Source organism: Muricoccus harenae, assembly GCF_009848505.1.
GTDB classification, from domain to species: Bacteria; Pseudomonadota; Alphaproteobacteria; order Acetobacterales; family Acetobacteraceae; genus Roseomonas; species Roseomonas harenae.
Window position 1 is genome coordinate 1 of the sequence record NZ_WWDL01000033.1, and the last position, 54933, is coordinate 54933.

Sequence of the window (54933 nt, forward strand, 5' to 3'; positions counted from 1 at the left end):
CTCTCGACGGCGACGATAATCGCCGTCGGCGTGAACACGGATGGCCGGCGCGAGGTACTCGGCGTGGCGACGGGCGCCTCCGAGGCGGAGGTGTTCTGGAAGGGGTTCCTGCGCTCCCTTGCTGATCACGGCCTGCGCGGCGTCAAGCTGGTCATCGCGGATGACCACAAGGGCCTGCGTGCCGCGGCCAGCAAGGTGTTCCACGCCAGCCTCCAGCGCTGCCGCGTTCACTGGATGAGGAATGCCCTGGCGCATGGGCCGGCCAAGCAGCGCCCGGCCGTGGTCGCCATGCTCAAGACCATCTTTGCCCAGGAGACCGCAGCCGAGGCGCGGGCGCAGTGGAACAGCGTGGCCGACGCGCTGCGCGAGCGGGTACCGAAGCTGGCCGAGTTGATGGACGTGGCGCGTGAGGACGTCCTGGCCTACTCGGCGTTCCCACGCGAGCACTGGCCGCAGATCGCCAGCACCAATCCGCTCGAGCGGCTCAACGGTGAAATTAAGCGCCGCTCGGACGTGGTGGGCATCTTTCCAAATCCCGCGGCCGTCATCCGTTTGGTCGGCGCCCTCATGCTCGAACAGAATGACGAATGGGCCGTCAGCCGCCGCTACATGAGCCTTGAAAGCCTGGCCGTCCTCAGCGACGCTCCCCGCGCCAGTCTGCCAGGCGTGGCAGCCTGACACCCTCGGACCAGCCGGGGATCGACGCTGCTACACCATGTCCTGGGGCACGATCTTAGCGGAGCGGCAAGTCAACGCCCGGTATGCAAGAGAGAGAATTGGCTTCGTTAGTAGGCGGACTCAGAGCCGGTGCCACTCTCGGTTCGCTCAGTCACTCGGAGAACCGGAAGCGTCGATCCGCTCCTCGGACAAGACGCGCTCGAACTGAGAATGCTCCAGGCTTCAGCCTGGCGGCCAGGGAATCGGGCGCATCGTCTCGCCCGCCGTGGCGCGGCGGAAATTCGTCCAGCTGCGGCAATCCACCATCGCCCAGTCCGGCGCAGGACGCTCCGAGAAGGGCACGGGGATGCAGCGATGCGTCTGCGCGAACCAGGTCGCGCGCTCCGCCACGCGGGGGTTGCGCGCGGGATCCTCCCATCGCTCCCACCGCACCATGCCGAGGCCGCGGGCATACCAGAAACGCTCGAGATGGCCGGCCTTCGGCACGGTGGCGCCGCCGAAATGCTCCGACAGGATCACCTCCATCGGCACCTCGCGCATCCTCGCATCGTCATGGAAGCGGATAGGAACCGGCATCGTCTCCCGCCGCCAGCGGGTGAGGGCGGTATAGAAGTTGCTCGGGCAGGCATCGGGTGCCGGCGCAATGCGCAGGTGAGCGACGGATTCCGCCCAGCGGCCATTCGGAATTTCGGCGCCGAAGATCAGCCAGCCCGCGGCGAGCGGCGCGCCGAAGCGGCAGCCGGGCGAAAGGAACCACTGCAACTGGCCGGGCCGCGCACCATCCTGCGTCACCGCCAGATCCGCGCCGTTCCGGTCCAGCACGGCCACCTGGCCACCATCGGCGCTCGGGTCGAGGCGGCCAAATGCGTATTCGCCACCACCATAGTCGAAGGTCTGGATCGCCGCCTCCTGGCCCATCACCTGCCCGCGCGTCGCGTCCGAGGCCATGTAGCCTTGCGGCTGCTGGGCGGCGTGGATCGAGGCAGGCCAGTCGGTCTTGCGCCAGGGAAGGGCTTCGCCCTGCCGAACCGGGCGCCGCCTCTCGCAGCCCGGCTCGAAGGGCAGGCGACCGGGTAGGGGCTGCCCGGTCTCATCGAGGCAGGCAGATTGCACCAGAAAGTCGAGTGCCATCCGCCGGTCCAGCCCCTCGCTCTGCGCCGCGGTGCCAACGAGCAGTGCGGCCGGGAGCAGAAGGCTGCGGATCAGCCCGCCAGAGCCCGGGAGACCTCCCGCCGCAAGGCGGGAATCACCTGCGTGTCGAACCATGGATTTCTCTTCGCCCAGACCAGGGTACGCCAGGAGGGATGCGGCAAGGGGAAATGCGTTGGCAGGGAATCGCCATAACGCGCCACCCGTTCGGCCAGTGGCAGCCCGGGTCCCAACACGAAGCGGATGGCGTGCGCCCCGACCAAAAGCCGAAGCCGCACATTCCCCAGGCGCGGCAGGATGCGTGGATGCCAGAGCGGTGCGCATTCCGGCCGGGGCGGCGCATCGCCGCCGCGCGGAAGGCGGCCGGGATAGCACATGCTCATGGGCAGGATGGCGACCTGGCGGGGGTCGAAGAATCGGTCCCTGTCCAGGCCGAGCCAGTCCCGCAGCCGCTCGCCCGAGGCATCCTCGAAGGGGATGCCCGAGAGATGCGCCTTGGTGCCGGGCGCCTGGCTGGTGATGAGCAGCCGCGCCTCCGGATGGAGCTGGTGGATCGGGCGCGGACCCAGCGGAAGATGCGGCGCGCAGAGCGTGCAGGCATGCGCGGCCTTCGCCGCCTCCATCAGCGTCGCATCGGCGGGAAGCCCGGGATCTCCCGGCGGCGGTCCCCCACGCTGGGTCACGCCCACTTCGCCAGCAGGTCCTTCACGAAGGCAGGGACGAGCTGGGTCGCTGGGCCGTGGCGCGTCTCGTCGAAGAGATGGCTGCCCTCGCTCGGTTCCAGGTTCAGCTCCAGCGTGTCCGCATGGTGCCGCACTTCCTGCACGAAGCCGGCGGCGGGATAGACGGCGCCGCTGGTGCCGATGGAGACGAAGAGGTCGCAGGCCTCCAGCGCCTCGCCGATGCGCTCCATCTCCAGCGGCATCTCGCCGAACCACACAACATGCGGGCGCATGCCGCCCGTGGTGCCGCAGGCGGGGCAGGGCGTCTCGGGTGAGAGATCGCCCTCCGCCGCGCTCACCACGCCGCAGCGCAGGCAGCGCGCCTTCGCCATCTCGCCATGCATGTGGATCAGGCGCCGCGAGCCGGCGCGGTCATGCAGGTTGTCCACGTTCTGCGTGATGAGAAGCAGGTCACCCGGCCAGCGCGCATCCAGCTCCGCCAGCGCCTCGTGCGCCGCATTCGGGTGCAGGGATGGATCGCGGAGCTGCGCGCGGCGGGCGTTGTAGAAGCCCTGCACCAGCGCAGGATTCCGCGCGAAGGCCTCGGGCGTGGCCACATCCTCGATGCGGTGGCGGGCCCAGATGCCGTCCGGGTCGCGGAAGGTGTGCAGGCCGGATTCGCGGGAGATCCCCGCGCCGGTCAGGATGACGATCCGCGGCGGCGTCATGCCGTTCCGCCGCCCGGCCGCTCAGGCAAGCTCATACTCCACCTCCGGCACATAAACCGGGTTCTCCTTCCCCAGGCGCGAGGAGAAGAGGGTGAAATGCTCCATCGTCACCGGCGGCGCGCGGAAGAGGTTGTGCGACTGGACGAAGGAGATGAGCTTCTCCGGCGGCGCCCGGTCGGTGCGGGCGAGGGTGACATGCGGCGCGAAGCGGCGGCGTTCGGGCTCCATCCCCATGCGCTGCAGCGCCGTCTCGATCTTGGATTGCAGATGCGTCAGCCCGTCGTTCTTCTCGACGCCGACCCAGAGCGTCTGGATCTTCCCCGCCTTTTCGAAGATGCCGACGCCACGCAAGCACAGGTCGAAGGGGCGGCAGCGGATGGCGGAGAGTGCCTCGTCCACCTCATCCGCGCGCCAGCCCTCCACCTCGCCGATGAAGCGGAGGGTGAGGTGGTAGTTCTCGGGAGGCACCCAGCGGGCGCCCTGGATTCCGCCCGCCAGCATCGAGAGCTGCATCCGCAGCGTCTCGGGCAGGGCCAATGCGACGAAGAGCCGGACCATGTCGTTCTAGGCGGGCCTCACCTTGTCCAGCAGCGCTTCGACAGCGGGCGTCATGCGACGCACGATCTCCTCAACGCCCTGCGGGTTTGGATGGATGCGGTCAGGCTGGTTCAGCGCCGCCTCGCCGGCGACGCCATCCAGCAGGAAGGGATAGAAGACGACATCCGGATTCTCCCGCGCCAGCTCCTGGAACACCGCCGCGAACTCCCGGCCGTAATCGGCGCCCAGATTCGGGGGGGCGAGCATCCCGGCCAGCATGGTGGGCAGGTTCCGGGCCTTCAACGCCTCCAGGATGGCCTTGAGATTCCCCCGGCTGCTCCGCGGATCGACCCCGCGCAGCCCGTCATTGCCGCCCAGCGCCACGATCACGGCATCCGGCCGGTCCGCCAGCGCCCAGTCGAGCCGGGAGCGGCCGCCGGCCGTGGTATCGCCCGAAACCCCCGCATCGATCACAGTGACCTGCCGGCCCTTGGCGCGGAGCGCGGCCTCCAGCCTGGCGGGAAGCCCCTGGTCGCGGGCCAGGCCATAGGCGGCCGTGATGCTGTCCCCCAGCATCAGCAGGCGCAGCGGGCGCGTTGGCTGGGCGAGAGCCGTTCCGTTCAGACACACAACGAAACCCGCCGTGCCCCTACCCAGGAGGCCTCGGCGCCCCAATCTCGCCCTCATGCCGGATTCCCTGACCCAGACCCCGGCCGCCACGGATGTGACGGCCGCTGCACCCCTGATTGACGCTCGCTCACTCGCCTTCAGGGTGGTGGGGGCAGGAGGTGAGGTCAACATCCTCAGGGGCGTGGATTTGTCGGTGGCACCGGGCGAGGCAGTCGGCATCGTCGGCCCCTCCGGCTCGGGCAAGACATCCCTGTTGATGTTGCTGGCCGGGCTGGAACGCCCCTCGGGCGGCACGCTGCGTGTGGCGGGGGAGGAACTGGCCGGGCTGGACGAGGATGCGCTGGCCCGCTTCCGGCGCGACAGCCTCGGCATCGTCTTCCAGGCCTTCCACCTGATTCCGACCATGTCCGCGCTGGAGAACGTGGCGATCCCGCTGGAATTCGCCGGCCATCCCGATGCCTTCGATCGCGCCGCCGAGGCGCTGCGCGCCGTCGGGCTGGGCCACCGCCTGTCCCATTATCCCGGCCAGCTTTCGGGCGGCGAGCAGCAGCGCGTGGCCCTGGCGCGCGCCTTCGTGGCCGAGCCTGCCCTGCTGCTGGCCGACGAGCCCACCGGCAATCTCGACCGCGCGACCGGCGAGATGGTGATGGACCTTCTCTTCGGCCTGCGGGAGCGCTTTTCCACCACCCTTGTCCTCATCACCCATGATCCGTCGCTCGCGGCGCGCTGCGAGCGGCAGGTGCGGGTGGAGGACGGCCGGATCGTCTCCGACACGCGGCACCGCTCGGCGGCCGCGGCATGAGCAACTGGCGCATGGGCTGGCGCCTCGCGCGGCGGGAGCTGCGCGGGGGGGTGAAGGGGCTGCGCATCGTGCTCGCCTGCCTGGCGCTCGGCGTCGCCGCCATCGCGGCGGTGGGCACGCTGCGCGCCGCCGTGGAGGCGGGGCTGGAGGCTGATGGCGCCCGGCTGCTGGGCGGCGACGTGGTGGCCGCCAATTCCCGGCCTTTCCCGCCCGAGGCCCGCGCCTGGATCGAGGCGCGCGGCGGGCGCGTCGCGGATGTGACGACGATGCGGGCCATGGCCGTCGCGCCTTCGGGCGACCGCACGCTGGTGGAGCTGAAGGCGGTGGATAACGCCTATCCGCTCTATGGCGCCGTGGTGCTCGACCCGCCGGGGCCTTTGGCGCAGGGGGCGAACGGCCTGCCGCCTGTGGCCATGGACCCGCTGGTGGCGCAGCGCCTGAATCTTTCGCCCGGGGACGAGGTGCGGATCGGCGATGGCCGCTTCGCCTATCGCGGCGCCCTGGTGGAGGAACCGGACAAGGTGGCCGGCCCCGCCGTGCTCGGCCCGCGCGCCGTGATCCCGCTCTCCGCCCTGGACGCGGCGGGGCTGATCCAACCCGGCAGCCTCGTCACCTATGAATTGCGCGCCGCCTTCCCGCCGGGCACCGACAGCCGCGCGGCGGCAGCGGCCCTGCGCGGCCAGCCCTTCGCGGATGGCGGCTGGCGCCTGCGCGAAGCCTCCCAGGGGCAGCCGGGGGTGAACCGCTTCCTTGACCAGGCGGCCTCCTTCCTCGTCCTGGCCGGGCTCACGGCGCTGCTGGTGGGCGGCATCGGCGTCGCCACAGGGGTGCGTTCCTGGCTGGAGCAGCGGGGGCGGACCATCGCCACGCTGCGCTGCCTCGGCGCGCCCGCGGGTGCGATCTTCGCCACCTATCTCATCCAGGTCCTGGCCCTGGCGGTGCTCGGCATCGCGATCGGGCTGCTCGGCGGATATGCGCTGACCTGGGCGGGGGCCGAGGCCCTGGCCGGGGCGCTTCCCGTGCCGCCGCGGCTGGGCATCTATCCACTGCCGCTCGCCCTCGCCGCCGCCTATGGGCTGCTGACGGCACTGGCCTTCGCGCTCTGGCCGCTCGGCCGCGCGCGGGATATCCCCGGCGCCGCCCTGTTCCGGGACAATGTGCAGCCCCAGCCGGGCGCCCGGCCGCGCTTCGGGCTGCTCCTGGCGAATGCGGCGGCGGTGATTCTGCTGGTGGCGTTGGTGGTGAGCACGGCGGAGCGGCCTTTCTTCGCCCTGGCCTTCTGCGGCGCCGCGCTGGGCACGCTGGCGCTGTTCCGCCTCGCCGCCGCCGGGCTGCAGGCCGTGGCGCGGCGTATTCCGGCGCAGCGGCGGCCCTCCCTGCGACTGGGGCTGGCCAACCTGCACAGGCCAGGGGCGCCGACCGCGCTGATGCTGGTTTCCCTTGGCATCGGGCTGACGACGCTGGCTGCCATCGCGCTCATCCAGGGCAATTTGCGCCAACAGATCACCGAAAGCCTGCCGGACGCCGCCCCTTCCTTCTATTTCATCGACATCCAATCCGATCAGGCCGCCGAGTTCGACCGCATTGCCCATGCCGTGCCGGGGGTGACGGAGGTGAAACGCGTGCCCTCCCTCCGAGCGCGCATCGTGGCGGTGAACGGTGTGCCGGCGGACCAGGTGCAGGCCACAGAGGAGACGCGCTGGGCCCTCCGCGGAGACCGCGGCCTGACCTATGCCGCCACGCCGCCCGAGGGCACGCGCATCGTGCAGGGAAGCTGGTGGATCCCGGATTACGCCGGAGAGCCGCTGGTCTCGCTGGATGATCGGCTGGCGCGCGGCTGGAACGCCGGGCTGGGCTCCACCATTACGGTCAATGTGCTGGGGCGCGACGTTGATCTCCGCGTCACCTCCACCCGGGACATCGAATGGCGTGGGCTGGGCCTGAACTTCACGATGATCGCCTCGCCTGGCATGCTGCAGGCGGCGCCGCACACGCATATCGCTACAGTGCGCGGCGATCCGGCGCAGGATGCGGCGCTGCTGCGTGTGGTGACCGACACCTTCCCCAATGTCACCGGCATCCGCGTGCGGGATGCGCTGGACGCGCTGGCCGCGCTGCTGCAGCGGGTCGGCACGGCCCTGTCCTCAACCGGCGCGCTCACCCTGGTCTCGGGCCTGCTGGTGCTGGCCGGGGCAGTGGCGGCCGGGCAGCGGCGGCGCATCCGGGACGCGGTGGTGCTGAAGACGCTGGGCGCCTCCCGCTCGCAGATCCGGCGCGCCTGGCTGGTGGAGTTCGGACTGCTCGGCCTGGTGGCCGGGCTGGTCGCGGCGGCGGCGGGCACGGCAGCCTCCTGGGGCGTCACCCGCTTCGTCATGCGGACGGACTGGACCTTCCTGCCCGGCACGCTGGCGGCGACCATTCTCCTCTGCGTCGTGCTGACGCTCGCCATGGGCTATGCGGGCACGGCCCTGGCGCTGCGGGCGAAGGCGGCGCCGCTTCTGCGGAACGAGTAGCGGCTTGTTCACCCTGCGGCGATGGTGTCCCGCAGGACCTGCAGAGCGTCCGGAACCGAGCGGCCCGCGGTGTCGATGCGGAGGCACGGCGTGTTCCATGGCTCGTAGTCGTGGCGCACCACCTCTTCCCAGCGGGGCAGGACATGGTTGGGCAGGTCGGCCTCGCGGTTTTCGACCCGGCGGCGGTGCTCGGTGGCGTCGGCGCATACCAGCTCGATTTCCAGGCATGGCACGCCGGCGCGCGCCGCCACCGCACGCCAGGCGGCGCGGGTGATGCCGAGCGGGTTCACCGAATCGGCCACCACCGCCTGGCCGAGGCGCAGATTCGCCTCGGCCAGCGCATAGCCGACCATGTAGCCGGCCGGCCCTACGCCGCCAGCCAGCGCGCCGGAGGCGCGGAGCGCCTGCTCGATCGCATCGATGCGCAGCCAGGTCGCCCCGCGCTCCGCCGCGATCGCGCGGGCCAGGGTGGTCTTGCCGGTGCCGGGAAGGCCGCTGAACACGATGAGCATGCGCGCTCCAGCAATGGGGCGGGGCGGAGGTTATCTGGAAGCATGCCCCCGGGCGATGGCAGGAGTGCCGGGAGTCGGTTGCTGGGCGGCGCATGGCCGTGCTCGCCTTCCACCATGACAACGCCCGCCACTGCCCTGTCCGACCTCTGGCGCTCCGCCAGCCTTGCGCCGGACGCGCTGGACCATGCGCGGCTGAGCGGTGCGGACCCGGTCCTGCCCTCCTCCTTTCATCTGGGCACGGCTGCCACCGCCGCGATCGGCGCGGTGGGGCTGGCCGCGGCGGAGATCCATCGCCGCCGTACCGGCCGGGCGCAGGCCGTTTCCGTGGAGATGTGCCACGCGCTCACCGAGTTCAGGAGCGAGCAACTCCTTCGTGTGGACGATGCCCCGATGGGAGAGGGCTGGGATGCCATCGCCGGCGCCTATCGCTGCGGGGATGGCCGCTGGGTACGCATCCACACCAATTTTCCGCATCACCGGGATGGATTCCTGGCGCTGCTCGGCGCCGGTTACGACCGCGCCTCCGTGGCCCGCGCGCTGGAGGGATGGGAGGCGCGCCGGCTGGACGAGGCCGCCGCCTCCGCCGGCCTGCCCGCCGCGATAATGCGCGACTTCGGAGAATGGGACGCGCATCCGCAAGGACAGGCTGTGGCGGCGCTGCCCCTGATCGAGATCACCCGAATCGGCGATGCCCCGCCGGAGCCCCTTCCGCCCGGGGCGGACCGGCCCCTTGCCGGGCTGCGCGCCCTGGAAATGACCCGAATCATCGCCGGGCCGGTCTCCGGGCGTGCGCTGGCGGCACATGGGGCGGAGGTGATGCTGGTCACCGGGCCGCATCTTCCGTCCATCCCGACGCTGGTCGTCGATACCGGGCGCGGGAAGCGCTCCGCCGCGCTGGACCTGCGGAAGGAGGAGGGGCGGGAGGTGTTGCGCGACCTGATCCGGAGCGCCGACCTCTTCACCCAGGGCTACCGCCCCGGCGCCCTGGCGGCGCGCGGCTTCGGGCCAGAGGAGGTGGCCGCGCTGCGGCCGGGCATCGTCTGCGTCTCCCTCTCCGCCTATGGGCGGCTCGGTCCCTGGTCCGCGCGGCGGGGCTTCGACTCCCTGGTGCAGACCGCCAGCGGCTTCAACGCAGCGGAGGCCGAGGCGGCGGGTCTGCCCGGCCAGCCGAAGCCGCTGCCCTGTCAGGCGCTGGACCATGCCGCGGGCTATTTCATGGCGCTCGGCGCCCTCGCCGCCTTGATGCGCCGGGCGGAGGAGGGGGGAAGCTGGCATGTCCAGATCTCGCTGGCCCGCACCGGCTTGTGGCTGCGGGGACTGGGACGCGTGGCGGATGGCTTCGCTGCGCCGGCCCCAGGCCCCGAGCCCAGGTTGATGGAGGAGACGGCGACCCCCTTCGGCCGCATCTCCGCCGTTCGCCATGCCGCCATCCTGGCGGAAACCCCTGCCGGCTGGTCCCGGCCGGCCGTGCCACTCGGCACGGATACGGCGCGTTGGAGCTAGGCGGCTACCACCTGGCCGTGTTCCTTTCTGAAACTTGCGTGAAGGGCACCAGTGCGATCTTCTGCCGGATGGGGCGGTTGCCAAGCTGCCGCGGTGCGGAAGCCGCTCCGGACGGGCGCTCTCCGCCGTGGCGGAGGCTGGATAAAGGAAGTGGCCTCACCTTACGGTAGGCTTACGGCCGGGTTGCCGCTTGATTCGGATTACAAGAAGTCCATATATCTGCACTGAGGGAAGTTGGCATCCGCCCTTCCCAGGAGGAGTTCTCAAACCCATGGCTTTCGGTCCCGACAACCGATTCCAGCGCGGCTCGTCCGCCTGGACGCAGCCGATGGGCCGCGCCGCCACCGATGCCGCGACGCTCGATGCCGGTCTGCGCGCCTATATGCTGCGCGTGTACAACTGGATGGCGTCCGGCCTCGCCCTGACGGCCATCACCGCCTATGTGATCGCGAACACCGGCTTGGCCGAGCTGTTCTTCCAGGTGGTGCGTACCCCGCGCGGCCTGGCAACCCAGCCGACCATCCTCGGCTTCGCCGCGATCTTCGCGCCCCTGGCCTTCGTGCTGGTGCTGTCCTTCGGACTGAACCGCTTGTCCAAGGGCACGACGCAGGCGCTGTTCTGGGCCTTCTGCGTCGCGATGGGCGCCAGCATGGCGAACATCTTCGTCGTCTATGTGGGCGCCTCGGTCGCCAGCACCTTCTTCGTCACGGCCGGCATGTTCGCGGCTGTCAGCCTCTACGGCTACACCACGAATGCCGACCTGACGCGGATGGGCGGCTTCCTGATGATGGGCCTGATCGGCATCCTCATCGCCGGCCTGGTCAACGCCTTCATCGGCAGCTCGGCGCTGCAGTTCGCGATCAGCGTGATCGGCGTCGTCGTGTTCACGGGCCTCACCGCCTATGACACGCAGCGGATCAAGAATGACTACATCGAGCACTCCTACGCAGAGGGTACCGATGAGGCGGGCAAGCGTTCCGTCATGGACGCGCTGGGCCTGTACCTGAACTTCGTGAACCTGTTCCAGCTGCTGCTGCAGTTCATGGGCGTCCGCAACCAGTCCGAGTAATCGGGCGGACAGTTGGACGAAACGGACCCCGGGGAGCGATCCCCGGGGTTTTTCTTTGGGCGCCTCACCGCAGTCGGGCCTGTTCAGGCAGTGGGCGCGGAACGGAGGTTCTCCGTCAGGAAGCGCCGGATGCGGTCCAGCACCGCCTCCCAAGCGGGTGGCGGCAGGCGCAGGTCATGGATCGCGTCGATGAATTCCAGCTCGATCGCCGGGGAGAGCAGATGCTCGTCGGCGACGCGGCTCCCGCCATAGGGATCGCGATTACCCTGGAAGAGCAGCGTCGGCAGCCCGACGCGGAAGAGGTGCAGGAAGCGCTGCCGCTTCAGCGGACGGTTCGGATGGCGGAAGGGGTAGCCCAGGCACACCAGGGCGCCCGCCCGGTGCCAGAGCACGCCATCGGCTGCGAGCAGCGTCGCCGCTCTTGCGCCAGAAGACCGCCCGAGCAGCACCACCCGCTCCGGAGCCTTGCCGAGATCATCGAGCGCTCGCTCCAGCATCGCCAAGCGGTGTGCCGGCTTCGGGGTCCATGCCCCGCCGTTGTAGCGATCCAGAAGCTCCTGCTGGTCCAGGAAGCGGTCGCCGGGGCGAACCAGCCCGGCGCGGAGGATCTTCCCGATCGATGCATCCTTCGGATGGGAGTCGCCACCGAGGAAGAGGAAGGTCCGCTCCGCCCCAGAGGCCTGGCCGCGCGGTGCTTCGCGGGAATACATTCGATTGGTCACGGATGGCCATGAAACGACACGGGCCGCCCGCCATCGGCGGGCGGCCCGTGCGGCGCCGAGGCGCTACTTCTCGATGGTCTTGAGGTGGTCGAGCAGCTTCTGCGTCGCCGCCGCCTTGTCGGTCCGGTCCAGCGCGCCGACCTCGGCAGCGAGCCGGTCCAGCGCCAGCTCGTAGATCTGCCGCTCGGAAAAAGACTGGTCCGGCTGGCCCGCATTGCGGTGCAGGTCGCGCACCACCTCGGCGATCGCGATCGGGTCGCCGGAGTTGATCTTCTGCTCGTATTCCTGCGCGCGGCGAGACCACATGGTGCGCTTGATGCGGGCGCGGCCGCGCAGCGTCTCCATCGCCTCGCCCATCACCTTCTCGGAGGCGAGCTTGCGCAGGCCCGAGGAGGCCGCCTTGGCCATCGGGACCTTCAGGGTCATCCGGTTCTCCTCGAAGGTGACAACGATCACCTTGAGGGTCACGCCGGCGACCGGCACCTCCTCGATCCCCTGCACCTGGCCGACGCCATGGGTGGGATAGACGACGTGGTCGCCGGCCTTGAAGTCCTTCCCTGCATTGCCGAGTGGCTTGGGTGGCGGGGCAGGCCGGACGGGGGCCTGGATGATGGGCTCAGGTGGTGTCGGTGCTGGCATGGCGGGGACCGGGGCCTGGGCCTCTGCGAGGCCGGGGCGGGCGGCGGGGCGCGGCGGCTCGGCGGCCGCCTTCGGGGCGGGCTCGGCCTTGGGCGGCGCCTCTGACCGTGCGGGCGCATCGTTGCGCGCCGCGGCGGCCTTCAACTTCGTCTGGGGGGCTGGGTTTGCAGCCTGCTCGGTCCCGGCCTGGGGCGGCACGCCGGGCTTGGCGGCGGGTGCCTTGGCCGGCGCGGCCTTGGGCTCGGCCTTCGATGCCGTAGCCTTCTCGGCAGCCTTCTCTGGTGCCTCGGCGGCGGGTGTCTTCATGGATTCGGTCTTGCGCTCGGTCGCCATGGGCTTGGGCTGCGCGGTCTTCGCCCCGGGCTTCGGCGCGGTCTGCGTCTTGGGGGCCGTCGTTCCGGCGGGTGCCTTCATGGTGCTCTCCGCGATTCCTGTGGCGCCGTCCTTGCGGACCGGATGGTCTCCGGCCGGTCGCTGGACGGGACAGGCGCCTTAGCGCCCCGGGTCCCGCCGGGACCGCCCATACCGTGTGGCGCGACGAATCCCCGTATTGGCCATCATGGCCGGGCACGGGCAATTGCGTTCCGGCAGGAACCCTACCACGAAACGGCGATCCGGTCACGCCACCGCGACCGATGGGGCAACGCGGCCCGACGGCCAAGGTTTGAAGCCCGCGCGGGCTCCGATTGCAGGGCTCAGGATTCTCCGGGGGCCGGATCGAACAGCTTCGACTTGTCGGGCTTGCCGTCCCATTCCTTCGCATCCGGCGGCGGCTCCCCCTTGCGGGAGATGTTGGGCCATTGGGCCGCATAGGTGCGGTTCAGCTCGGCCCATTCGGTGGCGCGGTCGTCGCTGTCGGGGAAGATGGCCTCGGCCGGGCATTCGGGCTCGCAGACGCCGCAGTCGATGCATTCGTCCGGATGGATCACCAGCATGTTCGCGCCGACATAGAAGCAGTCCACCGGACACACCTCGACGCAGTCCATATACTTGCAGCGAATACAGTTCTCAGTGACGACGTAGGTCACGTTCACGCCCCTTCACGGCCCGGCGGACGCAATGGCGCCCTGCGCCCGCAGATGGACCGGACGCGCGCGCCATGCAAGCGAGGGATTCGGTGGGCTGCATCGCGCCGGGCGCGATGGGCAAAATCGCGCCGGGCGCGAGGGATCAGCTGTCGCCGATCTCCTCATAGAGGCCGCGCGCCTCGGCAGGCGGCCCACGACGGTCCGCAAGGGCCTGCACGCGCCATACCTTCACCACGCCACGCTCGGCCCCGCCGATCGCCAGGGTCAGCACGTCACCCGGCCGAAGCCGTGCATGGGGCTTGTCCACGGGCTGCCGGTTCAGCCGGACCGCGCCACGCTCCACCAGCGCCGCGCAGGCCGAGCGTGTCTTGGACAGGCGGGCGCACCAGAGCCACTTGTCGAGGCGCTGCCAGTCCCTGTCCTCCGCCTCCGCCACGGCGGCGCTGTCAGCTCTTTCCGAGCTTCAGCGCCGCAAGCACGGCGAAGGGGCTGTCGGGATCCGGGCCCTTGTCGCGGCGGGGCTCGAAGACCGGGCGCGGCTGGGGGGCGCCCTCGTCCCGGCGATCCCGGCGGGGGCCGCCCTGATAGCCGCCGCGCGCGCCATCGGCACGTTGGCCGCTGCGCGGCGAGCCGCCCTCGCGGTTACCGCGATCCTGGTTGCGGTTCGGGCCACGATCCTGGTTCCCAGGGCGGTTGCCCTGTCGGTCGTCGCGCCGGGGACCGCGGTTGGGGCGGGAATCGCGCGTCTCGCGGGGCGCATCCGGTTGGGGCTCGGCCAGGGCGGCGCCTTCGGCTGGTACGGCCTCGGCACTTTCGGGGGTGGCTTCCACAGGCGAGGCTTCGGCCGGCGCGCCATCGCGGCGGGGGTGGTTGCGCTCGCGGCGGTCCTGGCCGCCGCGCTGACGATGTCCGTCCTCACGGCGCGCGGCGACGAGCTGCGGCGCGGCAGGGCCGAAGGTACCCTCCGGCAGCGGCTCCGGTGCCACCAGGCGGAAGCCGAGGGCGTTCAGCACCGCCGGCAGGGTGTCGGCCTTGGCGCCGAGGCGGCTGGCCACATCCACCGGCAGGGCGGCGGGGGCGCGGCGGGTCAGGTGGCCCAGCTCGCCCGCGATGCGCTCGGCGACGTCGAGCCGTACCAGCGCCGGGCCAGCCTGGACCCAGCCCATGGTGGCGGCGAAGCCGCGTGGCCATTCACGCGGCGGCACGATGGAGACGAGGCCGCCGCCAGGCAGGGTCGGCACCGCAGAATTCGCCTTCAGCGCCCAGAGCTGCGCGCGCAGCGCCATCGGGCGCGGCTTCAGCATCTCGGGGATGTAGAGGGCAAAGCGGCCGGCGCGGACGCCAATGGCCTTCAGCTTGCCGCGCAGTTCCGGATTGATCTCGCGCTCAGTGCCGCCGGGCAGCAGGCCCAGGAATTCGCGCAGGCGGAAAAGGTGGCCGCGCAACTCGGCATCCTCGGCGGCCTTGGCCTCGGCCTCGATCAGCGGGGCGAAGTCGCGCGCGACCAGGGCATCGAACCAGGTGGCCAGCTTGGCGCGGATGCGGTCGCGCTGGGCGCTGTCGATGAACTCGGAATCGATCGGCTCGATCACCGGCTTCTCGGGCGTGGTGCCGGGCTTGAGCTTGGCGACCTCGGCCGCCTCGTCCTCGCCTTCGGCCTTCCAGGTGATGCGCTGGAACTTGGTGAGGGCGAAAGCCTCATCCGGCGCGGCCTCGATGGCGGTGACGCGGCGCGGCATCTCCTCGCGCAGCGCCCGGCGGGCGGCGCGGAGCATGACCTTGCGCTCCTCCTCGTCCTCGGCATCGGCGAGGGTTTCGAAGACGAAGCCCTTCACATGGCCGACCGGATGGCCTTCCACAACGACCTCGCCGTTCCGCGCCACCGCGGAGACGAGATCATCCTCGCCTTCGTCGAGCTTGCGGATCAGGTGGGCCGCGCGGCGGTCCACGAAGCGGGCGGTCAGGCGTTCGTGCAGCGCGTCGGAGACATGATCCTCGGCGGCGCGGGCGGCCTCCTGCATGGCAGTTGCGTCCTTCAGCCAGTCGGCGCGGGCGGCGACATAAGTCCAGGTGCGGATGCCGGCAAGCCGGGCCATCAGCGTGTCGAGATCGCCCTCGGTGTTGTCGAGATAGTTGATCTGGGAAGCGGCCCAGTCCGTCGGCAGCGTGCCATCCTGCGCGATGTGCTGGAAGACGCGCGCGCAGAAACGTGTGTGGCTCTCATCGGCCAGCTTGCGGAAGTCCGGGATCTGGCAGGCCTCCCAGAGCAGGCGGAGGCGGGCGCGTGAATCCGCCAGGCGGCGGATCTCGGGCTCGCGGGACAGGGCCTCGAGCGTGATGTGGTCCGTCGCGTCGTTGCCGCGCGCCAAGCCCTGGAAGGGCGGCGGCTGGGCCAGGCTGTCCAGCAGCGCGTCGATGCTCCGCATGTCGAGGTTGCTGTTGCGCCAGGCGAGGGTGGTCAGCGGCTCGAAGCGATGGCCCTCGATCTTGTTGACGAAATCATCGGCTAGCGGCGGGCAGTCGGCGGTGACGCCGAAGGTGCCGTCCCGCATGCCGCGGCCGGCGCGGCCGGCGATCTGCGCCGCCTCCTGAGCCGTCAGCAACCTGGGGCGGTGGCCGTCGAACTTCTGCAACCCGGCAAAGGCGACATGGTCGACATCCATGTTCAGCCCCATGCCGACTGCATCGGTCGCCACGAGAAAATCCACTTCGCGGTTCTGGTAGAGCGCGACCTGTGCATTGCGCGTGCGAGGCGAGAGGCGGCCCATCACCACCGCGCAGCCGCCGCGCCGGCGGCGGATGGCTTCGGCGATCGCGTAGACCTCGCCGGCGGAGAAGGCGACGACGGCGCTGCGCGGCGGCAGGCGCGTCAACCGCGCCGGACCGGCATAGGTGAGCTGCGACAGGCGCGGACGGCTATCCACCTCCGCCTGCGGCACCAGGCGCTGCAGCAGGGGGCGGATCGTCTCGGCGCCAAGGAACATGGTCTCGACCAGACCGCGCGCATTCAGCAGGCGGTCGGTGAACACGTGACCGCGATCGGCATCGGCGCAGAGCTGGATTTCGTCGACCGCGACGAATTCGGCCTGCCGGTCCAGCGGCATCGCCTCCACGGTGCAGGCGAACCATTTGGCGCCGGGCGGGATGATCTTTTCCTCGCCGGTGATGAGGGCGACGTTCTTCTCGCCCTTGGCCGCGACCATGCGATCGTAGTTCTCGCGTGCCAGCAGGCGCAGCGGGAAGCCGATGATGCCGCTGGAATGGGCCAGCAGCCGGGTGATAGCCAGGTGCGTCTTGCCGGTATTGGTAGGGCCGAGCACGGCCTTTACCCGGGACGGGAACATCTGGCGGTTTGAGATGGGGCTCATCTGCGGGGACGTGTGGCGCCCTCCGTTGGGCTTGGCAAGCACATAGGCTGGCGGGAGGCTATCGCGCCCCGCGGCCAGAACGATGACCGATCCGCTCCCCACGCCTTCATCCGCCCCTCCAGCCCCATCGATGGCGCGCTTCGCCGCCCTCTTGGCCACCAGCTTCCTGGGGGTGGGGGTGGCGATGCCTTTCCTGCCCCCCTTCCTCGCGGGAAAGGGGATGGGCCCGGAAGCGGTGGCGCAAATCCTGTTTGCGGGATCGCTGATCCGCTTTCTCGTCAGCCCCGCTTTGGGCCGGGTGGCGGACCGGCTGGGCGATGGCCGGATGGTGCTGGTTCCCTGCGCCGCCGTCGCAGCCCTGGCGGCGCCGCTTTTCCTGCCGGCACAGGGATTCTGGGCGGTGCTGGCCGTGCAACTCCTCTTCGCCGCCGCCATGGCGCCGCTGAGCCCCCTGGGGGAGGCGATGACCCTCGCGGCCACGCGGCGGGCAGGGGCGGATTACGGGCGGGTGCGGTCGGCGGGGTCGGTGGCCTTCATCCTGGGCGCGGCTGGGGCGGGCGCCATGGCAAGCTGGGCGGGCTATGCCGCCGTGCCCTGGCTGCTGGCTGCCTGCTACGTCACCGCCATCGCCGCCGCCTGGTCGCTGCCCCGCCCCGGGCTGGCCGCCGCGAGCCGGGCAACGAGTGGCCCAGTAGCCAGAGGCCGGGCGGCCGGGGGCGGGCTGCGCAGCCTTTTCGCCCTGCACCTGCTGCGGCGCCCGGGCTTCGCCCGGCTGGTCGCCATCACCGGGCTGATCCAGGGCAGCCATGCCGCCTATTATGGCTTCTCCAGCATCCATTGGGCCCGCGCGGGGCATTCCCCCGAGGCGATCGGCCTCCTCTGGGCCGAGGGCGTGCTGGCGGAGGTGCTGCTCTTCTTCTGGGCGCGCCCTTTGCTCGGGCGGCTCTCCCCGCGCGAGTTGATGTTCCTGGCGGCGGGGGCGGGCCTGGTCCGCTGGACGGCGCTGGCCTTCACCACCGAGCTTTGGGCGCTGGTGCCGCTGCAGGCACTGCATGCCATCACCTTCGGCGCGCAATACATGGGCGCAATGCGCTGGCTCTCCGCCAATGCCCCGCCCGGCGAGGGGCTGGCGGCGCAGAGCCTGCACGCGGCGATCGGCAACACCGGCGCGCTGGCCCTCTCGATGCTGTTGGCCGGGTGGTTCTATGCGCGGGTGGAAGGCGGTGCCTTTCTGGCCATGGCGGTGCTCTGCGCCCTGGCCGTGCCGGTTGCCTGGTGGTGGCGAGCGGGGCGATGAGGCTGGCTGAAGTGGCGCCTGCGGGAGGCGTTCAGCGCCATGCCTCCCCGTCCCAGTGATAGGCCGTCCACCGCGCGCGACGATTCTCCACGGTCACCCGGTTATAGGCATTCGGCTCCCCCCGCAGCCGCGTGGAGGTGGCCGAGCCCGCTTGGAGGACCGTCAGGCTGTCGCCTTCCTCCGCCGTGATGGCGTGCGTGTTGTAGAAACCAACATGCAGGTGCCCCGAGAGCACCAGCCGCACCCCGCCGCGCACTAGGTCGCGGAGCGCGCGTTCCCCGCGCCCGACCAGAGGCGTGCTCGGCTGCTCCGGCGGGGCGAGGAAGGGGTGGTGCGCGACGACGATGCGGAAGGGGCCCTCCGGCAGCCGGCGCAGGCGGCGCAGCACGCGCAGCAGCCCGGCGCGGGGGATGTTACCGTTCTCCCATTGCAGGTGCATCCCGCCGCGCGAGACGGTGTTGAGGCCGATCACCTGGATCTCCTCGTCTTCGAACATCGGCTCGGTGTCCGGGGCGATCATGGCCTGCCAGCGGCCGAAGGGATCGAGGAAGCGTTCCCACGGATAGTAGGCGGTGATGTCGTGGTTCCCCGGGACGGCGAGCCAGGGCATCTGCAACCCGTCCAGGAAGGCGCGGGCGGCCCGGTATTCGCGCCGGCGGGCGCGCATGGTCAGGTCGCCGCTGACCACCACGAGATGTGCGGGATCGGCGTTGAGCCGCGCGAGGAGCGCATCGGCGGCGCGCTGGTCCACGCGGCAGAAATGCAGGTCGGAGATGTGGTCGATCACCCTCATCCGGCGGTGCCCTCCAGTGGTGGGGCCAGAACCAGCAGCGCGCGCGGGCGCAGCGTGTAGTGGAGCGGTGTGCGCAGGACGGAGGGCTCCCCATCATTCAGCACCCGTAGCCGCTTGCGGCGGGAATGGATGGTGAAGGCGGGGCCGGAGAGGATCTCGACCTCGCGCAGCCGCTTCCAGAAGCCCAGCGCCATGGCCAGCAGCATCTTCGCCGACCAACCGATGGAGAAGGTGCGGGTGACGTAGAGGTAGAGCAAGCCGCTATCGAGGCGGGAGCGGTGGAACATCAGCCCCGCCCCTTCCTCATAGCCGTTGTTCACCACGGATAGGGCGCGGGTCCAGATCCGCCAGGGCTTCTCCCAGCCGGGGGCATTGATCATCAGCCGGTGCGGGCGGTGCCGCAGCAGAGCCCGGATGCCGGCAACCACCAGACGGAACAGGGCACGCCAGCTCTTGTTGCCGCGATAGCGCTCACGATGGCGGTTGATGGCGTTGGGAACGCCGATCACGGATTGGCAGAGGAAGATCGAGCCGTTCACCTCGCCCATATCGATGGTGCACGGCGCGGAGCGGCCGAGGGCGTAGGCGGCCTCCAGCGGGTCGAGCGGAAAGCCGAGGTCACGGGCCAGCAGGTTGAGGGTGCCAAGCGGCAGAACGCCGAGCACCCGCCCGGTATTGGCCAGCCGCGCCGCCACGCCCCGGATGGTTCCGTCGCCGCCGCCCACGATCACCACCGGCGCATCGGTGGCGAGGGCGGCCTCCACCCGGCCGCCCATGCTGGAGGCCGCATCCTCGCCGATGACGGTGAGGTCGAAGCCGGAATCGCGCAATGCCGCCACGATCAGCGCAGGTAGTTCCGGCCGCCCGGCCAAGGTGCCCGCGCGGTTGTTCATCACCAGGACGGCCCGCGTCATTTCATCGATGCCCTGGCCCCTCGTCCGCGGCGGCCGAACGCGGGGGTGAGAGGAAGGGTTGCGGCGGAAACGAAGAGGGGGCGCGGACCCTGCGGCCCGCGCCCCCCTTCGATGCCGTCGCGAGGTGCGCGGATCAAGCCGCGACCTTCACCCCCGCCATGGAGCGCAGCACGTAGTGCAGGATGCCGCCCTGCTTGTAGTACTCGACCTCGTCGGCCGTATCGACGCGGCACTGCACCTGGGTGCGGGTCTCGGTGCCGTCCGGGCGATGGATCACCACGTCGAGCATCATGCGGGCCTTGAGGTTCTCGAGGCCAAGGATGTCGATGGTCTCCTGGCCGGTGATGCCGAGGGTCTTGCGGTCCTCGCCCGGGCGGAAGACCAGCGGCAGCACGCCCATGCCGACCAGGTTGGAACGGTGGATGCGCTCGAAGCTCTCGGCGATCACCGCCTTCACGCCCAGCAGCATGGTGCCCTTGGCCGCCCAGTCACGGGAGGAGCCGGTGCCGTATTCCTTGCCGCCGAAGATCACCAGCGGTACGCCCTCGGCCTTGTACTTCATGGCCGCGTCGTAGATCGGCATCACCTCCTCGGAGGGGAAGTGCTTGGTAATGCCGCCCTCGATGCCCGGCACCAGCTCGTTCTTGATGCGGATGTTGGCGAAGGTGCCCCGCATCATGACCTCGTGGTTGCCGCGGCGGGCGCCGTAGCTGTTGAAGTCGTTCTGGCGAACCTGGTGCTCGAGCAGGTACTCGCCGGCGGGCGAGGCCTTCTTGATGGAGCCGGCCGGGGAGATGTGGTCGGTGGTGATGCTGTCCGCCAGCTCCGCCAGGACGCGCGCGCCATGCACCGAGGTGATCGGCTTCGGCTCGGGCGAGATGTCCTCGAAATAGGGCGGGTTCTGGACATAGGTGGAGCCCGAGTTCCAGCGATAGGTGTCGCTGCCCGCCTCGACGCTGATGCCCTGCCAATGCTCGTCGCCCTTGAAGACGTCGGCATAGCGGGACTGGAACATCTCGCGCGTCAGGACGCGGTGAACGACCTCGTTGATCTCCGACTGCTCCGGCCAGACGTCCTTCAGATAGACGGGCTGGCCATCGCTGCCCGTGCCCAGCGGCTCGGTCGTGATGTCCTTCGTGATCGTGCCGGCGAGCGCATAGGCGACCACCAGCGGCGGAGAGGCGAGGTAGTTGGCGCGCACGTTCGGATGCACGCGGCCCTCGAAGTTGCGGTTGCCCGAGAGCACCGAGGCGGCGACCAGCTTGTGGTCCTCGATGGCATCCACGATCGGATCGGCCAGCGGGCCGGAATTGCCGATGCAGGTGGTGCAGCCATAGCCGACCGTCTGGAAGCCCAGCGCGTCCAGATCGGCCTGCAAGCCGGAGGCGTTCAGGTAATCGGTGACCACCTGCGACCCGGGGGCGAGGGAGGTCTTCACCCAGGGCTTCGGCGCCAGTCCCTTGGCCCGCGCCTTGCGCGCCACCAGACCGGCGGCGACGAGGACATAGGGGTTGGAGGTGTTGGTGCAGGAGGTGATGGCGGCGATCACCACGTCACCATGCCCGAGGTCGTAATTCGCGCCGGACACCGGCACGCGGGAGCCGAGCGGCGGGGCGCCCTGGACTGCGAGGTTCGGCAGCTCCTTGGCGAAGGAGGTGGAGATCTCCGTAAGCACCACCTTGTCCTGCGGGCGCTTCGGGCCGGCCATGGAGGGCACGACCGTCGAGAGGTCCAGCTCCAGCGTGTCGGTGAAGACCGGGTCGGGGGTGGTGTTGTCGCGCCACATGCCCTGGGCCTGGGCATAGGCGCGGGCGAGGCTGATGCGGTGCTCCTCGCGGCCGGAGAGGCGGAGATAGCCCAGCGTCGCTTCGTCCACCGGGAAGAAGCCGCAGGTGGCGCCGTATTCCGGGGCCATGTTGCCGATGGTCGCGCGGTCGGCGACGGGCAGGTGCGTCAGGCCCTGGCCGTAGAACTCCACGAACTTGCCGACCACGCCCTTCTTGCGGAGCATCTGGGTGACGGTCAGCACGAGGTCGGTCGCGGTGACGCCTTCCTTCAGCTTGCCGGTCAGCTTGAAGCCGATCACGTCGGGGATGAGCATGGCGATGGCCTGGCCGAGCATCGCGGCCTCAGCCTCGATGCCGCCGACGCCCCAGCCGAGCACGCCAAGGCCGTTCACCATGGTGGTGTGGCTGTCCGTGCCATAGCAGCTGTCGGGATAGGCGTAGGTGTCGCCGGCGTCGGTGTTCGTCCACACCACCTGGGCGAGGTATTCCAGGTTCACCTGGTGGCAGATGCCGGTGCCGGGAGGAACGACGCGGAAGTTGTCGAAGGCTTCCTGGCCCCAGCGCAGGAACTCGTAGCGCTCGCCATTGCGCTGGTATTCGAGGTCCACGTTCTTCTTCATGGCGTCCGGCGTGCCGGAGACGTCCACCATGACGGAGTGGTCGATCACGAGGTCCACGGGGACCAGCGGGTTCACCTTCTGCGGGTCGCCGCCGAGCTTCAGCATGCCGTCGCGCATGGCGGCGAGGTCCACCACGGCGGGGACGCCCGTGAAGTCCTGCATCAGGATGCGCGCGGGGCGGAAGGGGACCTCCCGGTCGGACTGGCCCTTCTCAAGCCAGCCGGCGATGGCCTTGGCGTCATCCACCTTGTAGGTGCCGCCGTTCTCAAAGCGCAGGACGTTCTCGAGCAGCACCTTCAGGCTGTTCGGGAGGCGGGAGAAATCGGCGCCGAGCGCCTTCGCGGCCTCGGGGATCGAGAAGTAATGGTAGGTCTTGCCGTCGACCGACAGGGTGCGCCGGGTCTTGAGGGTGTCCTGACCGTTCTTGCTCATGCGTCGCAATTCCCCGCGGATGCTTGAATTTCCGGGCAGCTTGAAGCATGGCGAGGGTTTCCGGTCCAGGGGCGAGGCCGGTTCCGGGGGCATGACAGCGGGTAATGGCAGGCGTGCTGGCGGCGGATGATCTGGCCGCGCGGCGCGGCGGGCGAGTGGTCTTCGCGGGGCTGTCCCTGCGGGCCGCACCGGGGGAAGCGCTGCTGCTGCTCGGGCCCAACGGCGCGGGCAAGTCCACCCTGCTGCGCGTGCTGGCCGGGCTGCTGCGCCCGGCGGCCGGGCGCGTGGCCTGGGACGGGGTGGATCTGGCCGAAGATGCCGCGGCCCATGGCGCCCGCAGCCGCTATCTCGGCCATCAGGATGCGATCAAGCCGGCGCTGACGCCGCGCGAGGACCTGGCCTTCTGGGCGCGGCTGCGCGGCGGAGATCCCGATGCGGCTCTGGCCGCGCTGGGGCTTTCGGCCCTGGCCGGGCTGCCATGCCGGACGCTTTCGGCCGGGCAGAGGCGGCGGCTCGCGCTGGCGCGGCTCACCCTCGGCGACGCGCCGCTCTGGCTGCTGGACGAGCCAACGCTGGGGCTCGACTCGGCCTCGGTCACTCGGCTGGGCGGGCTGCTGGCAGCGCACCGGGCGCGGGGCGGAATCGTGCTGGCCGCCACCCATCTGCCGCTGCCCCTGCCGGATGCGCGGGAACTCGCCCTGGGGATGGCATCTTGATCGCCGTCTTCCTCCGCGAATTACGCCTGGCCCTGCGCCACCCGGCCGAAGCGCTGGCGGCGGTGCTGTTCTTCGTCATCGTCTGCGCGCTGTTTCCCTTCGGCGTCGGGCCGTCGCCCGAAGCGCTGGCGCGGCTGGCGCCCGGCGCGCTGGTGACGGCGGCGCTGCTGGCCGCGCTGCTGCCGCTGGACCGGCTCTTCGCCGCCGAGGCGGAGGACGGCTCGCTGGACCTGCTGCTGACCGCAGGGCTGCCGCCGGCCGGACTGGCGGCGGCCAAGACGGCGGCGCATTGGGCAGTGACCGGGCTGCCGCTGCTGGTCGCCACGCCGGTCGCATCGGCGCTGCTGGCCCTGCCGACGGAGGCCTGGGGCATCGCGATGCTGGCGCTCGCGCTGGCCTCCGCCATCCTGTCCCTGCTCGGCACGCTCGGCGCTGCGCTGACGCTGGGCGCAAGGCGGGGCGGGGTGTTGCTGCCGCTGCTGGTGCTGCCGCTGGCCGTGCCGGTGGTGATCTTCGCCGCCGGGGCCATCGAGGCGGCCGCCGCAGGCGCCGAATCCCGCCCCTTCCTGCTGCTGCTGGGCGCCTTCCTGGCCGCCGCCCTGCCTTTGGCGCCGCTCGCCGCCGGGGCCGCGCTGCGTGAGGGTTGAATCGCGCCCCCCTTTCCGGCGTTAGATAGCGCATGGCCTTCAAGGGAAAGCCGCCCGGCTCCGGCTCGGGCGAGATGTCGCGCCGGACGGTAGCCCTTCGTCCCGCGATCGACCTGCCGCCGCGCCAGCGCGACGAGGCACGCCGCCTGCGCCGCGCGGGCCATGAGCCCGCGCAGATCGCAGAGGCTATCGGTGCGCCCGTGGAGGAGGTGGAGAAGGCCCTCGTTCAGATGCGGATGCCGCGGCCAGAGACGACACGCGGCACGTTGAACGTGACGCTCGCCGCCCATGCGCTGGTGATGAAGGAGCGCCAGGGGAACGAACCGCTCTGGCAGACCATGGACCGGCTGCTGGACGAGCTGCTGCGCCACCGCTCCGCCGAGGCTGCCCGCAACCGGCGCCGGCGGGAGGATAGCGGCGCTCTGCCGCTGTTCCCCGAAGGCTGGCCGGAAGGCTGACGGGCAGTTCCGCAGGGCTGATGCCGCGCACCGGGCTGACGGATCGGGATGGTCGGGCCAGACTAGAGAGATGCGCCGCAGCCTGATCCTCGCCCTCCTGCTCGCGCCTGCCGCCGTCCGCGCCCAGGCGCAGCCGGCGCGGCGTAGTGCCCCCCGGCCAACGGCTGCCCCCCGGCCGCTGGCTGGCCCCTTCAAGCCGCTTCCCGACGCTTCCGGCCCCGCCCCCGCCTGCGAGGCGGCGCCCGCGCCGGTGCGGAACCTGGAAGGCCTGGGCTTCTATCTCGACCCCGCCTTTTCCCGCCCTGACCCCAAGCGGATGCGGGCCGATGCCGAGGCGGCGCGCCCCCTTCTGGAATGGCTCGCCGCCGTCCAGAGTGCGGTGGAGCGGCGCCGCAAGGGTGAGTCCGGGGCCGCGACCTGCGTGCTGGCCATGCTGGACCATTGGGCGCGGAACGAGGCGCTGCTGGGCGCCTTCAACCGGGAGGGCGGGTATCACCGCAAGCGCGCCCTGGCCGGGGCGGCGCTCTCCCGCCTCGCGATCCGCGAGGCGCCGGGACTCGACCCGGTGCGGCTCGGCCGGACAGGACGCTGGCTGGGCGAGGTCGCGCGGGCCGTGCGGCCGCATTACGAGCGTAAGTCGGAGGCGCTGATCAGCGACACGCGGAACAACGAAGCGGCCTGGGCAGGGCTGGCCGTGGCGGCGGCCGGGATCGCCGCCGGGGACCGCGGGTTGCTGGACTGGGGCGTCACGCGGCTCCGGGCGCAGCTTGCCCAGGTGGATGAGCGCGGCGCGCTGCCGCAGGAAGTCGCGCGCAAGGCGATGGCGCTGCACTACCACCTCGCCGCGCTGGACGCCGTCGCGGCGCTGGAGCGGCTGGCTTCCGCCAATGGCATCGCGCTGAGCGATCCGGAGCGCGCGGCCTATCGCCGGTTGCGGGATCTCTGCCTCGCCGCCGCCCGCGATCCCGCGCGCATGGCGGCGATCGCGGGCGTGGATCAGGTGGATCCCTGGCTGGGCGACCAGCCGCCGCTCCGCATGGCCCCGGGCCTGGAGATCGCCGCCATCGCCATGCCGGACCCGGAGTCCGACGAGGCGCTCGCGCCCTTCCGCCCCTATGCCGATCCCTGGCTGGGCGGCGGGATCACGGGGTGGTGGAAGGGCTGACGCGTCACTCCATGCCGGGCGGGCGCCCCATGAGCAGGTTCACCGCGCCCCCCACGTCCAGCGTTCCGTCCAGCACGGCGGCTACGGCAGCGCAGACCGGCAGCTCCACCCCGGCCTGGGCGGCGCGGGCGAGGAGGGCAGGGGCGGTGGCGACGCCTTCGGTGACTGATTGGCGGGCGGCCAGCACATCGGCCGCCGCCTCGCCGCGCCCGAGTGCCACGCCGAGGGAGAAGTTCCGGCTGCTGGCTCCGGCACAGGTGAGCATCAGGTCGCCGAGCCCCGAGAGCCCGGCCACCGTCTCCGACCGCCCGCCCAGTGCCACGGCGAGCCGCGCGATCTCGGCCAGGGCGCGGGTGACGAGGGCGGCGCGGGCATTCTCGCCCAGCCCGGCGCCCATCACGGCGCCCGCAGCGATCGCCGCCACGTTCTTCGCCGCCCCCGAGACCTGCACCCCGAGCGGGTCCGTGCCCGCGTAGAGGCGGAAGGCGTGAGAGGCGAGGCCGGCGGTGGCGAGGTCCCGCAACGCCGAATCCGTGCTGGCGAGGACGGCGGCGGCAGGCAGGCCGGCGGCAACCTCATGCGCGAAATTCGGCCCGGAGAGGATGGCGGTGGCCAGGCCGGGCCGGGCTTCGGCCAGGATTTCCAGCGGGAAGCGCAGCGTGCCGGTCTCGACGCCCTTGGAAACCACCACGCAGGGTGGCAGGGGCGGGAGCAATGACAGCACGGCGCGCAGGTGCTGCGTCGGCACCGCCAGGATGGCGACGGCGGTGCCGGAGAGTGCCGCCGCTGGATCGGCGGTGACTTGCAGGGCCTCCGGCAAGGGCGTGCCGGGCAGGTGGCGGACATTCTCGCGCGCCACCTGCATCGCTTGCGCGCGTGCAGGCTCCCGCGCCCAGAGCGAGACCTCCGCCCCGGCTCGCACTGCCTGGAGGGCCAGGGCCGTGCCCCAGGCCCCGGCGCCGATGACGGCGATCTTCATCCCGCCGCTCATTCGGGGACGATCTCGGTCACGGCCCAGCCGCCGCCCGGCTCTCCATCGTCGAAGCGGGCATAGAGCGCGCCGAGCAGGCTCCGGGCCTTGTCGGCGAAGCCGAAGGGCGGGTTCACGACCAGCAGGCCGCAGCCGTTCAGCCGGGTCGGATCGGTCGGCTCGCGCAGCCACAGCTCGCAGGCGATCACGTCCCGCATCCCGGATGCGATCACCGCGTCGCGGAAGTCGCGCACAGGGGCGCGGTGCTTGATCGGGTACCAGGCGGCCTGGATCGCGGCCCGGAAGCGGTGCGAGAGCTTGGCCATGCCCTCGGCCAGCCGCTCGAACTCGCCCTCCGCCTCGAAGGGCGGGTCGAGCAGCACGAGGCCGCGCCGCTCGGGGAAGGGGGTGAGGGCGGCCAGGGCCTCATAGGCGTCGCGCTTGTGGACGGAGACCTGGGGATCGCCCTTGAAAGCAGCGCGGAGGGTGGCGTGGTCCTCCGGATGCAGCTCGCAGAGGGCGAGGTGGTCAGTCGGCCGCAGCATTGCGCGAATCAGGGCCGGGCTGCCCGGATAGGTGCCGCGCGGGAAGCTGCGCACCAGGGCCAGCCAGGGCAGGAGGGGGCCGTCCTGGATGGTTTCCAGCCGGCCGATGCCGTCGCGCCATTCGCCGGTGCGGCGGGCCTCGTTCGACTGCAGGTCATAGAGTCCGATGCCGGCATGGGTGTCGAGCACGCGGAAGGGCGTCGCCTTGTGGGCGAGCGCGGCCACCAGCGCATGGACGAGGGCGTGCTTCATGCAATCCGCGAAATTCGCGGCATGGAAGGCGTGGCGATAATTCATGCGGGGGGTGAGAGCTCGTCCAGCGGCCAGCGGGGGCGGGGGGCGTGGTCCCAGGGATCGGTGAGGCCGGCGCGGAGGCGCTCGATCCCGGTCCATGCGACCATTACCGCATTATCGGTGCAGAGGCGGATGGGAGGAGCGACCAGGGGGAGGCCGGCGGCTTCAGCAACTTTTGCGAGGGCGGTCCGCACGCCGGAATTGGCGGCGACGCCGCCGGAGACGACCAGCGCGGTGGCGCCGGGCGCCATGGCGAGCGCGTTCCGCGCGCGGTCCGCCACCACAGCCGCGACCGAGGCCTGGAAGGCGGCGGCAATGTCGGCGCGCGCCGCATTTCCCTTCGCCACCGCCTGCGCCACGGCGGTCTTCAGCCCCGAGAAGGAGAAGTCGCAGCCAGGCCGGCCGAACATGGGGCGGGGCAGGGGAACGCGGGAGGCGTCGCCTTCCTGGGCGAGCCGTTCCAGATGCGGGCCACCGGGCCAGGGCATGCCGAGCAGCTTGGCGGCCTTGTCGAAGGCTTCTCCCACCGCGTCGTCCAGCGTGGTGCCCAGGCGGCGGTAGCGGCCCAGCCCCTCCACGGCCACGCATTGGCAATGGCCGCCGGAGAGCAGCAGCAGGAGATAGGGAAAGGCGGCGCCGCCCGGTAGCAAGCCGGGAAGGCGCGGCGTCAGGGCATGGGCTTCCAAGTGGTTCACCGCCACGAAAGGCAGGTTGTTGGCCAGGGCGATGCCCTTGCCGAAGCTGGCGCCGACGATCAGCCCGCCAATCAGCCCCGGGCCGGAAGTGGCGGCAACCCCGCCGAGGTCGCGCGGCGACAATCCCGCGCGCTCCATCACCCCCGCCACCAGGCCGGGCAAGTGGGAGAGATGCGCGCGCGCCGCCAGCTCCGGAACCACGCCGCCGAAGCGGGCATGGTCCTCGGTCTGGCTGAAGACGGATTCGGCCAGGATGGTGCCATCTGGCGCCAGCACGGCGGCCGCCGTCTCGTCGCAACTGCTCTCGATGCCAAGGACCGGACCGACGAGGTCCATCCATCATGCCTTTCCGTATTCGCGGGGGGGTTCTAAGACGCCGCCATGTCGCTTGCCCACCCCGTCCCCCACGACGCCCAGGGTGGCCCATCCGCGGAAGCTCCGCGGGTGCGGCCGCATATGCGTTCGCTCCCGCTGCGTGTGGGAACGCGCGGCTCCCCGCTCGCCCTTTGGCAGACCCGCTGCTTCCTCGGGATGGTGCTGCATTTCTGCCCGGTGCTGCGGAACATCAATGCCTTCGAGGAGCATGTCATCCAGACCTCGGGTGACAGGATCCAGGACAAGCGGCTGGCGGATGTCGGCGGCAAGGGCCTCTTCGCCAAGGAAATCCATGAGGCGCTGCTGGACGGGCGGATCGACTTCGCCGTCCATAGCCTGAAGGATCTCGAGACCGAGATGCCGCCCGGGGTGGTGCTCGCCTGCACCCTGAAGCGGGAGGACAGCCGCGATGTCCTCATCCCCGGCCCCGGCATGCCGCCGCTCGACCCGTCGGACCCGATCGGCAGCATCCCTGCGGGCACGCGGCTGGGCACGGCCAGCCTGCGGCGCCAGGCCCAGGTGCTGCATGTCCGGCCCGATCTCGAGGTCGGCATGATCCGCGGCAACGTCCAGACGCGGCTGCGGAAGCTGGCCGAGGGCGAGTCCGACGCCACCCTGCTGGCGCTGGCGGGCCTCAAGCGTATGGACCTGACTCCGGAGGGGATGGTGATCCTGGACCCGGACGCGATGGTCCCGGCCGCCGGCCAGGGCATCATCGGCGTGACCGTACGGGCCGAGGACACCGAACTGCATGAGCTGCTGGGCGCCATCGAGGACCGCGAGGCCCGCGCCGTCTCCCGCGCTGAGCGCGCCATGCTGGCGGCGCTGGACGGGTCCTGCCGCACCCCGATCGGCGGCCATGCCCGGCTGCTGCCCGATGGGCGGCTGCATCTGACCGGGCTGGTGGCGCGGCCGGATGGCTCCTTCCTGCTCAAGCGCAGCCTGCACGGGCCTGCCGCCGATGCAGAGGCCATCGGCGAGGAGCTGGGCCGCAGCCTGCGCGCGGACAGCCCGGCGGATATCTTTGGCTGAGGGTGATGCGGTCGCGGCCGGGCGTCCGGGCTGCCTGATCACCCGGCCGGAGCCGGGCGCCGCGGCGACCGCCATGCGGGTGGCGGCGCTAGGCTGGCAGCCGGTTTTGGCCCCCGCCCTGCTGCTTTCGCCCCTGCCGATTGCGCCCGCGCCGGAGGCGCGCGCCGTGCTGGTGCCGAGCGCCGCCGCACTTCCCTCCCTGGCCGAAAGCTGCCCGCCCGGGCTGCCGGTGCTGGCGGTGGGGGAGGGGACCGCCGCAGCCGCGCGGGATGCTGGTTTCACGGATGTCATCGCGGCTGAGGGGGATGCCCTGTCCCTGGCGGCGCTGGCCGGGGCACGGCTGGATACCGCCGGGCCGGTCCTGCTGGCTTCCGGCCAGGGCTATGGCGACGATCTGGCCGCCGATCTCGCGGCGCGCGGCTTCGCCGTGATACGGCGCGACGCCTATGTCGCGACCGAGGCCACTGCCCTTCCCGAAGCCGCCCGCGATGCCCTTGCGGAGGGGCGCATCCGCGTAGCCCTCTTCTTCTCGCCGCGCAGCGCCCGATCCACCCTCTCGCTGATGCGGGAGGCAGGATTGTGCGGCGCGGCAACCGCCATTCGCGCCCTCGCGTTGAGCCGTCGCGTGGCGGAGGCGCTGTGCGGGGCGCCGGGCTATGTTTCCTGGGGGGGGCTGGACGTGGCGCCGCGTCCGGATCAGGAGGCGTTGCTGGCCTTGCTCGGCCCTCCGTTCCAAGTGCTTGCCCTTCCCGCTTCACCAGAAGGATGACGCCGATCCCATGAGCGACACGCCCAAGACGCCCCGCGGCCCATCCTCCTCGGGAGGTGCCGGCAAGGGAGGCAAGACCGGCGGCGCCGCCAACGCGTCGGCGAAGGATACGACGGCGCCCGCCGCGCCCATGCCCCCGGCTGCGGAGATGGCAGCGCCTGGTGCGGCCTCCGCCCCGGCGGACGTGGCTGGTGTGAATTCCGGCGGGACCGCTGGTGCCACCACGGGATCGGCCAGCGCATCCCCGGCTGCCTCGGCTTCCGGAACCAATTTGGCCAGCGCTTCGGCGGGCAGCGCGGCGCCCTCTTCTTCCGGCGCCGGCATGCCGCCTGCCCCGCCGCCGCCGGCCGGGCTGAACGCCCCCAGGAAGCGTTTCGAGCCGGCGGTCCTGCCGATCGCGGCCGGGCTGGTCGTGCTGGGCGGCGCCGTGGCCTTCCTGCTTTCGAGCCCGCGCGAGCGTCCGGCGCCGCCGGCGGAGATCCAACAGGCCGCTGCGGCGCGCACGGCGTCGGTCGACTCGCGCCTGGCGGCGCTGGAGGCCCGCCCCTCCGCCGAAGGGCTGGCGGACCGTGCCGCCGCCGCCGAGCGCCGCCTGGAGGCGGCCGAGGCCGCGATGCGCGAATTGGCCGCGAAGCCGGTGGTCGATCCCGAGGCGCGCGCGGGTGTCTCCACCCTCAACGGTGCGCTCGAAGCCGTTCGCACCGCCTCTGCCGAGGGGCTGCGCCGGCTGGAGGAGCGCACCGCCGCCCTCGATGCCCGCATCCAGGAGGAGGCGCGCCGCTCCGAGGCCCGGATCGCCCAGGCCGAGGCCACCCTCGCCAACCGGCTGACGGGCGCGGAGCAGGCCCTGGCCGCCCGCGTGACTGCCGCCGAGCAGGCCTTCGCCCCGCGCCTCGCGGCGCTGGATGCCGCGCTGAACCAGCGTGTCGAGGCTGCCGGCCAGGCGATGAACCAGCGGCTGGACGCGGCGGGGAGGGAAATGGATGAGCGCCTCTCCCGCGCCGAGGCGCAGATGAACGAGCGGATCGGCCGGCAGGAGGCCGCGCTGGCCCAGCGCGTGCAGCAGTTCGAGCAGCGGCTGGCCCAGGCCGAGGCCGCCGAGCGCCGCCTGGGAGCGCTCGCCGCGCGCGGCTCCATCCAGACGGCGCTGGAGGCCGGCCGGCCGCTAGGGCAGGCACTGTCCGGATTGTCGGGCACCCCGCCGGTGGCCCTGGCCCGCTACCGCGACGCGGCCCCGCCCACCGAGGCGGCGCTGCGGCTTTCGTTCGAGGATGCCGCCCGCGAGGCGCGGCTTGCCGCCGAGCCGCAAGGGCAATCGGTGGCGGATTCCGCCCTCGCGCGGCTCCAGGGGCTGGTGACGGTGCGGCGCGGGGAGCAGGTGGTGGTCGGCGACGCAGTTTCGGGCGAGCTGGAGCGCGCGCGCCGCTCGCTGGATGCCGGCGACCTGGCCGGTGCGGTGGAGCGGCTGGAGAAGCTGCCGGAACCCTCGCGCAACGCCATGGCCGGCTGGATCGGGCAGGCGCGGGACCTGGTGGAGGCCCGCGCCGCGCTGCGGGACCTCGGCACTGCCGCCCCTGGCGCGGGGGCGAACTGATGATCCGTGCGATCTGGCTGCTGATTCTCCTCGGCCTGGGCGTCTGGGCCGCGCTCTTTCTCCGCCAGATGGGCGGGATCGTGGAGATCACCGTCGGCAACACCTTCATCGGCATCCCCGTCTGGCTGGGGCTGCTGGCGCTGGTGGTGGGTTTCGTGGTGCTGCATGGGCTGCTCTCCGCCTGGAAGTCGCTGCGCGGCTGGCCGGCGCGGATGCGCGCCCGGCGCGCGGAGCGGCACCGGCGGGACGGCGATGCCGCCGTGACCCGTGCCCTGGTGGCCCTGGCCGCCGGGACGCCGGACCAGGCGCGGCTGGAGATCCGTCGGGCCCGGGGCCTGCTGGGCGACACGCCGCATACCCTGCTGCTGACCGCCGAGGCGGAGCGCATGGCCGGACGGAACGACGCCGCCAACGAGGCCTTCCGCGCCTTGGCGGCGCGGGAGGACGGCAAGTTCCTCGGCCTGCGTGGCCTGCTGCGGGATGCCATGCAGCGCGAGGACTGGCCCGCCGCCCAGCGCCTGGCGCGGGAGGCCGAGGCTGCCCAGCCCGGCGCCGCCTGGGTGAAGGAGGAGCGCGCCGCCCTCGCCCTCCGCACGCGGGACTGGAGGGAGGCGCTGGCGCTCTCCCCGTCGGACCAGCTGACCGGGCATCGGCGCGCGGCGCTGGCCCTGGCGGCCGCGATGCAGGATCCGGAGACGGCCTCCTCCCTGGAGAAGCAGGCGCTTTCGGCCGATCCGGGCTTCGCCCCCGCCGCATTGGCGGTGGCGCGCCGCCAGGCGGCGGAGGGCAGCCCGCGCCGGGCGAAATCCACGCTCCAGGCGGCCTGGAAGGTGGCGCCGCATCCCGACATCGCCGAGGCCTATCTGGCTGACGAAGCCGATGCCCTGGCCCGGGTGAAGGCCGCCGAGTCCCTGACCCATGAGAACCGCACCCATCCGGAAAGCCGCCTTGTCCTCGGCCGCACGGCATTGGCCGCGGGGCTGACCGGGCGGGCACGGGCGGAGCTGGAGGGGCTGGTTGCCTCCGGCAATGCGGATCGCCGGGCCTATCTGGCGATGGTGGACATGGATGCGGTGGAGCTGGGCGACAGTGCCGCCGGCCGTGCCGCCGAGGCGAAATGGCTGCGCGCCGCCGCCGCTGCGCCGCCCGAGCCGCGTTGGCAGTGCCTGAACTGCGGGACGGTGCACGCGAAATGGGAGCCGGTCTGCGAGGCCTGCGACACGCCGGGGCGAATCGAGTGGACGGGAGGCGCGCAGAAGGGCGGGACGGTCGCGACGACCTGATGCGCGAGGTTGCCGCGCGGCGCAGGTCCGGCTAGAAGGCGCCGCACCGCGTCACGCCGGCCCTGTCCGGCGCGTCTCGAATGGGCCGGGTTAGCACAGCGGTAGTGCAATCGATTCGTAATCGATAGGTCGCGAGTTCGATTCTCGCACCCGGCACCATTTTCCTTCCGCTGCCCGGAAGCGGACTGTTTTCCGCAAGTTTCGAACGTCTCGTCTTTTCGCAGGCCCTTGGCCGCTCTACCGCGGCTAGATCCATCCATTCCTGACGAACTTCTGGCAACCGTCCGTGGATTAGGCCGTTCCTATGCCGGTACTGTGGTGGGCCTGGAGGCAGGCCCCGCAAGCCTGCTCCCCTTGGGATCGCTCCCCAACACGGCACGGCCACAGAAATCCCCTGCCCCCGCGCAGTTTCTTCCCGACCTCGGCGGCCAGAGGTCTTCTCCTTGGCCAGTCTGCGGCAATGACCCGAGCCCATTTGGCAATGTCGGCATTGAGCACGGCCGCGAACTGCTCCGGGCTCATCTTGCCGGGCTCTGCGCCCACGTCCGCAAACTTGGCTTTCACCTCGGCCGAGCCGAGCTGCGCCCGCAGCGTCGTGTTGAGCTGACCGGCCAGCGGTGCCGGAATGCCGGCAGGTCCAAGCAGGCGGAACCAGCCCGCCGCATCGTATCCGGGTAGGCCGCTCTCGGCGATCGCGGCGATTGGGGGAAAGAGCCGCGACCTCTCTGCGGTGGTGACGCCAAGGGCACGCAACTTCCCATCGACGATCTGAGGCGGGACAGGCGGCGCTGGGGCGAAGATGAAGGGGATCTGGCCAGCAAGCACATCCGTTATGGCAGGGCCGACGCCGCGATAGGTCACGTGTTCGACTCGGGTGCCGGCCAAGCTGTTGAATGGTGCTCCTGCCAGATGCGAGGCCGGCCGACACCCGAGGAGCCGTAGTTCACCCGGGAGGGATTCGCCTTCGCATTGGCAATGAGGTCGGCGCCGGGCGCGTGCAGGCTGGGCATCGGCTGCCGACGGAGCGGGTGCTGGCGGAGCGGCTGCGTTGTACGCGGGGCGCGGTGTGCAAGTCGCTCGCGCTGCTGGAGGCGGAGGGCAGGCTTGTTCGCCGCGTGGGGACGAACCTACCTGGCAGCGTGGATGGACGATGTGCACGGCACCAGCCCCGCGCAGATGATGGAGGCGCGGCTGGTGCTGGAGCCCGGGCTTGCGGCCGCGGCCACGGGCTGCGCGATGCCAGCGGACATGGCGGAGTTGGACCGCTGGGCTGCGCTGGGCGATCCGTGCGCCCGATCCAGGTGCAGCGGCGAAGGCGATGGAAGCGCATCTGCTTTCAATACGACGCAACCTGCTCGACATCCGAGCGCCATCATGCCGGGATCGGCATCCAGCCGGAATTTTCGTCATGCCATGAACTGGGGGGACGGCGTCCGGCACGCAGCTCCCGCCGGAGTTGTACCTGGGCCACGCCTCGTTGTGTCCGAAACGGTCACGAAGCTGTCATCCGTCACCTGTGGATACATTTATGCTTTGTGGAAGTTACTGCGCCGTCCGGTCTCACAACGGAGGTAACGAATGAAAATGATACCCGCACTGGCAGTTGTAACGGCCGCCTTGGGCCTTGCGGCATGCACGCTGAACACGGCACCGCAGAACCCGCCGACTGCCGCGGTGGCACCCGCCACCATCGTGACGACGCCCGCGCCCACAATGATGGCGCCGCCTCCGCCGAGCTCGACTGTCGTGGTTCGCCCGTAAGCGAAGGCTGTCTGGGAAGGGAGTGCCGCAGGCCGGCGCTCTCTTCGCGGATGGTGGTTTCGTCATGGCGCAGCCGGGAAGCCTTCCGGCTGCGCCATGCGTTTCGGGGCGCGCTTCGTTGTCTTCTGGCGCCCGTTAGTCGTGCGTCGCAAGTGCCATGGGCGCCGGATCCTGATCGATGCCGTGTTCGTCGTGGAACCTGGTGAAGGCGGAGACGGGCTCCCGCTCGGCAATCAGGCCGTTTGTCGGCTCAGTCGGGTCGGCGGTTCCGAGTGCCATGCCACAGACCACGACCTCGGATTCGGGAATCGGCAGTTCACGCCTCAAGACATGCGGATAATTGGCAATGGCGGCCTGGGGGCAGGTGTCGAGGCCAAAGCCGCGTGCCGCGATCATCAGGCTCTGCAGAAACATGCCGTAGTCGAGCCAGCTTCCCTGCCTCAGGTCGCGATCGATGGTGAATATGAGACCGACCGGCGCTCCAAAGAAATCGAAATTGCGCGCCCGCTGTCGCTCTCCCGCCTCCTTGTCTCCACGCGCGACGCCTGCGAGGGCATAGAGCCCCCAACCGACGGCGCGGCGGCGCTCCAGATAGGGGGAGCGCCAAGTGCCAGGGTAGTATTCGTACTCGCGCGATGACGCTTCGCCGGAGTTGAAGGCGGAGAGAAGTGCGGCCGAGACGCGGGCAAGCGCTGTGCCGGTGAGGACATGCACCTTCCAGGGCTGGATGTTGCTGCCGCTGGGTGCGCGGCTGGCGATCTCCAGCAGGCGGATGATCGTCGCCCGGTCGACGGGTGCATCGGTAAAGCCGCGAATGCTGCGCCGGCTGGAGATGGCGTAGGCGACGGCATCCCGCATCATGTCGGAATCGGCTGGCGGTTCGGTCCGCCCGTTGATGTGCATCAGGTCAGGCCTTCATCGGAGACGATTGCCGGTGCTCGCCGGCGGAGGCGACTATCGATTCTCGTGCGGTCCGGCGTCCAGATGCGGGCTGAATTGTCTTCCAGAAGGCGTCGGCGCCACGGGTGTAAAGCCTCGCAGCTGTGAAAATCCGCTGCGCGAAACGCGGGTGCGGGTCAATGGTCCATCCGGCGGAACAGCGTTCGCGCGAGAGGCGAGCGATTGCATCCAGTTTGGATGGTACTCCGGGAATTTTCCGGCTAACAGACTGAAATTGTAAGGCTTCCGGAGCGGGTGCTGAAAGCGCGTGTCTCTTTACTCCGTCAGGCGCCTCACTCACATAGACGCGAGGAAACGGGAAAGTGAGCGCAGGGGGTGCTCACACCCGGTGGTTCGTCAAGGCACCAGAACGATGCAGCACGTGTATGGCATGACTCTTCCGGGGTTCTCCGTGACCTCGCAGGACTGCCGCGACTTTCTGCTCAAGTTCGGCAGCGTGGAGCTCTACTTCTATCGTGAGCGGCCGAGCTATTTCGGGCGTGTCCGCGAGGGCAGCGCGCAGGTTTTCGCCGCGGGCACCTTCCGGCTTTCGGTCCAGCGCTTCGGCCAGACGGCGATGCTGCCGGCCCTCCGGGACGACAAGGTGGCGGCCTGAACTCAGGCGCACCGATCAGCCTTTCCGATCACCGTGCAATTCCGGCGTAGATCATGCGCCGGCGTTGCGGAGGAGGCCGGTGAGGGTCCGGATTTTCCGGTTCCTCCCCTGACAGTGGCGGCCTAGCGGATGGCGAGGATGTTTCGCCGCCCCAGGTCGCCCGGTGCGGCATGCACCATGAACTCGCCGTCCCGCCCGCTCGAGCCGGGAACCAGTGCGAACCACATCGTGTCCCTCGCGCCGGAAGCGAAGCTTGCTTCCGCGCGGCAAAGGATGAGGCCCGGGAAGGCACCGGCCGGTGTCTCCGCCTGGCTTGCGGCACCCATCTCGGCCAGGCGCAGCCGACCCTGACCCATGGGGCCAGCCTCGTAGGCCTGACGCGCTGAGGGCGCGGCCTGGCTGCAGCGTTCGCTGCCAGGAACCGGCACCTGGACGCGTAGGAACTCTGTGCCGACGAAGGCGCCTGCGCCGATCAGCAGCGCCAGGAAAAGAATGCCAAGGATTTTCATCGGCGGCCTGCGCAGCCGAGCCGCTGCGGTGGCGCCGGCGATTGCAGGTGGGCGTGCAAGGGCGCGCGGCCCTCATCCTCGGCTTTGGACATCGCCGAAATGATGGCACGGCGCGGGCGCTGACCGAAGCCTTCCAATGTCGGGTTCAGTCTTTCCTCCACGGCCGTATGGAGCGCCACGCGATCCGCGGCGCCCCGGCACGGCTCAGCCCTGCAGCTCGCGCCGCACGATGGCGGCGCCTTCTGCCATAGCGCGAAGCTTGGCGAAGGCCCGGGGGCGGGGGAGGTACTTCATGCCGCAATCGGGCGCGACGACCAGACGCTCCGCCGGAATTCGCTTCAGTCCGGCGCGGATTCGCTCGGCCACGATCTCCGGCGTTTCCACCTCGGCGCTGCCGAGATCGATCACACCCAGCATGATGGTCTTGCCGGGCAGTTCATCGAGGACGGATAGGTCAAGCTTCGGCTGCGCCGCTTCGATGGAGATCTGGGCCGCCGTGCAATCGGCCAGCTGCGGCAGGAAGGAGTAGCCTGAGGGCTTGTCCTTCACGACCGCCGCATAGCCGAAGCAAAGATGGACCACCGTATCACCATCCAGCCCTTCCAGCGCGCGGTTCAGGGCGCGCACGCCGAAGCGGGCGGCCGCCTCGGGGCGGGCCTGCATCCAGGGCTCGTCGAACTGGATGATGCCGACGCCGGCGGCGCGGAGGTCCTTCGCCTCCTCGTTGACCGCGGCAGCGTAGTCCATCGCCATCGCCTCCTCGTCCTTGTAGTACTCGTCGGACGCCTGCTGGGAGAGGGTGAAGGGGCCCGGCAGGGTGATTTTCGTGCGCCGGTCGGTGTTGGCGACGAGGAACTCGACGTCGCGCACTTCCACGGGTCGGTTGCGGCGGATACGGCCGATCACGCGCGGCACCATCGTCTCCTTGCCGGCGCGGCCCATGGTGCGGGCCGGGTTGTCCACGTCCACGCCGTCCAGCGCGAGGGCGAAGCGGTTGGAGTAGCTTTCCCGCCGGATCTCACCATCCGTCACGATGTCGATCCCGGCACGCTCCATGTCGCGGATGGCGATCAGCGTGGCGTCGTCCTGCGCCTGTTCCAGCGCATCCTCGGCCACGCGCCACATCTGCTTCATCCGTACGCGCGGCACGAGGTTCTGCGCCAGCACGGCACGGTCCACCAGCCAGTCCGGCTGCGGGTAGCTGCCGACGACGGTGGTGGGAAGTAGGGTATTGGTCATGATCAGGCCTTGGGAAATGCGGTGGGCTGGTAGGCAATCAGACGCCATGTGCTGCCTTCCTTTGCCCAGAGGGCGAGGGTGAGGCTGCCGATGCTCTTCGCCACGCCGTTGCGAAGGATGCGGGCGCTCATGCGACCAAGTGCGGCGGCCGCATCGGGACCGGCCTCAAGGACCGTCTCAGTCTCATGCGAGACCTCAAGATAGCGCAGGCTGCCGCCGGTGATGGTCGCGAGGTAGGACGCCTTGGTATCGCGCGTCGCATCCGAATGCGCATAGGCGAGGCGGTCCGACAGAAGCACGCCAAGGGTTTCCGTGTCGACCGCCTGCATGGCAGCGTAGCGGCGTGCCTCGAGTGCGCGGATTTCGTCCTGCATGGAACCTCCTGGCATGAGACCTCAGCGTGGGTTAGGCGCGAGCAGGCGCTCGGGCCAGGTGGCGACACGGAAGAAGTCCAGCCCACCTTCACCCGAGGCCTGGTAGGCGGCCGCGAGCTGGCGGGCGAGGGCGGAGATCGGCATGGGCGCACCTTCCCGCTGGCCGACGGCCAAGGCGAGGTCCAGGTCCTTGGCGACGAGGTCCACATCCGCGGCCGGCGTCCAGTCCCGGGCCTTCAGCATCTCGGCCTTGTATCCGAGCAGCGGGGAAGCGACGACGCTGCGCGACAGGGCGTCGATCATCTGTGTCCAGTCGAGGCCCAGCCGCCCGCCGAAGGCCAGCGCCTCGCCGATGATGGCGGGGGTGACGGCGACGATCATGTTCACCATCAGCTTCACCGCCCGCGCCTCCTCGGTGGCACCGCAGCGGAGCGTTTCCTTGCCGAGCACGCCGAGAAGGGGAGCGCAGCGGTCCAGCGTGCCTTCGGGACCGGAGGCGAAGATGGTCAGAGCGCCGGCCTCGGCCGTGCTGGTGCTGCCGGAGACGGGGCAGCGCAGGTAGTCGGCACCACGTGCCGCCATGGCTTCCGCCACATGCGACGAAGTATCGGGGGAGACGGTGCTGAGGTCGATGAAGACCTGCCCGGGCCGGATCTCCTCCGCCACGCCGCCTGGCCCGGTGACGACCGATAGCAGCGCCATGTCGTTCGGCACCATGGAGAGGATGAAGTCGCTCTCCTCGGCCAGCGCGGCAGCGGTGGCGGCAGGGCGGGCGCCCTCCGCCGCCAGATGCGCCACGCGCGCGGGGTCGGTGTCCGTCACGAAGAGGGTGGCGCCTGCGTCCAGCAGGCGCCGGCAGAGCGGGGTGCCCATGCGCCCCGCGCCGATCCAGCCGAGTTTCCAACCTTCCAGAGCGCCCATGCTCATAGCCCCAGATAGAATTTACGGACGAGATCGCTGTCGCCCAGCGCCGCGGGGGAATCCCCCTGGAACTCCACGCGCCCATGTACCAGCACATAGCCGCGGTCGGCGATGCGGATGGCCTGGTGGAAGTTCTGCTCGGCCATCAGCACGGTGAGGCCCAGCTTCTCCTTCAGCTCCGCGATCTTCTCGATGGTGCGGGCGACGAGGATGGGGGCGAGGCCGACGGAGGGTTCATCCACCAGCAGGATCTTCGGCGCGCACATCACGGCGCGGCCGAGGGCGACCATCTGCTGCTCGCCACCGCTCATGCTGCCCACCGGCTGGGCGCGGCGTTCCTTCAGGCGCGGAAAGGCATCGTAGCAGAATTCCAGGTTGCGCGGGATGGCGGCGCGGGCAGCGCGGCGATAGGCGCCGAGCAGCAGGTTCTCCTCCACCGAAAGGCGCGGGAAGAGGCGGCGGCCTTCCGGCACCAGGGCGATGCCGAGATTGACGATGTCCTCGGGCGAGCGGCCGATGAGATCGGTGGTCTGCCCGTCGATGGTGGCGATGATCCGCCCACGCGTCGGCCGGAGCAGGCCGAGGATGCAACGCATGAGGGTGGTCTTGCCGTTGCCATTTGTGCCGAGGAGCGCGACCGTCTCTCCCGTTGCCACCTTCAGCGACACGCCGTCCAGTGCGCGCACGGCGCCATAGGCGGCATCCACATCCTCGATCAGCAGGCTAGCGGCCAAGATAGGCCTCCTCGACCTCGGGCATGGAAAGGACGGCGCGAGGCTCGCCATCCGCCACCTTCTTGCCGGCGACCAGAACGGCGAGGCGCTGGGAGAACTCGGTTACGGCCCGCATCACATGCTCGATCATGATGATGGTGGTACCGCCGGCATTCAGGCGGAACAGCAGGGCGAGGATCTGGTCAACCTCGGTGTGCGATAATCCGGCCATCGCCTCATCCACGATCAGCAACTCGGGCTGCAGCGCGGTGGCGCGGGCGAGTTCCAGGCGCCGAAGCTCCACCTGGGTCAGCTCCTTCGGCATCCGGTTCGCCTTGCCCGCCAGCTCGACGGATTCGAGGCATTCCATCGCCCTCTCATCCGTGGCGGCGTCGCGGCCGGCATAGGCGAGGGGGACGCGGATGTTGTCGATCACCGAGAGGCCGCGGAAGGGGCGCGGAAGCTGGAAGGTGCGGGCCAGCCCCTGGCGTGCGCGCTCATGCGCCTTCAGCCCGGCGAGCTTTCGGCCCTTGAAGGTGAAGCCGCCGTCATGGCTGGGGAATGCGCCGGCGAGGCAGTTGGTGAAGGTGCTCTTGCCCGAGCCATTGGGGCCGATCAGGCCGAGGCGTTCGCCTGCCCGAACCTCCAGATTCACGCCGGAAAGGGCGGTGAAGCCGCCGAAGCGCTTCCCCACGCCCTCGGCGCGCAGGACGATGTCGTCCTTCAGGTTGCTCATCGGCTCCTCCGGAACAGGCCGATGATCCCGTGCGGCGCGGCGCAGACGAAGACCACCAGCACCACGCCGACGATCATCAGGTTGGCGGCGGAGGAGATGGTGACCGTGGCCGCCTGCTGCAGGGAGGCGAGCAGCACGGCGCCGATCAGCGGCCCCGCCCAGCTTGCCGTGCCGCCGATCAGCGGCATGGCGATGGCATTCACCGCATAGGCCAGGCCGAAGGCCGAGTTGGGCTCCACATAGGAGCCGAGATAGGGCAGGGGTGCGCCTGCCACCGCCATCATCGCGCCGCTGATCGTGGTGGCGACCAGCTTGAGGCGCAGGGTGGGCACGCCCGCCGCCTCCGCCGCCGCCTCGTCGTCGCGCAGGGCTGCAAGGCCGAGGCCGAGGCGGGATTTCTCGATGGTGCGGGCCAGGGCCACGGCGGCGGCGGCCAGCACCACCATCACGGCGCAGAGAAAGCCGCTGTAGCTGTCGAAGAGCCAGGGCACCTCACGCGGGCGGATGACATAGGCGCCGCGCGATCCGCCGACATAATCCCAGTTCACCACGATGGTCTGGAGAACCACCGAGAGGCAGAGGGTGGCGATGGCGAAATAGGCGCCACGCAGCCGCAGCGTGAGGATGCCGGTGCCCAGCCCCAGCGCGCCACCGACCAGCGCGGCGAAGGCGATGCAGGGCAGCAGGCCCAACCCCAATGCCTTGCCAATGGCGACGGTGGTATAGGCGCCGGCTGCGAAGAAGGCGGCGGCGCCGAAATTCACATAACCCGCATAGCCGCCCAGGATGTTCCAGGCCGTGGCCAGCACGACGTATTGCAGCACGAAGGTGGCGGCGAAATAGGCGTACTCGCTGCCGAAGCCGCGCAGAGCCAGGATCACCAGCAAGGCCGCCACGGCAGCCGCGAGCCAGAAGCTGCCATGCCCCATCCAGCGCGAGGCAGGCGAAACCGGCATGGCGGGAAGGGTGGCGTCGCTCATGCCGTGCGCCCGAAGAAGCCCTGGGGCCGGATGGCCAGCACCAGAAGCAGGCAGCCGAAGGCGACGGCGGGCGACCAGGAGGGGCCGTAGAAGGTGGCGGTCACGTTCTCCACCACCCCGAAGGCCAGGGCCGCCAGGACGCAGCCGCCGAGGGAGGAGAGCCCGCCCATGATGACGATAGCGAAGACGCGCCCGATGAAGACATGGCCGGACCAGGCATCCACCGGCTGCACCACCACCAGCGCTCCACCCGCCAGCGCCGCCATGGCGATGGAGATGCCGAAGGCGAGGCGCTTAATCCGCACGGGATCGATCGCCAGCAGCCGCAGCGCCTCGCGGTCCTGCGCCACCGCGGCGATGGCGCGGCCGGTGAATGTTCGGCGCAGGAAGAACACCAGCCCGCCGATGGCGGCCAGGGCCACCAACGCGGGCACGAGCATGCGCAGCGGCAGGTCGATCTCGCCCAGGCGCCAGGTGGTATTGGCGTAGCTGGCATCGGCGAAATGCTGTTCCGGCCCCACCGCCATGACCAGCCCGACCTCGATGATGAACATCACGCCGAAGAAGAAGGCGAGGCCCTGGATGGCCTCATCCCCGCGCCGTTCGAAGAAGTGGTGGTAGGCAACGTAGATCGCGGCGCCCAGCGCCCAGAAGGCGGGGGTGAGGAGGATGGAGAGGATCAGCGGGTCGATCCCTGTCGCCGCCCAGAGGAGCGCGACGAGTAGCGCGCCCAGCACCATGAAGGCCGGGTGGGCAATGTTGACCACGTCCAGCATCCCGAAGGAGACCGACAGGCCAGCCGCGGCGGCGGCATAGAGACCGCCGAGCAGCAGGCCCGAGACGATCCCGTTCAGGAGGAGGACGAGGTCGGGATCCATCACGGCGCGATCACCGGACGCTGGGGCCGGAGGTGTGAATCGCGCCGCATCATGCTGCGCCCGCCGTATAGGGCTTGCGCAGATCACCCGACTTGTAGCGCGCCGGATAGAGGATCACCTGCGTGCCCGCCTTGCGGAACTGGTCGATCCCGTTGCCCTGCACGCCCTGGTACTGGGTGTAGAGGTTGCGCTCCTCCGTCCATTCGCCGAGTGCGTCGAAGCGTAGCGGGCCGATCACCGTGTCGAACTGGTTGGCATGCATGTCCGCCGCCAGCGCCGCCTGGTCGATCTTGCCGACGCGCTTCACCGCCTGCTCCAGCACCTGCATTTGCGAATAGGCCAGCGGCGGCACGTAATGGCCCAGCGCGTCCGCATTCTCCTTGGCGGCGAGCGGCTGGTAACGCTCGATCAGCGCCTGGGTGCCAGGGAACTGCAGCGTCGGCTCGGGCGCATAGACGTCCCAGACAACGAGGTTGTTCAGGATGGGGCCGAGCTGCAGCTTCTGCGCGGTGATATGCGGACCGATCATCGGGCCGCCCATCATCTGGAAGTTCACGCGCAGCTCGCTGGCGGCACGCAGCAGTCCGGCGGTATCCGGCGGGTAGGAGCCGATGAAGACGATGTCTGGCCGCGCGGCCTGCACTGAGCGGATAATCGGGGTGAAATCCACCGTGCTCGGCGGGTAGGCGCGGTCATAGACGATGCGCAGCCCGTGCTGGCGCGCGAGGAAGCGGGCGCTTTCCGCGGTGCGCTGGTGGAAGTCGCTGTCCAGGTTCACCAGGGCGATGCTGCGCGGCCGTGGCTCCATCGCCATGGCGATGTCCATGAAGCCCTTCGCAAAGGTCTCCTTCACGTTGGAGCCCGTGGGATTGATGGAGAAGTAGCGGTCGTATTTGAAGTCGGTGTTCACGCCGGTGCCGAAGAGCGACACGAAGGCCATGTTCCGTTGCATCACGATCGGCATGGCTGGCGCGATGATGGCGGTGGCGTAGCCGGAGATAACGAGATCGACCTTATCCACGTCGATCAGCTTGGTGTAGATGCCGGGCACCTGCGCGCCGGTGCTCTGGTCGTCGTAATGCACCAGCTCCACCGGGCGGCCGAGCAGCCCACCCTTGGAATTGACGTCTTCCGCCCAGATGCGATGGGCCAGCAGGGCAGGGCGCCCGTTGCCGGCGAGCCCGCCCGAGAGCGACATGGAATAGCCGATCCGGATGGGCGGGCCCGACGGCGCGGTCTGCGACCGCACGGTGGCCGGCACCGTCGCGGCCGCTGCCACGGCAAGGCGGCCGAAATTCCGCCTGCTGATAGCCTCCATGGAAATCTCCCTCCTGCTGAGGCCCGGTTTCTTCGCCCGTGGCCTGTCCCGACGTGGCTGGCTGTGCGGCTATTCCGCCGCGATCCTGGACGGGTCGGCGCCGACACGGCCGGACTTGTCATGCTCGGCGCGGCGCGCGATCCGGAAGTCGTAGCGAACGCTCGGCAAGGCGGGGTCGGGGGCGCCCTCCACGCCCGGCCGCGGGCGCACGATCAGGGATTCCGAGACGCCGAAGACGGTGTCGGAATCAATGTGTTCGTCATCGCCGAGATAGAGGGCCGTTACCAGCTCGCGGTAACCTTCGGCGCCGATCAGCATATGGATATGGGCGGGGCGGAAGCCGTGCCGGTTCTGGGCGCGGATCATGCCGCCGACGGGGCCATCCATGGGGATGGAGTAGCCGAGCGGGATGAGGGTGCGGATGGCGTAGTTGCCCTGCGCATCGGTGCGGAACTGGCCGCGCATGTCCATCACCTCCGGGTCATTCGCCTGCAGGTCGTAGGCGCCGTCGGCATCGGTCTGCCAGACCTCGACGATGGCATTCGGCACGCCCTCGCCGGCCTCGTTCAGCACCTGGCCGAAGATCATCATCTCGGGGCCCTTGGCGCGCGTCGCGATGCTTTCGCCGAAGCCGAATTGCGGGGCCGCCTCGCGGTAGAAGGGACCGAGCAGGCTCGTCTCGGTGGCCTCGCCGACGCGGTTCGCCTTGTCGTCCATCAGGTTCACGAGGCGGGACAGGCCTAGCGTGTCGGAGAGCAGGATGAACTCCTGCCGGATCGGCGTGCAGGCCTGGCCGACCTTGGTGAGGAAGGCGATGGCGCCCAGCCATTCGGCCGGGGTCAGCTTCACCTCCCGCGCGAAGTCGTGCAGGTGCCGCACGAGGCTCGCCATCACCTCCCGCATCCGCGGGTCCGGCGTGTCGGCCATCTGCGCGATGACGGCGTCGGTGATGGTGTTCTGGTCCAGGTCAGCCATTCTCTCGGTCCTCCGTCCGGGGTGGGTCTCGCTGCCCCCCCTCGGCTCACACGCTCCCACCGGGGCGGATCAGGCCCCTAGTCCGGCTTGATGTTGGCAGCGGCGATCACCGGGCGCCACTTCGCAATCTCCTCCCGCGTCATCTGGGCCAGGTTTTCCGGGGAGCCGCCCATCGGCTCCACACCCTTGGCGCGCAGATCGGCCAGCGCGGCCGGGTCCGCCAGCAGGGCGTTTGTGGCCCGGTTCAGCCGCGCGACGATCTCGGCCGGAACCCCCGCGGGGCCATAGAGGGACCAGCGCCCCTCCACCGCAAAATCCTTCACCCCGGCCTCCTGCATGGTGGGAGTGTCCGGCAGCATGGTGATCCGCTTCTCGGAGGTGACGGCGAGGCCCTTCAGCGTGCCGGCGTCCAGATGCGGCTTGAGCGCGATGGGATGGTAGAACATCGCGTCCACCCGCCCGGCGATGAGGTCCGTGACCCCCTGGCCGCCATTGCGGTAGGGCACGTGCTCCGTGGTGAGGTTTTCCCGCAGGTTCAGCAGGGCCTGGGAAAGATGCCCGGTGGTACCGTTGCCGGCCGAGGCGATGGTGAGCGTCTTCCGCTTCGCCAGCGCGATCAGCTGCGGGACCGTGGAGGCGGGGGAGGAGGCCGGCACGGTCAGCACCACCGGCGTGGTCGCGAAGGGCACGATCGGGGTGAAGTCCTTCACCGCGTCGAAGCCTGGATCGGCGAAGAGGCTGACATTGATGCCATGCGTGCCGTTGGTGCCAAGCAGGAAGGTGTAGCCATCCCCCGGTGCGCGGGCGACGGCCTGCGCGCCCACATTGCCGCCGGCGCCGGCGCGGTTGTCCACGACAACGGGCTGCCCGGCCTCCTTCGCCAGCCCTTCGGCCAGGATGCGGCCGAGGATGTCGGTGGTGGTGCCGGCGGCGAAGGGCACGATGAGCCGGATGGGCCGGTTGGGCCAGGCGCCCTGCGCGAGAGCCGGCCGGGCCAGCAGAGGCGCGGCCGCGAGGCCGCCCAGGAGGGTGCGGCGTGTGGTGAGGGTCATGCGTTTGCTCCCGCCCGATGTGGTTTCTTGTCGTTCGTCACGTAATCCGCGATCGGGCCCTGGGCCTCACCGCGACGAAGAGGAATGCAGGATTCTGGAAAATCCTGCGTGAAGAGGGCACCCTGGTCGGCAAGGCGCCCGAGGAAGCGGTCGAGATGGCGCATGGCGCCGTTCGGCAGGTCGTGCAGCACCAGCGCGACCGGATCGGGACCGCGGCACAAGGCCAGGGCGCGGTCCATCCAGCCATCCGGATCGCGGAAATCGCCCGGTACCGCGTTCCACAGCACGCAGGTGTAGCGGCCGTGGACCAGATGGCTCAGGGCGGCACCGCTCAGCAGGTGTGGGCCAAGGCTGCCCCCGCCGCCCTGCGGGCGGAACAGGCGGTCGGGATGGGAGAGATCGCCGATCAGCTGCTGGGTGCGGCCGATCTCCGCCTCGGCGATGGCGGGATCATCCGGCGCCCGGCCCAGCGGGCCGGAATGCGACCAGCTGTGGTTGCCGATCCAATGTCCCTCGGCATGGGCGCGCTCCGCCAGGGCGCGATGCCCGGCCAGCTTGTGGCCGAGCACGAAGAAGGTCGCGGAAAGGCCGCGCGTGCGCAGCACGTCCAGCACGCCCGGCGTCACCTCCGGCTCGGGGCCGTTGTCGAAGGACAGGGTGACGCGGGGCGCGCCGGTCACGAGCCGGCGGCCTTCGGGACGAAGCCGATCGCCTCCACCTCCAGCGCGCAATCCATCGGCGTGCGCCCGGCCTGCATGCGCGTGCGCGCCGGCAAGGCCTCGGCGGAGGAGAAGTAGCGGCGGTAGATGCGGTCGAAGGCCTCCTGCTGCGTCTGGTCCTTCAACCAGACGATCACCTTCAGCAGGCAGTCCATGTTGGAGCCCGCGGCCTCCACCAGCCGCTTCATGTGCTCCATCACGATCTCGACCTGCCGCTCGAAGGGCGTGTCCGGCATGGGCGGCACGGGGCGCCCCTCCGCGCGCGCGGCGCGGAGCTGGGCGCAATACGCCTCCTCGAAGGGCGGCAGGCCGGAGATGTAGATCATGTCCCCGTGCCGCACGCAGAGGTTGAAGGGGCCGCCCGTCTCGGGAACGTCGGCGCGGACGACCACCTTCTCCATCAGGCTTCGTCCACCACCGGGTTGGAGAGGATGCCGATGCCCTCGATCTCGATCTCCATCGTGTCGCCGTTCTTCATGAAGACGGGCGGCTTGCGGGCGTAGCCCACGCCGCTCGGCGTGCCGGTGGCGATCACGTCGCCTGGCTCCAGCGTCATCACCTCGGTCAGGATTTCGAGGATGCGCGGGACGGAGAAGATCATGTCGGAGGTATGGCTGTCCTGCATCGTCTCGCCATTGAGGCGGGAGGTGATGCGGAGTGCGTTGGGGCCCTGGGGCAGCTCGTCCGGCGTGACGATCTCGGGGCCGAGGCCGCCGGTCCGGTCGAAGTTCTTGCCCATGGTCCATTGCGCGGACTTGCGCTGGTAGTCGCGGACCGAGCCCTCGTTCATGCAGGTGTAGCCGGCGACGCAGGAGAGGGCGTTGGCCTGGGTGAGGTGACGGGCCGTCTTGCCGATCACGATGACCAACTCCGCCTCGAAGTCGAACTTGTCGGAGACCTTCGGGCGGAGCAGCGGCTGGCCATGGGCGGCGAGGGAGGTGGAGCCGCGGAAGAACACCGCCGGATAGTCAGGGATTGGGTTGCCGCCCTCCTTGGCATGCAGCGCGTAGTTCAGCCCGATGCAGATGATCTTGCCGGGGCGCGGCACCACCGGGAGGAGCTTCAACCCCTTGAGCGGCCGGCGGGGGGCGCCCGCCAGCTTCGCGGCGACGGCGGGGGCGCCATCCGGCAGGCCCAGCGCGGCCAGGGCCGCGACAGGGTCGGCTGGCAGGCCAGGCACCACATCGGCCAGGGCCACGACGTCATCGCCCAGGCGGGCGCCGAGGGCCGGGCGGCCCTCCTGTTCGAAGGCGATCAGTCGCACGCGGTGTTTCCTCCAGGATTCGGCAGCAGATTTTGTCGAAATTCCTTCCGGGTCAATCCGGATCGTCGCAAAGGCTTGCCCCCTTGGTTTGATTGCCGAATATGAGCGGCCATGCCTGATGCCACGCTCCTCTCCGAAGGACGCGACCCCACCCTTGCCACCAGCGTCCACCGGCGCCTGCGGGAGGACATCCTGTCAGGCCGGCTGCCGCCAGGGCTGAAGCTGAAGCTGCGCGACCTGGCGGAAAGCTATGGCGCCGGGGCTTCCCCCATGCGGGAGGCTCTGTCGAAGCTGGCGGCGGAGGGGCTGGCGGAGCGGCTGGAGCATCGCGGTTTCCGTGTGGCGGCGGCGGCGCCCTGCCAGTTGGAGGGTCTAATCCGCAGCCGGGTTCTGGCCGAATGCGCCGCGCTGCGGGAATCCATCCGGCAGGGCGATGCCGCCTGGGAGGATTCAGTGGTGCTGGCGGAGCATCGGCTGAACCGGGTGGCGCGATCCCTGGACCCGCACCGCTTCGCCACCAACCCGGAATGGGAAGCCTGCCACCGGCATTTCCACCAGGTGCTGCTGGCCGCCTGCGGGGCGCCGCCGCTGCTGGCCTTCTGCGACCGGCTGCGCGAGGAGGCGCAGCGCTACCGGGCCCTGGCCAATACCATGGCCTATCCGGACCGGGACGTGGCGGCCGAGCATGCCGCCATCGCCCGTGCCTCGCTGAACCGTGAGGCCGAGGCAGCCAGTGCTCTGCTGACGCAGCATTACGAGCGGACGGGGGCCTTCGTCGGGTCCGATCTGGGCCGCCAGGCGGGCTGACCCACCGGCTAACCGCAACCGCCTCCGGCATTCCCCGTTTCCTGGCCACGGAACGGAGGCTCCGACACGGGAAATGGCGGGGCCATCCCCGCGTGACCTGTCGGTTCCGGCACCCGCCGGGCGACCTCCGGTGCCCAAGCGCTTCAGCAGGACACCGCCATGGCTGACCTCGAATTCCTGGCCCGGCAGGGCTTCGCGCCGGATGCTGGCCCGCCGAAGGGCCTGCCGGATGAAATCCCGATCACCCTGACCATCAATGGGGAGCGGCGTGCGCTGCATGTCCGCCCCTGGACGACGCTGCTCGACCTGCTGCGGGAGGACCTTTCCCTCTACGGCACGAAGAAGGGCTGCGATCACGGGCAATGCGGCGCCTGCACCGTGCTGCTGGACGGGGAACGCATCAATTCCTGCCTGGCCCTGGCCGTGACCAAGGATGGCAGCGAACTCACCACCGTCGAGGGGCTGGCCGGGAAGGACGGCACGCTGCACCCGATGCAGGAGGCCTTCATTGAGCATGACGCCTTCCAATGCGGCTACTGCACCCCGGGCCAGATCTGCTCGGCGGTGGGGCTGTTGAAGGAAGGCCATGCGAAGACCCGTGAGGAGATCCGCGAAATGATGAGCGGCAATCTCTGCCGCTGCGGAGCCTACACCAACATCGTCGATGCCATTGAGGATGTGCTGGCGAAGGGGGCGGCGAAATGAACCGCTTCTCCTATGCCCGCCCCGGCAGCGTGGCGGATGCGCTGCGCGAGGTGGCATCCAGCCCCGCGGCGAAGATCATCGCCGGTGGCACCAACCTCGTCGACCTGATGAAGTACAATGTGGAGCGGCCCACGCATCTCGTGGACGTCTCCCGCCTGCCCGGGCTGAAATCCATCGAGGAGACGGGGGAGGGCGGGCTGCGCATCGGCGCGCTGGTGAGCAACACCTCGGCTGCCTATGACACGCGGGTGCAGGAGCGCTATCCGCTCCTCTCGAGCGCCATCCTGGCCGGTGCCACGGCCCAGCTGCGGAACGCGGCGACCACGGGCGGCAACCTGCTCCAGCGCACACGCTGCTACTATTTCTATGACGCTGCCGTGCCCTGCAGCAAGCGGGAGCCGGGTACCGGCTGCCCCGCGAAGGACGGGGTGAACCGCATCCACGCAATCCTGGGCACGAGCGACAAATGCATCGCCACCCATCCGTCTGACATGGCGGTGGCGCTGGCCGCGCTGGAAGCGGTGGTGAAGGTGGCCGGGCCGCGGGGCGAGCGCGACATCCCCTTGGCCGATTTCCACCGCCTGCCTGGCGACACGCCGGAGAAGGACACGAATCTCGGTGCGGATGAGATCATCCTGGCCGTGGAGCTTCCCGAGGCACGCTTCGCGAAGAACTACACCTACCTGAAGCTGCGTGACCGCCTCTCCTATGCCTTCGCCCTCGTCTCGGTGGCGGCGGCGCTGGAGATGGATGGCGACAAGGTGGTGGAGGCCCGCATCGCGCTCGGCGGCGTGGCGCACAAGCCCTGGCGGGTGCCGGAGGCGGAGGTGATGCTGCGCGGCAAGGCACCGGACCGGATGGTCTTCGAGACGGTGGCGGACCGCATCCTGCTGGGCGCGAAGGGCTATGGCGGCAACGATTTCAAAATCGAGCTCGCCCGGCGCGCCGTGATCCGCGCCCTGTCCCAGGCCGCCGCGGGCACGCCGCAGTCCCAGACCGACAAGCGCATCCAGTAGGAGGGCCGGACCATGCAGCAGACCTCCATGCACGAAACCCATGTCGGCTCTCCGCGCAACCGCGTGGACGGGCGGCTGAAGGTGACGGGTGAAGCCCGCTACGCCGCCGAGTACACGGCGCCGGACCTTGCCGTGGGCTATGTCGTCTCCGGCGCCATCGCGAGGGGGCGGATCAGGAGCGTCGACACCAAGGCGGCAATGGCCGTGCCGGGTGTGATCCAGGTCTTCACCCACCAGAACCGGCCGCGCACCGCCTGGCGTGCCAAGGCCTATCAGGACGAGGTGGCGCCGCCGGGCACGCCCTTCCGCCCGCTTTACGACGACAAGATCCTCTATAGCGGCCAACCCATCGCGCTGGTCGTGGCGGAGGATTTCGAGATCGCGCGCTATGCCGCCTCCCTCGTCCGCGTGACCTATGAGACGGAGCCGCACGAGACGGATCTCGGGAAGTTGCGGGAGAAGGCCTATAAGCCGCCCAAGACCCGCTCCGGCATGGCGCCGCCCCCGCCGCGCGGCGATGCCGAGGCCGCCATCGGCGCGGCGCCATTCAAGGTGGATGAATCCTACCGGATCGCCATCGAGCATCATAATCCGATGGAGATGCACGCCTCCACCGTGGTGTGGGAGGGAGACGGGAAGATCACCGTCTATGACAAGATCCAGGGCGTGCAGAACACGCAATCCTACATCACCCATGTCTTCGGCCTGTCGAACGACGATGTGCGCGTGTTGTCGCCCTTCGTCGGCGGTGCCTTCGGATCAGGGCTAAGGCCGCAATATCAGCTCTTCCTGGCGGTTATGGCGGCGCTGGAGCTGCAGCGCTCGGTGCGGGTGATGCTGGAGCGCGACCAGATGTTCACCTTCACCTACCGCCCCGATGCGCTGCAGGAGATGGCCATCGGCGCCAATCCGGATGCAACGCTGCAGGCGATCCGGCATGACGCGATCGGCTGCACCTCGCGCTTCGAGGACTACCAGGAGTCAGTCGTCAGCTGGTCGGCGATGATGTACCGGTGCGACAACGTCACCACGACCTACAAGCTGGCGCAGATCGACACCTACACTCCCGGCGACATGCGCGCGCCGGGTGCGCCCACCGGGATGTTCGCCCTGGAATCCGCGATGGACGAGCTGTCCTACAAGCTGCAGATCGATCCATTGCAGCTGCGGCTGAGGAACTATGCCGAGACTGAGGGCGGCGGCGGCAAGCCCTTCACCAGCAAGGAGCTGCGCGCCGCCTATCAGCTCGGCGCCGAGCGCTTCGGCTGGTCCCGCCGCAATCCCGTCCCGCGCTCCATGAAGGAGGGGCGGGAACTGATCGGCTGGGGCATGGCGAGCGGTATGTGGGAGGCGATGATGGAGAAGACCTCCGCCCGCGCCACCCTGACCATCGACGGAAGGCTGGAGGTGGGCACCGCCACCGCCGATATCGGCACCGGCACCTATACCATCCTCACCCAGATCGCGGCCGATGCGCTGGGCCTGCCGATGGAGAAGGTGACGGCGCGGATCGGCGATTCCTCCCTGCCTATGTCACCGGTGGAGGGCGGTTCCTGGACCGCAGCTTCCGCAGGATCGGCCGTGCATGTCGCCTGCAATGCGGTGCGGGAGACGCTTTTCAAATATGCCCGCGGCATGGATGCTTCGCCGCTGGCCAATGCCGATATAGGGCGCGTGGCCTTCCGCGGCGGGCGCATGGAGTTGATGGCCGATCCCTCCCGCTACGTCACGATCCAGGACACCATGCGGGCAGGCGGGGTGGACCGGATCGAAGCGGAGGAGACGGCGGCGCCGAGCCGGATCAACCAGCTGCGCTACGCCGCCTATACCCATTCCGCCATCTTCGCGGAGGTGCGAGTGGATGAGGAGCTGGGCCGGGTGCGCGTGACGCGCATCGTGGATGCCGTGGCCGCGGGGAAAATCCTGAACCCCAAGACCGCGCGCTCCCAGATCCTGGGCGGCGTGGTCTTCGGCATCGGCATGGCGCTGACCGAGGAATCCATGATGGACCACAATCTCGGCCGCTTCATGAACCACAACATCGCCGAATATCATGTGCCGGTGAATGCCGACATCCACGACATAGAGGTGATCTTCGTCGAAGAGCATGAGGACAAGATCAACCCGCTCGGCGTGAAGGGGCTGGGCGAGATCGGTATCGTCGGCACGGCGGCGGCGATCGCCAATGCCGTGTATCATGCCACCGGCAAGCGCATCAGGCACCTGCCGATCACCGTAGATAAGATCATCGGGGAGAAGGAAGCCGCCTGATCCGTAATGCGCCCGCTGCTCAACGGCGGCGGGCGCGTCTCGGCTCTTCCTCCCGTACCTCCTCATCCGGCACCAGGGCCTCCATCCCGGCCCGCCAGGTGACATGCCAGCTCTGCGGCCGCCCGGCACGGCAGCGCAGCAGCTCCAGCCGCCATTGCGGATCGCCGAGATCGTGCATCGACCCGCCGGCATGCCCTGTCACGTGCCAACGCGTGGTGGCGAGCGACGGCCCTTCATCCTCATCCGACTCCCGCAGCAGCAGCCCGATCCCGCCGCCCGTTTCGGCCGCCAGCTGAAGGCGGCGCATCGCCGTGGCATCCGGCCGCTCCGACATCAGCAGCACGGCCGACACGGCGGAGCAGCGCAGCGCCTCCTCCGTCACCCAGAGCGCGTCCACATGATTGCCTGGCTGCGCCACGATCAGGCGGGAGGGCGGAAGCCCGAAGCGCGCCAACCCGGGCGGCCAGGGATCGGGATCGCGCGCGATCCAGAAAACCGTGCCGCCCGAGCGCGCCATCAGCAGCGCCGCGAAGCCGATCGCTGCCCCCGCGCCATCCGACAGGATCTCATGCAGCGCCGCGCGCGGCAGCCCGCCACCGGGAAGCGCGCGGTCCATCTCGGGGCAGAGAGGGATGGCAGGCGGTTCCTCCCGCTCGCCTAACCCGCTGCGCTCGAGGCGAGCGACCCGGGCTCGCAGTGCGGCCATGACGGCTCGGCGATCCAACCCGCCTGGCGACGACTCGCCGTCTCCCGTGGAGTCGTAACGAGCCTCTTCCAGGCCCTGCGGGAAAGGGTCAGGAACGGGATCGGGACGGGGCCGGGGGGGCGAATCAGGGGGCATGCTCGTTCATACTATGTTCTTGTTTGGGCCGCACGCTCCATGGCTGCGCCGTTCCGCCTGCATCGGGAACTTCCTGGTGAAGCGTCCGGCTGATCCAGCAGGTTCCGTGAGCGGAGGCCCAGCCACCCAATGATCCCGCGCCGCACCTTTCTCGCCTCGCTGCCGCCCTCGGCCTGCGTCCTTTCGGCTTGTACCGGCCTGCCGATGGAGGATTCCGCGGGCACGCCGGTGGCGTCGCTCGTCGGCACCGGCTTTGCGGCGCTGCATTCGGACGGGGCAGGGGGAGCGGGGGCCTTGCTCGGTTCGGCGGTGGCCGTGGCGCCGGGAAGGGTAGCCTGCGCCGTCCACGCCCTGCCGCATGGCGCCACCCGTGCCTGGCTGCGGCGCGGCGATGGCGCCGCCGCGCGGCGCGTGCCCGTGCTGGCGCACAGCCCGCGGATGGATCTGGCCATCCTGGGAGATGGGGAGGGGCTTCTCGCCCCTGCTGCCCACTGTTCCCAGGCCGTGGAGGCAGGGGATTCCGTCTGGGCCGCTGGCATGCCCGGAATCGGTCCCGGGGTCGCTGCCGGCGTCGTGGAAATTCCCGATGCGATCCTGCCCGGCTTCGGCCGCGCCTTCACCGCTCGGATGGCAGCGCTGATGGGCTATTCCGGAGGGCCTGTGGTGGGAACGGATGGCCGGTTGCGCGGCCTCGTCTCGGCCCTGCCGGATGGCGAGGCCGCGAGCGCCCTCGCCTGGATCACCGGGATGGATCTCGGCGGCCTGGCCCATGGCCGGGACCGCCGGGTCTTCATCCTCTCCATCCGTCAGGTGATGGAGGAGGCGAGGCGCCTCAGTACCATTTGAGCGATGGGTTCAGACCCGCGACTGAATGTCCCAGGGTGCGCGGCCGGCCTCCCGATCCGCCTCCAACCGGTTCACCCCAATATCGGAGAGCATCCGGTCATCGAGGGTGGCCAGAATTCGGCGTTCCTCGATGGCGCGGAGCATGCGCGCGAGCATCGTCAGCCAGCCGGAGGCCGGGATGCGGCGGGTGACGGAGGCGGTCTCCCGGATGCAGGGGCCGCTGTGGATGGCGTGACCGGACATGGCTGCGATTCCTCTCTGGGTGGTGTCGCAAGAGGGAAGATCGGCTCGATACCGTCATAAGGGAAACGAGTTGTTTTGAAGTTCCGCATCAGCAATGCTGATGCCGCCATGATCACCATCCCTGTCGGTCTCGACCCCGACCTGCTGCGCTCCTTCGTGCTGGTGGCTGAAGGCGGCAGCGTCACCCGCGCCGCGCTGCGCGTCGGGCGAACGCAATCCGCGGTGTCCATGCAGATGCGACGGCTGGAGGAGGCGCTGGGCAAGCCCCTGCTGCTGCGCGGTCC

At 70.1% G+C, this 54933-nt stretch carries 56 protein-coding genes, 1 tRNA gene and 1 pseudogene (1 of these 58 only partly in view); 23 read left to right on the forward strand and 35 right to left on the reverse strand.

Going from position 1 to position 54933, the window contains the following annotated elements; translation table 11 throughout:
* On the forward strand, positions 1-678 hold a 678-nt coding region (locus tag GSE44_RS20315; protein ID WP_159350663.1), incomplete at its 5' end, for an IS256 family transposase.
* 222 nt (positions 679-900) lie between these two features.
* Here GSE44_RS20315 and GSE44_RS20320 read toward each other — a convergent pair.
* Genes GSE44_RS20320 through GSE44_RS20340 form a run of 5 tightly spaced genes read right to left on the reverse strand, consistent with a single transcriptional unit; the run spans position 901 to position 4330 of the window.
* Complete coding sequence (locus tag GSE44_RS20320; protein WP_159350664.1) at positions 901-1944, reverse strand: hypothetical protein; 1044 nt, start codon at positions 1942-1944, stop codon at positions 901-903.
* Complete coding sequence (locus tag GSE44_RS20325) at positions 1881-2450, reverse strand: uracil-DNA glycosylase family protein (RefSeq protein WP_159350714.1); 570 nt, start codon at positions 2448-2450, stop codon at positions 1881-1883. Before GSE44_RS20325 ends, GSE44_RS20320 begins: the two co-directional genes overlap by 64 nt.
* A gap of 56 nt (positions 2451-2506) precedes the next feature.
* The gene (gene cobB, locus GSE44_RS20330; protein WP_159350665.1) at positions 2507-3217 is read right to left on the reverse strand and encodes a Sir2 family NAD+-dependent deacetylase; all 711 of its coding nucleotides are present in this window, start codon (positions 3215-3217) and stop codon (positions 2507-2509) included.
* A 21-nt stretch (positions 3218-3238) separates the two neighbouring features.
* The gene (gene thpR / locus GSE44_RS20335) at positions 3239-3775 is read right to left on the reverse strand and encodes an RNA 2',3'-cyclic phosphodiesterase (RefSeq protein WP_159350666.1); all 537 of its coding nucleotides are present in this window, start codon (positions 3773-3775) and stop codon (positions 3239-3241) included.
* Between the two features lie 6 nt (positions 3776-3781).
* Entirely contained in the window at positions 3782-4330 is a 549-nt protein-coding gene (locus GSE44_RS20340) for an arylesterase (protein WP_235924989.1), read from the reverse strand.
* 109 nt (positions 4331-4439) lie between these two features.
* Here GSE44_RS20340 and GSE44_RS20345 point away from each other — a divergent pair, with 109 nt between their 5' ends.
* The gene (locus GSE44_RS20345) at positions 4440-5186 is read left to right on the forward strand and encodes an ABC transporter ATP-binding protein (RefSeq protein WP_159350668.1); all 747 of its coding nucleotides are present in this window, start codon (positions 4440-4442) and stop codon (positions 5184-5186) included.
* Entirely contained in the window at positions 5183-7699 is a 2517-nt protein-coding gene (locus GSE44_RS20350; RefSeq protein WP_159350669.1) for an ABC transporter permease, read from the forward strand. The genes GSE44_RS20345 and GSE44_RS20350 overlap by 4 nt, the downstream gene beginning before the upstream one ends.
* An 8-nt stretch (positions 7700-7707) precedes the next feature.
* Here the strand turns inward: GSE44_RS20350 and GSE44_RS20355 are convergent, their stop codons facing one another.
* Entirely contained in the window at positions 7708-8211 is a 504-nt protein-coding gene (locus GSE44_RS20355; protein ID WP_159350670.1) for an AAA family ATPase, read from the reverse strand.
* 114 nt (positions 8212-8325) lie between these two features.
* Here GSE44_RS20355 and GSE44_RS20360 point away from each other — a divergent pair, with 114 nt between their 5' ends.
* Together GSE44_RS20360 and GSE44_RS20365 are read left to right on the forward strand one after the other, a co-directional pair.
* Positions 8326-9714, forward strand: coding sequence for a CoA transferase (locus GSE44_RS20360; protein WP_159350671.1), 1389 nt, complete (start codon positions 8326-8328; stop codon positions 9712-9714).
* Positions 9715-9985: 271 nt separating this feature from the next.
* Positions 9986-10783, forward strand: a complete 798-nt coding sequence (locus GSE44_RS20365; RefSeq protein WP_159350672.1) for a Bax inhibitor-1/YccA family protein — start codon at positions 9986-9988, stop codon at positions 10781-10783.
* 83 nt (positions 10784-10866) lie between these two features.
* On the opposite strand, the gene GSE44_RS20370 is transcribed toward GSE44_RS20365, so the two are convergent.
* The 5 genes from GSE44_RS20370 to GSE44_RS20390 form a co-directional block, all read right to left on the reverse strand.
* Positions 10867-11493 (reverse strand): alpha/beta family hydrolase, encoded by a 627-nt coding sequence (locus tag GSE44_RS20370; protein ID WP_159350673.1) that lies wholly within the window; start codon positions 11491-11493, stop codon positions 10867-10869.
* Positions 11494-11568: 75 nt separating this feature from the next.
* Positions 11569-12558 carry a CarD family transcriptional regulator gene (locus GSE44_RS25850; protein WP_235924991.1) on the reverse strand — a complete coding sequence of 330 codons (990 nt, stop codon included), beginning with the start codon at positions 12556-12558 and terminating at the stop codon, positions 11569-11571.
* A gap of 281 nt (positions 12559-12839) precedes the next feature.
* Entirely contained in the window at positions 12840-13172 is a 333-nt protein-coding gene (gene fdxA, locus GSE44_RS20380; RefSeq protein ID WP_159350674.1) for a ferredoxin FdxA, read from the reverse strand.
* A gap of 142 nt (positions 13173-13314) precedes the next feature.
* Complete coding sequence (locus GSE44_RS20385; RefSeq protein WP_159350675.1) at positions 13315-13608, reverse strand: RNA-binding S4 domain-containing protein; 294 nt, start codon at positions 13606-13608, stop codon at positions 13315-13317.
* Positions 13609-13618: 10 nt separating this feature from the next.
* Positions 13619-16540: a helicase-related protein gene (locus tag GSE44_RS20390; RefSeq protein ID WP_235924992.1), complete on the reverse strand. Its 2922-nt coding sequence runs from the start codon at positions 16538-16540 to the stop codon at positions 13619-13621.
* 82 nt (positions 16541-16622) lie between these two features.
* On the opposite strand from GSE44_RS20390, the gene GSE44_RS20395 reads away from it, so the two are divergent.
* Positions 16623-17837, forward strand: coding sequence for an MFS transporter (locus GSE44_RS20395; protein WP_159350676.1), 1215 nt, complete (start codon positions 16623-16625; stop codon positions 17835-17837).
* A gap of 31 nt (positions 17838-17868) precedes the next feature.
* Here GSE44_RS20395 and GSE44_RS20400 read toward each other — a convergent pair whose 3' ends face one another.
* The 3 genes from GSE44_RS20400 to acnA all read right to left on the reverse strand — a co-directional run bounded on the left by GSE44_RS20400 (position 17869) and on the right by acnA (position 22383).
* Positions 17869-18630, reverse strand: coding sequence for a metallophosphoesterase family protein (locus GSE44_RS20400; RefSeq protein WP_159350677.1), 762 nt, complete (start codon positions 18628-18630; stop codon positions 17869-17871).
* Positions 18627-19544 (reverse strand): diacylglycerol/lipid kinase family protein, encoded by a 918-nt coding sequence (locus GSE44_RS20405; RefSeq protein WP_159350678.1) that lies wholly within the window; start codon positions 19542-19544, stop codon positions 18627-18629. Before GSE44_RS20405 ends, GSE44_RS20400 begins: the two co-directional genes overlap by 4 nt.
* A gap of 133 nt (positions 19545-19677) precedes the next feature.
* Positions 19678-22383, reverse strand: coding sequence for an aconitate hydratase AcnA (gene acnA, locus GSE44_RS20410; protein WP_159350679.1), 2706 nt, complete (start codon positions 22381-22383; stop codon positions 19678-19680).
* Between the two features lie 113 nt (positions 22384-22496).
* On the opposite strand from acnA, the gene ccmA reads away from it, so the two are divergent.
* From ccmA to GSE44_RS20430, 4 genes are all read left to right on the forward strand, one after another.
* On the forward strand, positions 22497-23099 hold the full coding sequence (ccmA, locus tag GSE44_RS20415; protein WP_457852178.1) for a heme ABC exporter ATP-binding protein CcmA: 603 nt from the start codon (positions 22497-22499) through the stop codon (positions 23097-23099).
* Positions 23096-23746, forward strand: coding sequence for a heme exporter protein CcmB (gene ccmB / locus GSE44_RS20420; protein ID WP_159350681.1), 651 nt, complete (start codon positions 23096-23098; stop codon positions 23744-23746). Before ccmA ends, ccmB begins: the two co-directional genes overlap by 4 nt.
* Before the next feature lie 32 nt (positions 23747-23778).
* Positions 23779-24204, forward strand: coding sequence for a hypothetical protein (locus GSE44_RS20425; RefSeq protein ID WP_159350682.1), 426 nt, complete (start codon positions 23779-23781; stop codon positions 24202-24204).
* A 70-nt stretch (positions 24205-24274) separates the two neighbouring features.
* Positions 24275-25369 (forward strand): alginate lyase family protein, encoded by a 1095-nt coding sequence (locus GSE44_RS20430; protein ID WP_159350683.1) that lies wholly within the window; start codon positions 24275-24277, stop codon positions 25367-25369.
* Between the two features lie 4 nt (positions 25370-25373).
* On the opposite strand, the gene GSE44_RS20435 is transcribed toward GSE44_RS20430, so the two are convergent.
* Genes GSE44_RS20435 through tsaD form a run of 3 tightly spaced genes read right to left on the reverse strand, consistent with a single transcriptional unit; the run spans position 25374 to position 28209 of the window.
* Positions 25374-26360, reverse strand: a complete 987-nt coding sequence (locus tag GSE44_RS20435; RefSeq protein WP_159350684.1) for an NAD(P)H-dependent glycerol-3-phosphate dehydrogenase — start codon at positions 26358-26360, stop codon at positions 25374-25376.
* The gene (locus tag GSE44_RS20440) at positions 26357-27181 is read right to left on the reverse strand and encodes a 23S rRNA (adenine(2030)-N(6))-methyltransferase RlmJ (protein WP_159350685.1); all 825 of its coding nucleotides are present in this window, start codon (positions 27179-27181) and stop codon (positions 26357-26359) included. The genes GSE44_RS20435 and GSE44_RS20440 overlap by 4 nt, the downstream gene beginning before the upstream one ends.
* Positions 27178-28209: a tRNA (adenosine(37)-N6)-threonylcarbamoyltransferase complex transferase subunit TsaD gene (gene tsaD / locus GSE44_RS20445; RefSeq protein ID WP_159350686.1), complete on the reverse strand. Its 1032-nt coding sequence runs from the start codon at positions 28207-28209 to the stop codon at positions 27178-27180. Before tsaD ends, GSE44_RS20440 begins: the two co-directional genes overlap by 4 nt.
* A gap of 45 nt (positions 28210-28254) precedes the next feature.
* Between tsaD and hemC the strand changes: the two genes are divergently transcribed.
* From hemC to GSE44_RS20470, 5 genes are all read left to right on the forward strand, one after another.
* Positions 28255-29280: a hydroxymethylbilane synthase gene (gene hemC / locus GSE44_RS20450; RefSeq protein ID WP_159350687.1), complete on the forward strand. Its 1026-nt coding sequence runs from the start codon at positions 28255-28257 to the stop codon at positions 29278-29280.
* Positions 29273-30049 carry a uroporphyrinogen-III synthase gene (locus tag GSE44_RS20455; RefSeq protein WP_159350688.1) on the forward strand — a complete coding sequence of 259 codons (777 nt, stop codon included), beginning with the start codon at positions 29273-29275 and terminating at the stop codon, positions 30047-30049. The genes hemC and GSE44_RS20455 overlap by 8 nt, the downstream gene beginning before the upstream one ends.
* Positions 30050-30059: 10 nt before the next feature.
* Positions 30060-31643, forward strand: coding sequence for a mitofilin family membrane protein (locus GSE44_RS20460; RefSeq protein ID WP_159350689.1), 1584 nt, complete (start codon positions 30060-30062; stop codon positions 31641-31643).
* Positions 31643-32926 (forward strand): heme biosynthesis HemY N-terminal domain-containing protein, encoded by a 1284-nt coding sequence (locus tag GSE44_RS20465; RefSeq protein ID WP_159350690.1) that lies wholly within the window; start codon positions 31643-31645, stop codon positions 32924-32926. The genes GSE44_RS20460 and GSE44_RS20465 overlap by 1 nt, the downstream gene beginning before the upstream one ends.
* 84 nt (positions 32927-33010) lie before the next feature.
* Positions 33011-33085 (forward strand) — tRNA-Thr (locus GSE44_RS20470).
* Between the two features lie 132 nt (positions 33086-33217).
* Here the strand turns inward: GSE44_RS20470 and GSE44_RS26540 are convergent.
* Positions 33218-33844 (reverse strand): annotated as a pseudogene (locus GSE44_RS26540) (tripartite tricarboxylate transporter substrate-binding protein); the annotation flags it as partial.
* On the opposite strand from GSE44_RS26540, the gene GSE44_RS26545 reads away from it, so the two are divergent.
* On the forward strand, positions 33820-34893 hold the full coding sequence (locus tag GSE44_RS26545) for a GntR family transcriptional regulator (protein WP_408015133.1): 1074 nt from the start codon (positions 33820-33822) through the stop codon (positions 34891-34893). The pseudogene GSE44_RS26540 and the gene GSE44_RS26545 sit on opposite strands and share 25 nt — an antisense overlap.
* On the opposite strand, the gene GSE44_RS20485 is transcribed toward GSE44_RS26545, so the two are convergent.
* A complete protein-coding gene (locus tag GSE44_RS20485; RefSeq protein ID WP_235924994.1) occupies positions 34823-35590 on the reverse strand; it encodes a nitroreductase in 768 nt (255 codons plus the stop codon). The genes GSE44_RS26545 and GSE44_RS20485 overlap by 71 nt on opposite strands.
* Positions 35591-35999: 409 nt before the next feature.
* Here GSE44_RS20485 and GSE44_RS20490 point away from each other — a divergent pair, with 409 nt between their 5' ends.
* Positions 36000-36242 carry a hypothetical protein gene (locus GSE44_RS20490; protein ID WP_159350693.1) on the forward strand — a complete coding sequence of 81 codons (243 nt, stop codon included), beginning with the start codon at positions 36000-36002 and terminating at the stop codon, positions 36240-36242.
* A gap of 122 nt (positions 36243-36364) precedes the next feature.
* On the opposite strand, the gene GSE44_RS20495 is transcribed toward GSE44_RS20490, so the two are convergent.
* From GSE44_RS20495 to GSE44_RS20560, 14 genes are all read right to left on the reverse strand, one after another.
* Complete coding sequence (locus GSE44_RS20495; RefSeq protein WP_159350694.1) at positions 36365-36751, reverse strand: hypothetical protein; 387 nt, start codon at positions 36749-36751, stop codon at positions 36365-36367.
* 204 nt (positions 36752-36955) lie between these two features.
* Positions 36956-37990, reverse strand: coding sequence for a 5-methyltetrahydropteroyltriglutamate--homocysteine methyltransferase (locus GSE44_RS20500; RefSeq protein ID WP_159350695.1), 1035 nt, complete (start codon positions 37988-37990; stop codon positions 36956-36958).
* A gap of 2 nt (positions 37991-37992) precedes the next feature.
* Entirely contained in the window at positions 37993-38364 is a 372-nt protein-coding gene (locus GSE44_RS20505) for a nuclear transport factor 2 family protein (protein WP_235924995.1), read from the reverse strand.
* Between the two features lie 21 nt (positions 38365-38385).
* The gene (locus tag GSE44_RS20510; RefSeq protein WP_159350697.1) at positions 38386-39285 is read right to left on the reverse strand and encodes an NAD(P)-dependent oxidoreductase; all 900 of its coding nucleotides are present in this window, start codon (positions 39283-39285) and stop codon (positions 38386-38388) included.
* Between the two features lie 2 nt (positions 39286-39287).
* Positions 39288-40019 carry an ABC transporter ATP-binding protein gene (locus GSE44_RS20515; RefSeq protein ID WP_159350698.1) on the reverse strand — a complete coding sequence of 244 codons (732 nt, stop codon included), beginning with the start codon at positions 40017-40019 and terminating at the stop codon, positions 39288-39290.
* On the reverse strand, positions 40009-40734 hold the full coding sequence (locus GSE44_RS20520; RefSeq protein WP_159350699.1) for an ABC transporter ATP-binding protein: 726 nt from the start codon (positions 40732-40734) through the stop codon (positions 40009-40011). Before GSE44_RS20520 ends, GSE44_RS20515 begins: the two co-directional genes overlap by 11 nt.
* Positions 40731-41714 carry a branched-chain amino acid ABC transporter permease gene (locus tag GSE44_RS20525; RefSeq protein ID WP_159350700.1) on the reverse strand — a complete coding sequence of 328 codons (984 nt, stop codon included), beginning with the start codon at positions 41712-41714 and terminating at the stop codon, positions 40731-40733. Before GSE44_RS20525 ends, GSE44_RS20520 begins: the two co-directional genes overlap by 4 nt.
* Positions 41711-42592, reverse strand: coding sequence for a branched-chain amino acid ABC transporter permease (locus GSE44_RS20530; RefSeq protein ID WP_159350718.1), 882 nt, complete (start codon positions 42590-42592; stop codon positions 41711-41713). The genes GSE44_RS20525 and GSE44_RS20530 overlap by 4 nt, the downstream gene beginning before the upstream one ends.
* Positions 42593-42641: 49 nt before the next feature.
* On the reverse strand, positions 42642-43910 hold the full coding sequence (locus GSE44_RS20535) for an amino acid ABC transporter substrate-binding protein (protein ID WP_159350701.1): 1269 nt from the start codon (positions 43908-43910) through the stop codon (positions 42642-42644).
* A gap of 69 nt (positions 43911-43979) precedes the next feature.
* Positions 43980-44885 carry a dioxygenase family protein gene (locus GSE44_RS20540; protein ID WP_159350702.1) on the reverse strand — a complete coding sequence of 302 codons (906 nt, stop codon included), beginning with the start codon at positions 44883-44885 and terminating at the stop codon, positions 43980-43982.
* 77 nt (positions 44886-44962) lie between these two features.
* Complete coding sequence (locus GSE44_RS20545; RefSeq protein WP_159350703.1) at positions 44963-45937, reverse strand: Bug family tripartite tricarboxylate transporter substrate binding protein; 975 nt, start codon at positions 45935-45937, stop codon at positions 44963-44965.
* Positions 45934-46617: a polysaccharide deacetylase family protein gene (locus GSE44_RS20550; RefSeq protein ID WP_159350704.1), complete on the reverse strand. Its 684-nt coding sequence runs from the start codon at positions 46615-46617 to the stop codon at positions 45934-45936. Before GSE44_RS20550 ends, GSE44_RS20545 begins: the two co-directional genes overlap by 4 nt.
* Entirely contained in the window at positions 46614-47057 is a 444-nt protein-coding gene (locus GSE44_RS20555; RefSeq protein WP_159350705.1) for a RidA family protein, read from the reverse strand. The genes GSE44_RS20550 and GSE44_RS20555 overlap by 4 nt, the downstream gene beginning before the upstream one ends.
* Entirely contained in the window at positions 47057-47920 is an 864-nt protein-coding gene (locus GSE44_RS20560) for a fumarylacetoacetate hydrolase family protein (RefSeq protein ID WP_159350706.1), read from the reverse strand. The genes GSE44_RS20555 and GSE44_RS20560 overlap by 1 nt, the downstream gene beginning before the upstream one ends.
* Positions 47921-48031: 111 nt before the next feature.
* Between GSE44_RS20560 and GSE44_RS20565 the strand changes: the two genes are divergently transcribed.
* The 4 genes from GSE44_RS20565 to GSE44_RS20580 all read left to right on the forward strand — a co-directional run bounded on the left by GSE44_RS20565 (position 48032) and on the right by GSE44_RS20580 (position 52719).
* The gene (locus GSE44_RS20565) at positions 48032-48727 is read left to right on the forward strand and encodes a GntR family transcriptional regulator (protein WP_159350707.1); all 696 of its coding nucleotides are present in this window, start codon (positions 48032-48034) and stop codon (positions 48725-48727) included.
* Between the two features lie 159 nt (positions 48728-48886).
* Positions 48887-49432: a (2Fe-2S)-binding protein gene (locus tag GSE44_RS20570; RefSeq protein ID WP_159350708.1), complete on the forward strand. Its 546-nt coding sequence runs from the start codon at positions 48887-48889 to the stop codon at positions 49430-49432.
* Positions 49429-50448, forward strand: a complete 1020-nt coding sequence (locus GSE44_RS20575) for an FAD binding domain-containing protein (RefSeq protein ID WP_159350709.1) — start codon at positions 49429-49431, stop codon at positions 50446-50448. Before GSE44_RS20570 ends, GSE44_RS20575 begins: the two co-directional genes overlap by 4 nt.
* A 12-nt stretch (positions 50449-50460) precedes the next feature.
* A complete protein-coding gene (locus GSE44_RS20580) occupies positions 50461-52719 on the forward strand; it encodes a xanthine dehydrogenase family protein molybdopterin-binding subunit (protein WP_159350710.1) in 2259 nt (752 codons plus the stop codon).
* A gap of 19 nt (positions 52720-52738) precedes the next feature.
* On the opposite strand, the gene GSE44_RS20585 is transcribed toward GSE44_RS20580, so the two are convergent.
* Positions 52739-53425 carry an ImuA family protein gene (locus GSE44_RS20585; RefSeq protein ID WP_159350711.1) on the reverse strand — a complete coding sequence of 229 codons (687 nt, stop codon included), beginning with the start codon at positions 53423-53425 and terminating at the stop codon, positions 52739-52741.
* Positions 53426-53689: 264 nt separating this feature from the next.
* On the opposite strand from GSE44_RS20585, the gene GSE44_RS20590 reads away from it, so the two are divergent.
* On the forward strand, positions 53690-54406 hold the full coding sequence (locus GSE44_RS20590; protein WP_159350712.1) for a S1 family peptidase: 717 nt from the start codon (positions 53690-53692) through the stop codon (positions 54404-54406).
* Positions 54407-54415: 9 nt separating this feature from the next.
* On the opposite strand, the gene GSE44_RS25375 is transcribed toward GSE44_RS20590, so the two are convergent.
* Positions 54416-54649, reverse strand: a complete 234-nt coding sequence (locus GSE44_RS25375; RefSeq protein WP_201306155.1) for a DUF1127 domain-containing protein — start codon at positions 54647-54649, stop codon at positions 54416-54418.
* 75 nt (positions 54650-54724) lie between these two features.
* On the opposite strand from GSE44_RS25375, the gene GSE44_RS20600 reads away from it, so the two are divergent.
* Positions 54725-54933, forward strand: the beginning of a protein-coding gene (locus tag GSE44_RS20600) for a LysR substrate-binding domain-containing protein (protein WP_235924996.1). It continues 712 nt past the right edge of the window; only the first 209 of its 921 coding nucleotides appear in the window; it begins with the start codon at positions 54725-54727; the stop codon falls past the right edge of the window.

Coding starts and splice junctions, on each gene's coding strand:
- GSE44_RS20320 (WP_159350664.1), bottom strand. CDS start 1,944: ATGGTTCGACACGCAGGTGATTCCCGCCTTGCGGCGGGAGGTCTCCCG.
- GSE44_RS20325 (WP_159350714.1), bottom strand. CDS start 2,450: ATGGAGGCGGCGAAGGCCGCGCATGCCTGCACGCTCTGCGCGCCGCAT.
- cobB (WP_159350665.1), bottom strand. CDS start 3,217: ATGACGCCGCCGCGGATCGTCATCCTGACCGGCGCGGGGATCTCCCGC.
- thpR (WP_159350666.1), bottom strand. CDS start 3,775: ATGGTCCGGCTCTTCGTCGCATTGGCCCTGCCCGAGACGCTGCGGATG.
- GSE44_RS20340 (WP_235924989.1), bottom strand. CDS start 4,330: ATGCTGGGGGACAGCATCACGGCCGCCTATGGCCTGGCCCGCGACCAG.
- GSE44_RS20345 (WP_159350668.1), top strand. CDS start 4,440: ATGCCGGATTCCCTGACCCAGACCCCGGCCGCCACGGATGTGACGGCC.
- GSE44_RS20350 (WP_159350669.1), top strand. CDS start 5,183: ATGAGCAACTGGCGCATGGGCTGGCGCCTCGCGCGGCGGGAGCTGCGC.
- GSE44_RS20355 (WP_159350670.1), bottom strand. CDS start 8,211: ATGCTCATCGTGTTCAGCGGCCTTCCCGGCACCGGCAAGACCACCCTG.
- GSE44_RS20360 (WP_159350671.1), top strand. CDS start 8,326: ATGACAACGCCCGCCACTGCCCTGTCCGACCTCTGGCGCTCCGCCAGC.
- GSE44_RS20365 (WP_159350672.1), top strand. CDS start 9,986: ATGGCTTTCGGTCCCGACAACCGATTCCAGCGCGGCTCGTCCGCCTGG.
- GSE44_RS20370 (WP_159350673.1), bottom strand. CDS start 11,493: ATGTATTCCCGCGAAGCACCGCGCGGCCAGGCCTCTGGGGCGGAGCGG.
- GSE44_RS25850 (WP_235924991.1), bottom strand. CDS start 12,558: ATGAAGGCACCCGCCGGAACGACGGCCCCCAAGACGCAGACCGCGCCG.
- GSE44_RS20390 (WP_235924992.1), bottom strand. CDS start 16,540: ATGAGCCCCATCTCAAACCGCCAGATGTTCCCGTCCCGGGTAAAGGCC.
- GSE44_RS20395 (WP_159350676.1), top strand. CDS start 16,623: ATGACCGATCCGCTCCCCACGCCTTCATCCGCCCCTCCAGCCCCATCG.
- GSE44_RS20400 (WP_159350677.1), bottom strand. CDS start 18,630: ATGAGGGTGATCGACCACATCTCCGACCTGCATTTCTGCCGCGTGGAC.
- GSE44_RS20405 (WP_159350678.1), bottom strand. CDS start 19,544: ATGACGCGGGCCGTCCTGGTGATGAACAACCGCGCGGGCACCTTGGCC.
- acnA (WP_159350679.1), bottom strand. CDS start 22,383: ATGAGCAAGAACGGTCAGGACACCCTCAAGACCCGGCGCACCCTGTCG.
- GSE44_RS20425 (WP_159350682.1), top strand. CDS start 23,779: ATGGCCTTCAAGGGAAAGCCGCCCGGCTCCGGCTCGGGCGAGATGTCG.
- GSE44_RS20430 (WP_159350683.1), top strand. CDS start 24,275: ATGCGCCGCAGCCTGATCCTCGCCCTCCTGCTCGCGCCTGCCGCCGTC.
- GSE44_RS20435 (WP_159350684.1), bottom strand. CDS start 26,360: ATGAGCGGCGGGATGAAGATCGCCGTCATCGGCGCCGGGGCCTGGGGC.
- GSE44_RS20440 (WP_159350685.1), bottom strand. CDS start 27,181: ATGAATTATCGCCACGCCTTCCATGCCGCGAATTTCGCGGATTGCATG.
- tsaD (WP_159350686.1), bottom strand. CDS start 28,209: ATGGACCTCGTCGGTCCGGTCCTTGGCATCGAGAGCAGTTGCGACGAG.
- hemC (WP_159350687.1), top strand. CDS start 28,255: ATGTCGCTTGCCCACCCCGTCCCCCACGACGCCCAGGGTGGCCCATCC.
- GSE44_RS20460 (WP_159350689.1), top strand. CDS start 30,060: ATGAGCGACACGCCCAAGACGCCCCGCGGCCCATCCTCCTCGGGAGGT.
- GSE44_RS20465 (WP_159350690.1), top strand. CDS start 31,643: ATGATCCGTGCGATCTGGCTGCTGATTCTCCTCGGCCTGGGCGTCTGG.
- GSE44_RS26545 (WP_408015133.1), top strand. CDS start 33,820: ATGGTGCTCCTGCCAGATGCGAGGCCGGCCGACACCCGAGGAGCCGTA.
- GSE44_RS20485 (WP_235924994.1), bottom strand. CDS start 35,590: ATGCACATCAACGGGCGGACCGAACCGCCAGCCGATTCCGACATGATG.
- GSE44_RS20490 (WP_159350693.1), top strand. CDS start 36,000: ATGCAGCACGTGTATGGCATGACTCTTCCGGGGTTCTCCGTGACCTCG.
- GSE44_RS20495 (WP_159350694.1), bottom strand. CDS start 36,751: ATGAAAATCCTTGGCATTCTTTTCCTGGCGCTGCTGATCGGCGCAGGC.
- GSE44_RS20500 (WP_159350695.1), bottom strand. CDS start 37,990: ATGACCAATACCCTACTTCCCACCACCGTCGTCGGCAGCTACCCGCAG.
- GSE44_RS20505 (WP_235924995.1), bottom strand. CDS start 38,364: ATGCAGGACGAAATCCGCGCACTCGAGGCACGCCGCTACGCTGCCATG.
- GSE44_RS20510 (WP_159350697.1), bottom strand. CDS start 39,285: ATGGGCGCTCTGGAAGGTTGGAAACTCGGCTGGATCGGCGCGGGGCGC.
- GSE44_RS20520 (WP_159350699.1), bottom strand. CDS start 40,734: ATGAGCAACCTGAAGGACGACATCGTCCTGCGCGCCGAGGGCGTGGGG.
- GSE44_RS20525 (WP_159350700.1), bottom strand. CDS start 41,714: ATGAGCGACGCCACCCTTCCCGCCATGCCGGTTTCGCCTGCCTCGCGC.
- GSE44_RS20530 (WP_159350718.1), bottom strand. CDS start 42,592: ATGGATCCCGACCTCGTCCTCCTCCTGAACGGGATCGTCTCGGGCCTG.
- GSE44_RS20535 (WP_159350701.1), bottom strand. CDS start 43,910: ATGGAGGCTATCAGCAGGCGGAATTTCGGCCGCCTTGCCGTGGCAGCG.
- GSE44_RS20540 (WP_159350702.1), bottom strand. CDS start 44,885: ATGGCTGACCTGGACCAGAACACCATCACCGACGCCGTCATCGCGCAG.
- GSE44_RS20545 (WP_159350703.1), bottom strand. CDS start 45,937: ATGACCCTCACCACACGCCGCACCCTCCTGGGCGGCCTCGCGGCCGCG.
- GSE44_RS20555 (WP_159350705.1), bottom strand. CDS start 47,057: ATGGAGAAGGTGGTCGTCCGCGCCGACGTTCCCGAGACGGGCGGCCCC.
- GSE44_RS20565 (WP_159350707.1), top strand. CDS start 48,032: ATGCCTGATGCCACGCTCCTCTCCGAAGGACGCGACCCCACCCTTGCC.
- GSE44_RS20570 (WP_159350708.1), top strand. CDS start 48,887: ATGGCTGACCTCGAATTCCTGGCCCGGCAGGGCTTCGCGCCGGATGCT.
- GSE44_RS20575 (WP_159350709.1), top strand. CDS start 49,429: ATGAACCGCTTCTCCTATGCCCGCCCCGGCAGCGTGGCGGATGCGCTG.
- GSE44_RS20580 (WP_159350710.1), top strand. CDS start 50,461: ATGCAGCAGACCTCCATGCACGAAACCCATGTCGGCTCTCCGCGCAAC.
- GSE44_RS20585 (WP_159350711.1), bottom strand. CDS start 53,425: ATGGCCGCACTGCGAGCCCGGGTCGCTCGCCTCGAGCGCAGCGGGTTA.
- GSE44_RS20590 (WP_159350712.1), top strand. CDS start 53,690: ATGATCCCGCGCCGCACCTTTCTCGCCTCGCTGCCGCCCTCGGCCTGC.
- GSE44_RS25375 (WP_201306155.1), bottom strand. CDS start 54,649: ATGTCCGGTCACGCCATCCACAGCGGCCCCTGCATCCGGGAGACCGCC.